The organism is Polaromonas sp. YR568 (assembly GCF_943369415.1).
In the GTDB taxonomy this organism is placed as follows: Bacteria; Pseudomonadota; Gammaproteobacteria; order Burkholderiales; family Burkholderiaceae_C; genus Polaromonas.
The window spans coordinates 228,021-283,720 of sequence record NZ_CALRNF020000002.1; the positions used below are offsets into that span (position 1 = coordinate 228,021).

Here is a 55,700-nt window from a genome sequence, read left to right on the forward strand (position 1 = left end):
TTCTGCCTGCGGTGCTGCTGTTGATCAAGCTCAAGGTCTGTGTGCTGGCCATGGTGATGCCGGTGCCGCCGCCGCCGACATCGATGCCGCCGGTGGAAGCGCCGCTGCCTATACGCAAGACAGAGGCCGTGATGTTGTTGAGCTCGGCGTTCGTCAGGTTGAGCTTGCTCTGTTCGTCCGCACCGCCAAGGGTGATCTGCCGGCTGTTCGTATAGGCCGTGATCGACGTCGCGCCGGTGCCGGAGTTCAGCGTGCCCTCAATCTTCATGCGGTCGCCGGTCAGGTTGATCTGGCCGCCGGCTGTGCTGACCGCGCTGCCGGCCATGAGGCTGAGGTCATAAGAAGAAGTGCTCGCCGCGACGGGAACGCCGGAGCCTTTAAGCGTGACGGTGGCCGCGCCCGTGGCAGCCAGGCTGCCGCCGCCCAGCAAGAGCGCTGTCGCCCCGGTGGCGGCGGGGGCGGCGACCGTCCCTGTGACCGTCACATTGCCCGCCGACGTGGCGGCGCCGTTGAGCGAGGCGCCGGCCAGGCTGGTTGACGTGTACGAAGAGTTCACCGTGCCCGTGATATCCAAGCCGCCCGTCCCGGCGATGATTTGAGATGAAGCCCCGGTCAACAAACCCGTGCCGGCGCTGCCGGCGGGCGCGCCACCCGTGGTGGCGGTGCCGCTGAGCGTGACTTTGCCGGACGCGCCGGTTTCCACACGGCCGCCCACAGCCAGCCCGGTGCCGCCGTAATGCTGCTCATTGCTCATCGTGCCCGAGAGCGATACATCACCGCCCGTGCTGGAAATGGTGGCGCCATTGGCCAGTTCTCCGCCCATGCTGGCGGGGCCGGTATATGGAGCCGGCGTCATGATCTGGTCGCCGGTGACGGTGCCTGTCAGCGTGACGCTGCCGGCGCCCATGATGGTGGATCCCGCATCCACACGGAAGCCGCGTTCCACCTGGCCGCCCCTGCCCGTCCCGCCGGCGCTGCCCGTGATGGTGATGGCGCCGGAGCCGCCAGTGATGCTGGAGTTGGTGACGACCACGCCTGCGGCCGACCCGCCGGTGGCGCTGGCGCCGCCGCCTGTGAGGTTGCCGCTGAGGCTGATGGTGCCTGCGCCGCTGGTGCTGACGGTCGAGCGCGTGCCGCCGTTGTCCACGATTTCCAGCGAATGTGTATCGCTGCTGCCCGCCGCGCTGAGCACCACATTGCCGCCGTTCGCGCTGACCTTGCTGCCCAGCACCTGGATGGCGCCTGTGGCCGCCGTCAGGCTGACGTTGCCGCCGGCCGCGCTGTTCTGGATGCCGTCGCCCATGCCCAGGTCGGTGACCACCATCTTGCCGGTGCCGGTGTGCGCCAGCAAAATATTGCCGCTGCCGGTGTTGATGGCGCTCAGGCGCGCCGCATCGATGGACACCGAGCCCTGAAGGTTGTTGCGGATACCCCCCGAGGAGGATAACTTCAGGTCTGCCGCACGCAGCGTGGCGGTGTTTTGAACGATGATGCCTGCGCCCGCCGTGACGCTCAGGCTTGCCAGCGCGGTGGTATTGCCTACGTTATCTGAAAACCTGGTGGTGCCTAAAGTATTCGTGACGCTCAGCGTGCCCGGGCCATTGACCATGCTGCCAAAAGTGATGTCGCCATCGGTGCTGATCAGGTTGGCAGCACCCAGGACGTTCACGGCGCTGTTAAAGCCCAGCGCGTTGCGCGTCCGCAGCGTGCCGCCCAAAAGATTGATGCCACCGCCTGCCCTCAGCTGGAGGCCGCCGCTGAAGTCTTGCAGGCCCACCAGGTCTATGGCCCCGGTGTCCCTGATCAGCGTCAGGCTGCCTAAATAGTTGTTGGGTAGGGTGGGAAATGCAAAACCGCTGGCATAACGGAAGGCCATGTTGTACACGTTGCCGCTGCCGTTGACCGTCACGCCCGCGCCAAAATGATTGGCCGAGGTGCCCAGCATCACGTCATTAAAGGGGCCGTTCAGTGTGAAGGTGGAGGCGCCCCCCACGTTCAACGCGCCGAACTGCGAGATCGAGCCCGCGCCGCTGATGGCCGTCAGGCTGCCGCCCACAGTGGAAAAGCCCAGCTTCAGGTCGTTGATGTCCTGGATGGTCGTGGCATTGCTGCCCGTGTTGTTGAGCCTGACCTCGCCGGTGAAATCGTTGCCCGCATTGCTCAGGTCGATGGCGCTGGCGCCGCCGTTGATGGTCACCGCGCCGCCGCCGGCCGCCTGCGTGATCGCGCCGGTCTGGGTGATGTTGTTGCCGGTGATGATCAGCGTGCCGCTGCCCAGCGACAAGGTGCCCAGGGTCAGCGGGTTCCCGATGGAGTTAATGAGGACATTGTTCGCGCCAAGGTTGGTGACGCTGACCGCGCCGGTGAAGTTGCCCCTGCCCAGAGTCACCGCGCCCGCACCCGCGTTGACGCTTGTCGTGCCGCCTACCGTCAGGGTGCCGAAGGTTTGCTGCACACCCGTAGTGCTGGAAGCCAGCGTCAGGTTGCCGGTCGCCGTGAGGTCTCTGGTGATGCTCAAGCCGCTGGTCGTGCTCAGGCTGAGGTCTTTGGCGTACAAGTCGCCACCCAGAGAGAGAGAGCGGCCCGACAAGGTCAGGTTGCCTGCTCCGGTGTTGATGACGCCCAGCGTCGTCAACGTGCCGCCGTTGGCGGCCAGGTTGACGTTCTGGTTGAAGCCCGTCAGGTTCAGGTTGTTGAGGTTGAGGTTGCCGGTCGCGCTGACGTTCACGTCATGGGCGGCCGTGATCGAGGCGTTATTGATGGCGGCATTGTTGGTGAAGTCGATCTGCCCGCCGCCGCCCGTGCCCTGGGTTGTCAGGTTAAGCGTGCCAATGGCGTTGCCGTAGCTGTTCACGCGTATCCTGCCGTTGCCCGTGTTGCCCGCTGATGCGATGAAGGCGCCGCCGGCGGAGGTCATGGTGGCGATGACGGCGGAGCCAGGGTCGCTTCCCCGGATATTGGTGCCCGCAAACAGGTCGAAGGAGCTGGCGTTCCAGGTGACGCCGCTGTTCATGATCAGCTCACCCGTGGTCGCTTTCATCTTCAGGCTGCCAGCAAAGATCTGCCCCAGGCCCTCGGTGCCAGCGCCGCCGATGCTGCCGCCGGCCGTCATGTCGAGCGCACCGCCGTTCAGGTTCATCGTTCCGTAGCCGGTGATATCGCCGGCGGCGTTGGCCGTCACGGAAATATTGGCGGAAGGCTCCGTCACGCTGATACCTTGAGTGATGAGGATGTTGCGTCCGGCGGTCATTATCAAACCGGCTGTGCCTGCACCACTTTTTGTGATGCTCCGGCTGATATTGACGTCGCGCTCGGCAGTCAACGTGAAGGTGTGATTGTCCGTCCGGCTGATCACCTCGTTGACGGTGATGTCGCCGGAGCCGGGCGTGCCCATGCTTGCGGTGGAAATCTCAAAATTACCGCCGCCCAAGGCCGTCGCCACGGCAGCGGCCGTCATGTCGCCCGTGGCGGAGATGGTGAAGTCGTTGGGGTCTATCAGCCACTTGCCGGTGTTCCCGGCCGAGGCCAATGTCCTCACCCGGGCGCTGTCGGCCACCTTCACATGCGCCGCGCTGGTTTCCACAAAACCGCCGTCGCCCCCGCCCGGTGCGGAAGCATCCAGCGTGCCGCCCACGTTGACGGTGCCGTAAGCCATGTCGCCCATCAGCAGGATGCGGCCGGCCTTGTTCTGGATCGTTCTGGCTTCAATCACGCCGGTGTTGTTGACGGTCGCCGTCGTCAGGCTGTCCATGGCTTTGGCCGACAGCAGTACCTGGCCGCCATCGGCTTTGATCAGCTGTTTGTTCTCGGCCAGCGCGTTGATGGCGCCCTGGTCGATGCTGTAGCCCAGCAGGGAGCCGTTGTCGAGGTTGAGCGTGACCTTGTTGGCAGCCGCGAGAAGCGCCGTGCCCAGCGAGGCCGTCATCACGCCTTCATTGCGCACTTCAGGCGCGAGCAGCGCCAGGTAACCACCGGACGCGGCATTGAGCGTGCCCTGGTTGACGACCGAGCCCGAACCGCCCGAGCCGGTGAACTGATGGTTGCCGGCCATGAAGTCGGCATTGCTCATGTTCAAGGTCGAAGCGACCAGGCCGCCCACGTTGACCTGCGAGCCCGCGCCAAACAGCACGCCGTTCGGGTTCAGGACAAACACCTGGCCGTTGGCCGTCAGGCTGCCCAGCAGTTCACTCGGGCTGGAACCTGTAATGCGGTTCAAGGCAATCGCCTGCGCATTGGGCTGGTTGAACACGAGGGATTCATTGGCCCGGGTCGACAGGCTGGTCCAGTCAATCGCCGCGCGCTGGCTGGCCTGGTTGATGGTGGTGGTGTTGCCCACCGTGGTGACGGCCGCGGTGCCCGCGCTCACCGTGGCATTGGCGGCGTCCGCCGCATGCGCCTGGAAGGGAATAACAAGCAGGGACACCATCAAGGCCAGCGCCGCTCGGCACCGGGAATGCAGGGTAAAACCCGCGCCGAATGATTCGCCGCCGGCATCCGCCACCACGACGCGGGACCGCGCCGAGCCGCCCTTGCTTGCGCCCTTGGCGTTTTCCGCGACCGCCACCCATAACGACAGAGCTTCATTCCAGACAAGGCGGTAGATGCGGTTCATGCTGGCATGGCTCTTCATGGCGGGCTTTCACGAAAGGCCGGCGGGTGGCGAAGGGCCATCCGTCAATACCGGCAAAAAGGGCTGGGATGCCGCAGTCTTGCGGCGAAGATGTGGAGGTAACGTGGACTGACTTGATGTTACCTATGGCATCCCTTTATTCCCGGTCTTTGACGCTGGACCTTGTAGTCACTATTGGCGACACGAAACCGAAAATTCCGCTGGACAGCGGCGCCCGGTGCGTTTAGGAAACAAGGGAGGGGTGGCTACCGCTCGCCCTCATGGCCGGCTTCCGCCGCGGCGGCCGACAGCGCATCGGCCAGGGCATCCGCGCTGGGGCGAGGCGACTCGTTCGCCGACCGGCGCACCCCGGCCAGGTAGACCATGGCGCTGCGGTAGGCCTCGTCGTCCATGAACGCGGGCGTGGGTGTTGGAGCGGGATTCACGGGCCGTATCACCAGCCGTCCGCCCGTGATGTCATAGCCCTCCTGCCCCGACCATGCAAAGTAGCTGCCGATGCTGCTGCCGCTGGCGGCCGTGACGCCCGGCGCGCCCGCGCCCGACTGCTGCGCGCCGTTGTAGGCCACGCTGGTGTCGGGCAGCGTGAGCGGCAACATGAAGCCGCGCAGCAGCGGCGCGGTCTGGCCCTCATAGATGCGCCACACGGCCGTGGAGCCGCCTTGCGTGGCCAGGTCCCAGCCGGCAAAGGTGGCCGCCTGCATCAGCTGGTCGCTGGTCTTGCCGGTGCCGAGCGCGCTGCCGGCCTGCCCCGAGGTGGTGATGTTCCAGTAGCTGTCGGTCGCCACGCTGGGCCCGAACTCCTCGCCGACCAGCCCGCCCGCAATTCCAGAGGAGGTGACAAAGCCGCTGCTGTAGGCGCGCGTGATGGTGCCGAAAATCGACAAGCCGACCAGGCCGCCCACCTGGTCCGTGCCTGTCACGGCGCCGGTGGCATAGGAGTCGGTGATGTTTCCGTCGCTGAGCTCGCCGACGAGGCCGCCTACCTCCTGGACGCCCCGCACGGCCGCCGTGCTGTAGACATTGGTGAAGGTGGTGCAGCAGCCCTGCCCGGCGATGGCGCCGACGATGTTGTCGCCCGTGATGCTGCCGCCCACCAGCCCGAGGTTGCGGATGCTGGTGCTTTGCGTGATGCCGAACAGGCCCACGAAGTTGTCGGCCGGGCGGTTGATAAAGAGATTGCTGATCTTGTGGTTGAGGCCGTCGAAGCGGCCTTCGAAAACGGCAAACGCCGCTATGCCGCCCAGCGGGTCGAAGCCCGCCCCGGCGTTCCAGTTCACCGTGTCGCTCGCGTCGATGTCCGCGCCCAGCACGTAATTGCGGACCAGGTCGCCGTTGATGCCCTGCAGGTCGGTGGTGCTGGTGCTGCCGGCCGCACCCAGGCTGGTGATGACCCTGTATTGATCGGTCGCGCCGTCACTGCCCAGCCGGGTGCTGAAGTTGTCGCCGGCCCGCAGGTTGACCGGCGCGCGCACGTTGTAGGTCGCCGTGTTGCCCGCGTTGACCGCGCCCAGCCCGTATTGCAGCGCCAGCTTGCCGTTGGCGTGCTGCGAGGTGATGGAGGCATTGATGTTGATGTTGCGCCAGGCGCTCAGGGTCAGCGTGGTGCCGGCGTTCCAGGTGACGGCGGCGTTGACGTGGATGTCGCCGGCATCGCTGCCACCCGCATTATTGGTCGCCAGCGCGACGTTGCCGCTGTTCAGGCTGCTGGACAGCGTGGCCGCGCCTATGCCGCTGCCGGTCAAGCCGCCGCTGCCCGCGGCAATCGTGAAGTCGGTCGGGTCTACCAGCCAGGTGCCGTGGTTTCCATTGGCGGCCAGCGTGGTGATGACGGCGCCGTCGGCCACCCTGACACGGGCCGCGCTGGTTTCGATAAAACCGCCGTTGCCGCCGTTGGGTGCGCTCGCGTCCAGCGTGCCCGGCACGTTGACCGTGCCCTTGTCCATGTCGCCCATCAAGAGGATGCGGCCGGCCTTGTTCTGTATCGTCTTCGCTTCGATGAGGCCGCTGTTGTTGACGGTGGCGGCGGTCAGGCTGTCCATGGCTTTTGCGGAAAGCAGGACTTGCCCGCCATTGGCCTGGATCAACTGTTTGTTCTCGGCCAGGGCATTGATAGCTCCCTGGTCAATGCTGTAGCCCAGCAAGCTGCCGTTGTCGAGGTTCAACGTGACCTTGTTGCCCGCGGCGAGAAGCGCCGTGCCCAACGATGCCGTCATCACCCCTTCGTTGCGCACCTCGGGCGCCAGCAGCGCCAGGTAGCCGCCCTGCCCTGCGCTCAGCGTGCCTTGATTCACGACCGAACCGCCCGAGCCCGTGAACTGATGCTTGCCGGCCATGAAGTCGGCATTGCTCATATTCAAAGTTGAAGCCACCAGTCCGCCGACATTGACCTGCGAGCCCACGCCAAACAGCACGCCGTTCGGGTTCAGGATAAAGACCTGGCCGTTGGCCGTGAGGCTGCCGAGCAACTCGCTGGCGCTGCTGCCGGTGATGCGGTTGAGTGCTATCGCGAATGCATTGGGCTGGTTGAAGACAAGCGCTTCGTTGGCGCGTGTCGACAGGCTGGTCCAGTCAATCGCCGCGCGCTGGCTGGCCTGGTTGACGGTGGTGGTGTTGCCCACAGTCGCGACGCTGGCCGCGCCGGCCGACACCGTCGCATTCGCCGCATCCGCGGCCCGCGCCTGCGGCGCAAGACAGGCGGCGGCCACACAACAACTGGAAACCGGGCTCCAGACGAGCCGGTAAATGCGGTTGGTGCTGGCGTGGCTTTTCATGGTTTTCTCTCCTTGCCTGCCCGGGATCGTATGGCAATTGAGGCCGCAAGCCCATAGGCGCCACATTACAAATGCAACGCTGCGGGCAGCTCAGGATGGGAGAAAGCGCGACGTGCACTCCTTCCCACGCTGGGGGAAGGCTGGGATGGGGGCTCGCGGCGCTTGAAATGGCTCGAACGGTGTGAGGTTTCCTATTTCAGCAGGGGCCGAGGAACCGGCTTTGCCGGGCCTCAGGCGCCGCCCCCTTGAGGGGGGAACAGGCTACACGCAGTGCGCCTGGACGGGGGTGAACTTATTCCTCGTCTGTATTACCAGCCTCCGCCGCGGCAGCCGCCAGCGCGCCGGCCATGGCATCAGCGCTGCCACCGAACCCGCCGCCACCACCACCAGACGACCCACCCAATCCCGCCACCGCCTGCATCGCGCCGTCATAAGCGCCGACCAGCGCCGTGCCGCCCAGCGAAGCCGAACTGGCGTTCAATGCCGCGATGCTGAGCGCGCCGCTGTTAAAGCCCAGCGTGTAGTTGCCGGAGACCGAGCGCAGGCCGCCCGGTGTGATGAGGTAGTTGCCTGCGGCGATGGCGCCCTGCGACGAGCCGCCATACGCCAGCGTGCCGCCAATGTCGGCCGAAGAATCACCCGCCACAAAACCGCTGTAACTCACGCCATTGCCTCCGCTGTAAGCCACGCTATCGTAGTTCTTGGCGTCGTCGGCCGCCGTCACCGTCAGCGCCCTGGGTGTGATGCTGGCCGTGGTGCTGGCGCTGGTGCCGCTGACCAGGTTGTAGTTACCCGCGTCGGCGCCGGTCACCGCAATGCCGCTCACGCTGACGGTTTTGCCCGCACCGGCATTTTTGTCGGCAAACGATGCGTTGGCCGACAGGTTGAGCACATCCCCCACAAAACCGTTGCCGCTCAGCGTCACCGTGGCCGCTGTGGCGCCGTCATAGACCTTGTCCACACCGCTGGCCTGCACCGTCAGGTCGGCCTTGGTGATGGTGCTGGTGGTGTTGGCCACGTAGGTGATGTTGTAGTTGGCGTTGTTCATGCCGTCGCCCACCGTCGCGCCGGAGACGTTCACCACCTTGTCGCCGGTGCCGGCGTTCTTGTTGGCAAACGCAAAGCTTCCGCCGCTCACGCTGTCGCCGCTGTAGACGGTGCCGGTGGTCACCACGGTGCCTGTCGCCACGGTGCTGCCGTCATAGGTTTTGGTGGCGTCGGTGGTGGTGATGGAAAGGTTGGCCCGCGCGATGTTGGCCGTGGTCGTGGCGCTGGTCGATGCCAGCTGGTAGTTGCTGGCGAGACCCGCCGTGCCGCCGCTGCCGTCGGCAATGGCGTAGCCCGTTGCCGTCACGGTCTTGCCGGTGCCGGCATTCTTGTCGCCAAACGCCGCCGCGGTCTGGCTCAGCGCCAGCGTCTCGCCGGCCGCCAGCCCGCTCAGCGTGCCGATGTTGCTCAGTGTGGCGCCGTCGGTGCCGTTATAGGTCCTGTTGTCGGCCACCACACCGGTCACGCTCAGGGTGGCCTTGTTGATCACGCTGCCGTTGTCGGCCACATAGGTGATGTCGTAGTTGCCGGTGACATCCAGGTTGGCGGCGTCCTTGATGGTCACGCCGCTGGCGGTCACCGTCTTGCCGGTGCCGGCGTTCTTGTCGGTATAGGCCTGGCTGCCCGCCGCATTGACCCGCTCACCCGCCCCCGCGCCGGCCAGCGTGCCGACCGTGCCCGCGCCGGTGGCGGCCGTGCTGCCGTCATACGCCCGCGTGACCGTGGTGGCCGTCACCGTCAGCGCCGCCTTGTCGATGTTGGCGCTGGCCGTGGCGGTGGTGGACGCCAGTTGGTAATTGCTCGCCAGGCCGGCCGTGCCGCCGCTGCCGTCGGCAATGCCGTAGCCGCTTGCGGTCACGACTTTCCCGGCGCCGGCATTCTTGTTGTCAAAGCTTGCGGCTGTCTGGCTCAGCGCCAGGGTTTCGCCGCCTACCAGCCCGTTCAGCGTGCCGATGTTGCTCAGGGTGGCGGCATCGGTGCCGTTATAGGTCTTGTTGTCGGCCACCACACCGGTCACGCTGAGGGTGGCCTTGTTGATGGTGCCCGCAGCCGCCGTGACGGTGACGTTGTAGTTGCCGCCGCCGTTGCCGTCAGCGACTGTGTAGCCCGCATCAACAGCCAGCGTGCTGCCGTTGGCGCCCAGCACATTCTTGCTGCCGAACGACTGGGCCGCCGTCACGTTGTCGCCGCCGAACAGGCCGACCATGCCGACGGCCATGGTTGAAGCGGTGCTGCCGTCATAGGTTTTGCTGTCGGTGACTGCAGCCAGAATCAGGCTGGCCTTGTTGATGGTGAGGGAACCGCCGCTCAGGTCGTAGCCATCCTGCGCGGAGTAAAAACCGCTGACACTATGGGTGCCTGCGTTGCGGCCGCTGGCCGAGCCCAGCACATTGGCAGCCGTGATGACCTGGGTCGTTCCGTCATAGGTCAACACGGTATCGGCCAGCGTGCGCGCCGTCAGGAAGCTGCGCAGCAGCGGGCCGGTGTGGCCTTCGTAAATGCGCCAGGTCGTGCCGTCGCCACCCACATTGCTGGCGCTCCAGCCCGCGCCGGTGAAGGTGCTGGCCATCATCATTTCTGCGCTTGTTTTGCCAGCGCTGCTGGCGGAGCCGGCAGAGCTTGTCTGGCCGCTTGTCTCTTTGTTCCAGAAGCTGTTGGTGACCGAGCCCTGGGGACTGGAACCGACCAGTCCACCTGTATTGCTGCCACCACTGACGCGGCCGGTGCTGTAGGAGTTACGGATCGTGCCGAAGTTAACGCCGACCAGCCCCCCAACCAACAGGAGGCCGGTGACGTTGCCTGTGCTGTAAGAGTTGCTGACAATACCGCGCGACGGGTCAGCGTTCTGAAGACTCCCTATCAAGCCACCCACATTCTGGTCGGACCCAACAACAGTCCCGGTGGCATAACTGTTGGTGATGGTGCCCACCTCCGAAGCACCCATCAAACCGCCTACAGAGTAGTTGCCCGTCACATTGCCGGTGGCGTAGCTGTTGCTGACATCGCTGCCGCCTGATCTGATGCCATTGCTGTTGTAACCAATCAGGCCGCCCGAATAGTTGCGGCCTGTGACACGGCCTGTTGCATAACTGTTGGTGACGGCACCGCTGTTGCTTTGGCCAATAAGGCCCCCCACGTAGTCCCTGCCGGCCACGATACCGCTTGCATGGCTGTTGCTGATGGTGCCGCCGTTCCCGGCGCCGGCAGGTCCGCCGATGTCGCCGTCCCCGTTGAGCCCGACCAGGCCACCGACGGAATCGCCGGTTGCAGAGCCGGTGACATTGGTGGAGGCATAACTGTCGCTGATGCCGCCCTGGTTGCGCCCGACCAGCGCGCCCACGTTGCTTTTGCCCTTCACGCTGCCGCCGACCAGGCCCACATTGCTGATGGATGCGCCGGCTTCGGTGGCACCGAACAGGCCGGTGTTGCTGGTCGCTGCGCGGTCTATGGCCAGCCCGGTGATGGTGTGGCCCAAACCGTCGAATGTGCCCGTGAAATTGCTGGTGCCGTCGCCGATGGGGTTGAAGCCGGCGTTTGTGTTCCAGGCGCTGGTGCCTGAGGCATCGACGTTGTTGGCCAGTGCGTAGTGCTTGCCTAGCATGCCGGCAGAGCCAGCACCCTGCAGGCCGTAAACGTCGGTGAGCCGGTAGGCCGTGGCGGTCGATGCGCCGTCGCCACCAGCGGCGCGGATAAACGTGCCGCCGTTGATGCGAAAGTCCGTCGCGCTGAATACCGGCAAGTTGCCGCCCAACTGGCTCCAGGTGCCGCCAGCCAGGGTAAAGGTGCCGACATTGACAGCTGCCGGTGCACCGATGACATTGCCCGCGTTGAGTGTGAGACCGCCAGCGGTGGCGGTGACAGCGCTGTTGATCTGGATGTCACGATGGGCCGAGAGCGTCAGGGTATTGGCGGATGACCAGCTCAGCGCGCTGTTCACAAAGATGTCGCCATTGCCTGCCGTGGTGGCCGAAGTGGCAATGCTGACATTGCCGCTGTTCAGGTTGGCTGACAGGGTATCGGCGCCCATCCCTGACACGTCCTGGGCCGCGGAGCCCGCGGCGATGGTGAAGTCCACCGGGTCGATCAGCCAGGTGCCGCTGTTGCCGTTTGCGGCCTTGGTGGTGACGCGTGTGCCGGCTGCGACCTTCACGTTCGCTGCGCTGGTTTCAACAAAACCACCGTTGCCGGTCGTGGGCGCCGACGCATCCAGTGTGCCGCCTACATTGACGGTGCCGGTCTCCATGTCGCCCATCAGCAAAATACGGCCGGCCTTGTTCTGCAAGGTGCGCGCTTCAATGACGCCGGTGTTGTTGACGGTCGCCGTCGTCAGGCTGTTCATGGCCTTGGCCGAGAGCAGCACCTGCCCGCCGTCGGCTTTGATCAGCTGCTTGTTCTCGGCCAGTGCATTGATCGCGCCCTGGTCGATGCTGTAGCCGAGGAGAGATCCGTTGTCGAGGTTGAGGGTGACCTTGTTGCCGGCGGCCAGCAGCGCTGTACCCAGCGATGCGGTCATCACGCCTTCATTGCGCACTTCGGGCGCCAGCAAAGCGAGGTAACCGCCCTGCCCTGCGTTCAGTGTTCCCTGGTTGACGACCGAACCCGAACCGCCCGAACCCGTGAAGACATTGTTGCCGGCCATGAAGTCGGCATTGCTCATGCTGAGCGTCGAAGCAACAAGGCCGCCCACGTTCACTTGCGAGCCCGCACCAAACAGCACACCGTTCGGGTTCAAGATAAACACCTGGCCGTTGGCCGTCAGGCTGCCCAGCAGTTCACTCGCGCTGGTGCCGGTGATGCGGTTCAGCGCAATCGCCTGGGCATTGGGCTGGTTGAAGATGAGTGCCTCGTTCGCGCGGGTCGACAGACTGGTCCAGTCGATCGCCGCGCGCTGGCTGCTCTGGTTGATGGTGGTGGTGTTGCCCACGGTCGCCACACCGGCAGTGCCCGCGGACACCGTGGCATTGGCCGCATCAGCGGCCCGGGCCTGCTGCATCAACCCCGCTAGCGGCACCAGCATCAGCAGCGCGGCCTTGTTGCGCGCCGAGCCGCTTTTACCCTGCCCTTTGGCGTTCTCGGCAACGGCCACCCAAAGGTTCAGGGCGGTGTTCCACACCAGACGATAAATGCGGTTCAGGCTGGCGTGGCTTTTCATGGGAATCCAAAGGGGGGGGGGTGGTTTCTGACGGCTGTCGGGCCAGAATCAAGCGGTCCCTCGCCGGTGAAAACAGCGATGCCGGCGACGTAATAAATGGTATTGCCGGGCAGTCTGGCTGGCTATAGTCAAAATTGACTGACGGCCCGACGGTGGAAGCGGTGGTCTAATTCCCCATGGCTGAACTGCGCATACTGCTGATTGATGACCATGCCCTCTTCCAGTCGGGCATGCGCCTGGTGCTTGAAGCCGGCTTGCCGGGCGTCAAGGTCACCAAAGCGGATGGGATTGAGCAAGTCATGGCGCAGAGCGGGGAAGCACCCTCGCTGGTGCTGCTGGATATCCAGTTGCAGGGCATGGGCGGCATGGACGGGCTTGTGCTGCTGAAGCAACGCTGGCCGGACGTGCCGGTGATCATGCTGTCATCCGCCGCGGACGATGAAACCGTCAGCCTTGCAATGTCAAAAGGCGCCTCGGGGTTTTTCTCCAAGTCGGGCACTGCCGAAAAAATCATTGCGCTGATTCATGACGCGCTGGGCATACACACCCCGCAAGCCGCACCGGAGCCGCCCAAACCGCGCCTGACCCCGCGCCAGTTCGAGGTGCTGATGCTGGTCAACGAAGGCCTGTCGAACAAGGCGATTGCGCGCCGGCTTGAACTGTCGGAGTTCACCGTGCGCGGCCACGTGCAAGCGGTGCTGGGCCTGCTGAACGCTTCAAGCCGCTCGCAGGCCATCTTTGCCGCGCGCGGCGCCGGGCTGCTGGCTTGACGAGGCCGGGCATCCTGCGCCTGGCGGAAGACCGCATCCTGGTGGAGCAGGTGCGCCTGCTGTGCCAGCACGTGGCCAGGTCCATCATCCCCACGTTTGTTCTGGTGGGCATGATCTTCTGGGTGATTTCGGATGCGGGCGACCCCGAAGGAACCTGGGTCATAGGCGCATGGTGCGTGCTGACCGCCATGACAAAGCTGGGTACATGGCTGCATGCGCGCTGGCAACTGGCGCGCGGCATCCATGCCGGCAACGCCAGACGCCTGGTTTACGTGCTGATGGCCGTCAACGCCTACAACGGCTTTGTCTGGGGTTTGCTGTTGTGGGCATCGCTGGATAGCAGCACCATGGTCGGCAGCATCTTTATCCTGGCCTTGTTTGCCGGCGTCGCCGCGCAAGGCATGTCGCTGCTGTCGCCCGTTGTCCCGGTGTTTATGGTCTTTGTGCTGTTCCAGCTGGTGACAGGGGCCACCAAAATGCTGCTGCTGGGGGGAGAGGACTACACGGCCGTGGGTCTGGCTGGAGGTTTGTACGTCGTCATCATGGTGGGGCAGGCCGTGAACAACTCCCGCACGGCGCGCGAATCGATTGAACTGCGCTTTGAGAACCTGAGCCTGCTGGAAAAGCTGCGCCAGGAAACACAGCTTGCGGAAACCGCCCGGCGCGACGCGGAATTGGCCAATATGGCCAAGTCAAAATTTCTCGCAGCCGCCAGCCACGATCTGCGCCAGCCGATTCACGCGCAAGGCCTGTTCCTTGAAGTGCTCAGCCACACAGGCCTGACACCGCACCAGGGCGAGGTGCTGGCCAGCGCGCGCTCGGCCTGCCTGGCATCCGGCGAGATGCTCAATACACTGCTGGATTTTTCGCGGGTGGATGCCGGTGTCGCCAAGCCTTTCGTGCGGCCCTTCCTGCTGCAGCCGCTGCTGCGCAAAATCGAGAACGACCTCGCGCCGCTGGCCGATGCCAAGGGCATCGTCTACCGCTCGCGCGAATGCGCCATCGCCATCAACTCGGACGCGACCATGGTGGAAATGATTTTGCGCAACCTGGTGTCCAATGCCATCCGCTATACCGGCAAGGGCGGCGTGCTGGTGGGCTTGCGCCGGCGCGAGGGCCGCACGGTGATGGAAGTCTGGGACACCGGCATTGGCATCGCGCCTGAAAACCAGCAGGAAATCTTTCGCGAGTTCCACCAGCTCGGCAACCCGGAGCGCGACCGGCGCAAAGGGCTAGGCCTGGGCCTGGCGATCGCGGACGGACTGGCCAGGGCCCTGGGCCACAAACTCTCAGTGGTATCAAGGCCCGGGCAAGGCACCGTCTTCAGGCTGGAACTCCCGCTGTGGATAGGCGCCGTCGCCGCCACCGAGCATGCCGTTTCGCAGCCGCTCCGCCCCATCCGCCTGCCTGGCCTGCAGGTGCTGGTGATCGATGACGACGAAGCGGTGCTTACGGGCATGGCGCAGCTGCTGCGCAGTTGGGGATGCGAGGTGGCGGCGGCCGGCTCCATCAGCGAAGCACTCGAGCTGGCAAAACTGCGGGCGCCCGACCTGATCGTCAGCGACTACCGCCTGCGCGGCAACCAGACCGGCGCCGAGGCCATCGCCGCCCTGCGCTCACTGCTGGACAAGGACGTGCCGGCCCTGATGATCACCGGCGACACCGCGCCCGACCGCCTGCGCGAAGCCCTGGCCAGCGACCTGCCCCTGCTGCACAAGCCGGTGGCGCCCGAACAGCTGTTCCGGTCGATGACGGACGCCATCAACGAAGTCTGACTTATGGGCCCCCACGCTTTTCACTTCGTGTAATGCGCTGCCCCCCGAGGGGGTCGCCCGCCTGCGGTCTGGCAAAGCCAGTCCCGCGGCTAATGCTTGGTCAAGAGTTCAGGGCGTAACCAGCGGGGTTTTCACCAGTGGGTGCCGAGGAACCGACTTTGCCGGGCCTCAGGCGCCGCCCCCTTGAGGGGGAACAGGCTACACGCAGTGAGCCTGGACAGGGGTGGGCCTATTCCTCCCCGCTATCACCCGCTTCCGCCGCAGCGGCCGCCAGCGCGCCAGCCATGGCGTCGGCGCTGCCGCCCAAGCCACCACCACTACCACCACCCGACGAAGCCCCCACCCCAGCCACCGCCTGCAAGGCGCCGTCATAAGCGCCAACCAGCGCGGCACTGCCCAGCGCCGCCGTGCTGGCGTTGGAGGCCGTGATGCTGAGCGCACCGCTGGCAAAGCCCAGCGTGTAGTTGCCGGAGATCGAGTTGAGCCCACCCGGCGTGATGACATAACTGCCCGCGGCGATGGCGCCTTGCGACGATCCGCCGTAAGCCAGCGCGCCGCCAATGTCGGCTGCAGAATCGCCCGCCACAAAGCCGTTGTAGCTCACACCGTTGCCGCCGCTGTAAGCCGCGCCGTCGTAGTTCTTGACGTCGTTGTTGGCCGTCACCGCCAAGGCCTTGGGTGTGATGCTGGCCGTGGCCGTTGCGGTGGTGTTCAGCAGGTTGTAGTTCCCGGCGTCGGCGCCCGAGGTGCTGATGCCGTTGACGCTGACCGCCTTTGCGGCGCCGGCATTCTTGTCGGCGAAGGCGGCGTTGCCGGCGAGGTTGATCACATCGCCCACAAAGCCGTTGTCGCTCAGCACCACCGTGGCGGCCGTCGTACCGTCGTAGACCTTGTCCACACCGCTGGCCTGCACCGTCAGGTCGGCCTTGTTGATGGTGCTGGTGGTGTTGTTGGCGTAAGTGACCGCGTAGTTGCCGTTGTTCACGCCGTCGCCCACTGTCACACCCGCCGTTGTCACCGTCTTGTTGCCTGTTCCCGCGTTTTTGTCGGTGAAGGCAAAGCTGCCGCCGCTCAGGCTGTCGCCGCTGAACAGCGTACCGCCCGTCACCACGGCCGAACCCGCCGCCGTGGTGGTGCTGTCATAAGTCTTGGTGACGTTGCCCGTGCCCACCGTCAGGCTGGCCTGGGTGATGCTGGCCTGCTGTGTGCCGCCGGTGAAGGTGTAGTTGCCGGCCAGGCCGCTGCCGTCGGTCAGGCTCAGGCCCGTGACCGTCAATACCTTGTTGGCGCCCACGTTCTTGTCGGCCATGGTGGCGCTGCCCGCAAGGCCCAGGGTTTCGCCGGCCACCAGCGGGCCGATAGTGAGCACGCCGGCCGCCACGTTGGCCGTGCCGTCGTACGTGCGGGTGCCCGACACGCTCACGGCAAACGGGTTGATGGTGCTGGTGGTGTTGTCGGCGTAGGTGACGGCGTAGTTGCCGTTGTTCACGCCGTCGCCCACCGTCACGCCCGCCGCCGTCACCGTCTTGTTGCCGTTGCCGGCGTTCTTGTCGGTAAAGACAAAGCTGCCGCCCGTCAGGCTGTCGCCGCTGAACAGCGTGCCGCCGGTCACGGTCGCACTGCCTGCCGCCGTGGTGTTGCCGTCATAGGTCTTGGTGACGTTGCTGGTGGACAGCACCAGGCCGGCCTGGTTGATGGTGCTGGTGGTGTTGCTGGCGTACGTGATGTTGTAGTTGGCGTTGTTCACGCCGTCGCCCACCGTCACGCCGCTGGTCGTCACAGCCTTGTTGCCGATGCCAAAGTTCTTGTCGGTGAAGGCGAAGCTGCCGCCCGTAGTGTTGTCGCCTGCGAACACTGTGCCGGCCGTCACCACCACCGCACCTGCCGCGCCGGTTGTGCCGTCGTAGGTCTTGGTGACGTCCGAGGTCGACACGGTCACATCGGCCTTGTTGATCGTGCTGCTGGTGTTGTCGACGTAGGCAATGTTGTAGTTGCCGGTCACGTCGGCGTTGCCGCTGTCCTTGATGGTGAGGCCGCTGGCCTGGACCGTCTTGTTGCCTATGCCGAAGTTTTTGTCGGTAAACACCTGCGTCGCAGCAGTGTTGACCGACTCGCCTGCCCCGGCGCCTGCCAGTGTGCCGACGGAGCCCGTGCCCGTGGCGTTGAGCGTGCCGTCATAGGTCTTGGTGACACCGGTGGCGGTGACCGTCAGGCTGGCCTTGTTGACGGTGCTGGTCGTGTTGTCGACGTAGCTGACGTTGTAGTTGGCGTTGTTCACGCCGTCGCCTACCGTCACGCCCGTTGCCGTCACGGTCTTGTTGCCCACGCCAAAGTTCTTGTCGGTGAAGGCAAAGCTGCCGCCTGTCAGGCTGTCGCCGCCAAACAGCGTACCGGCCGACACCGTGGCGGTACCGGATGCGGCCAGCGTTCCGTCATAGGTCTTGGTGACGTTGCTGGTGGACAGCGTGAGGTTGGCCTGGTTGATGGTGCTGGTGGTGTTGTCGGTGTAAGTGACGTTGTAGTTGGCATTGTTCACGCCGTCGCCTACCGTCACGCCGGCCGTCGTCACCGTCTTGGTGCCATTGCCGACGTTCTTGTCGGTGAAGGCAAACGTACCGCCCGTCGCGTTGTCGCCGGTGAATACCTGGCCTGCCGTCACCACCACCGCGCCGCTTGCCGAGAGGCCGCCGTCGTAGGTCTTGGTGACGTCGGAGGTCGACAGTGTGACGTTGGCCTTGTTGATGGTGCTGGTCGTGTTGTCGACATAGGCGATGTTGTAGTTGCCGGTGACGTCGGCATTGCCGCTGTCCTTGATGGTCAGGCCGCTGGCCTGGACCGTCTTGTTGCCGATGCCGAAGTTTTTGTCGGTGAACACCTGCGTGGCGGCGGCATTGACCGACTCGCCTGCCCCGGCGCCTGCCAGCGTACCGACGGAGCCGGTGCCCGTGGCGGCCAGCGTGCCGTCGTAGGTTTTGGTCACGCCAGTCGCAGTGACTGTCAGGTCAGCCTTGTTGATGGTGCTCGTGGTGTTGTCGACGTAGGTGATGTTGTAGTTGCCGGTCACGTCGGCGTTGCCGCTGTCCTTGATGGTCAGGCCGCCGGCCTGGACTGTCTTGTTGCCTATGCCGAAGTTCTTGTCGGTAAAGACCTGCGTGGCGGCGGCGTTGACCGATTCGCCCGCACCGGCGCCCGCCAGCGTGCCGATGGAACCGGTGCCCGTTGCGCTGGTCGTGCCGTCATAGGTCTTGGTCACACCCGTAGCCGTCACCGTCAGGTTGGCCTGGTTGATGGTGCTCGTGGTGTTGTCGGCATACGTGATGTTGTAGTTGGCGTTATTGACGCCATCGCCCACCGTGATGCCCGAAGTTGTCACCGTCTTGTTGCCGCTGCCGACGTTTTTATCGGTAAAGGCAAAGGTGCCACCCGTGGCGTTGTCACCCGTGAATAGGGTGCCCGCCGTCACGATCGCTGCGCCGCCGGCCGAGAGGCCGCCATCGTAGGTCTTGGTGACATCGCTGGTCGACAGCGTCAGGTTGGCCTGGTGGATGGTGCTGGTGGTGTTGTCGACGTAGCTGATGTTGTAGTTGCCGGTCACATCGGCGTTGCCGCTGTCCCTGATGGTCATGGCGCCGGCGCGCACCACCTTGTTGCCGGTGCCCGCGTTCTTGTCAAGGAACTCCTGGCTGACCAGGGAATCCGGCGCTTCCCCGGCGAACACGCCCGCCAGCATGGAAACCGAAGCCGTGCCCGTAGCGCTGGTGGTACCGTCGTAGGTCTTGGTCACCCCTGTGGCTGTCACCGTCACGTCAGCCTTGTTGATGGTGCTGCTGGTGTTGTCGACGTAGCTGATGTTGTAGTTGCCCGTCACGTCGGCGTTGCCGCTGTCCTTGATGGTCACGCCGCTGGCGCGCACCGCCTTGTTGCCGATGCCGGCGTTCTTGTCCAGGAAGACCTGGCTGCCGCCGGCATCGACCACCTCACCGGCGGCCGCACCGGCAAGCGCTGCAACACTGCCCGTGCCCGTGGCGAATATCGTTCCGTCGTAGGTTTTGGTCACGCCGGTAGCCGTGACCGTCAGGCCGGCCTTGTTGATGGTGCTGGTGGTGTTGTCCACATAGCTGACGTTGTAGTTGTTGCCACCGTTGCCGTCATTCACCGCCACGCCGGCCGCCGTCACCGCCTTGTTGCCCACCCCAAAGTTCTTGTCCGTGAAGGCAAAGCTGCCTCCACTCAAGCTGTCGCCGCTGAACACGGTGCCGCTGGACACCGCTGCCGCGCCTGCCGCACCCAGCGTGCCATCGTACGTCTTGGTAACGTCGCTGGTGGTCAGCACCAGGTTGGCCCGGTTGATGGTGCTGCTGGTGTTGTCCGCATAACTGACGTTGTAGTTGGCGTTGTTCACGCCGTCGCCAACCGTCACGCCTGCGGTCGTCACCGTCTTGTTGCCGGTGCCGGCGTTCTTGTCGGTGAAGGCGAAGTTGCCGCCCGTGGCGTTGTCGCCCGTGAAGATCTGACCGGCCGTCACCACCACCGAGCCGCTTGCCGAGAGGCCGCCGTCGTAGGTCTTGGTGACGTCGGAGGTCGACAAGGTCACATCGGCCTTGTTGATGGTGCTCGTGGTGTTGTCGACGTAGCTAATGTTGTAGTTGCCCGTGACGTCGGCATTGCCCGCGTCCTTGATGGTCAGGCCGCTGGCTTCCACCCTCTTGTTGCCGATGCCGAAGTTCTTGTCGGTAAAGGCCTGTGTGGCGGCGGTGTTGACCGATTCGCCCGCAGCTGCGCCGGCCAAGGTGCCGACGGAGCCCGTACCCGTGGCGTCCGTGGTGCCGTCGTAAGTCTTGGTCACCGCATTGGCCGTCACCGTCAGGTCGGCCTTGTTGATGGTGCTGGTCGTGTTGTCGACGTAGGCGATGTTGTAGTTGCCCGTGACGTCGGCATTGCCGGCGTCCTTGATGGTCACGCCGCTGGCACGCACAGCCTTGTTGCCCGTGCCGGCGTTCTTGTCCAGGAAGGCCTGGCTTCCGCCGGCATTGACGAGCTCACCCGCGGCCACACCCGCCAAGGCGCCCACCGTGCCGGTGCCCGTGGCGGCCAGGGTGCCGTCATAGGTCTTGGTCACGCCCGTAGCCGTTACCGTCAGGTCGGCCTTGTTGATGGTGCTGGCGGTGTTGTCGACGTAGCTGATGTTGTAGTTACCGGTGACGTCGGCGTTGCCGCTGTCCTTGATTGTCAGGCCGCTGGCCTGGACCGTCTTGTTGCCGATACCGAAGTTCTTGTCGGTAAAGGCCTGCGTGGCGGCGGTGTTGACGACCTCGCCGGCCGCATCGCCGGCCAGCGTGCCGACCGAGCCCGTGCCTGTGGCGGCCAGGGTGCCGTCGTAGGTCTTGGTCACACCGGTGGCCGTCACCGTCAGGTCGGCCTTGTTGATGGTGCTGGTGGTGTTGTCGACGTAGCTGATGTTGTAGTTACCGGTCACATCGGCATTGCCCGCGTCCTTGATGGTCAGGCCGCTGGCCTGGACCGTCTTGTTGCCGATACCGAAGTTCTTGTCGGTGAAGGCCTGCGTGGCGGCGGTGTTGACGACTTCGCCGGCCGCATCGCCGGCCAGCGTGCCGACCGAGCCCGTGCCCGTGGCGGCCAAGGTGCCGTCGTAGGTCTTGGTGACACCGGTGGCGGTCACCGTCAGGTCGGCCTTGTTGATGGTGCTGGTGGTGTTGTCCACATAGGCGATGTTGTAGTTGCCGGTCACATCGGCATTGCCGGCGTCCTTGATGGTCAGGCCGCTGGCCTGGACCGTCTTGTTGCCGATACCGAAGTTCTTGTCGGTAAAGGCCTGCGTGGCGGCGGTGTTGACGACTTCGCCGGCCGCATCGCCGGCCAGCGTGCCGACCGAGCCCGTGCCTGTGGCGGCCAGGGTGCCGTCGTAGGTCTTGGTCACACCGGTGGCCGTCACCGTCAGGTCGGCCTTGTTGATGGTGCTCGTGGTGTTGTCGACGTAGCTGATGTTGTAGTTACCGGTCACATCGGCATTGCCTGCATCCTTGATGGTCAGGCCGCTGGCTTGTACCGTCTTGTTGCCGATACCGAAGTTCTTGTCGGTGAAGGCCTGCGTGGCGGCGGTGTTGACGACCTCGCCTGCCGCATCGCCGGCCAGCGTGCCGACGGTGCCCGTGCCTGTGGCGGCCAGGGTGCCGTCGTAAGTCTTGCTCACACCCGTTGCGGTCACCGTCAGGTCGGCCTTGTTAATCGTGCTCGTGGTGTTGTTGACATAGCTGACGTTGTAGTTGTTGCCGCCGTTGCCGTCGTTCACCGTCACGCCGGCTGTTGTCACCGACCTGTTGCCCACCCCAAAATTCTTGTTGGTGAATTCAAAAGCCCCTCCGCTCGCGGTGTCGCCGCCCAGCAGCGCCGTGCCGGCCGTGGCCACGGCGCTGCCGGCGGCCGAGGTGGTGCCGTCATAAGTTTTGGTGACATCGCTGGTGGTCAGCGTCAGGTCGGCTTTGGCGATGTCCAACCCGCCGCCGGTGATGTCGTAAGCCTGCTGGTTCGAGTAATAACCCGTGAGGTAGCTGCCCGCGTTGCGCGCGCTGGCGTTGCTGCCCGACACGCCCACCACGGCGGTGGTGGCGCCCGCCTGCGTGCCGCCGTCATAGGGTACGCTGGTGTCGGCCAGGGTCAGCCCGGTCAGGAAGCTGCGCAGCAGCGGGCCGGTGTGACCCTCGTAAATACGCCAGGTGGTGCCGTCTCCGCCTACATTGCTGGCGTTCCAGCCGGCGTCGGTGAAGGTCTGGGCCTTCATCATGTCAGCGGTGAGGATGCCTGTGCCCCCGCCTCCACTGCCGGCCTGGCCGCTGGTCTGGGTGTCCCAGAAACTGGCGGTCACCGTGCCAATGTTGTCCCAGCCCACCAGGCCGCCCGTCTCCGAGGAGCCCTGCACCAGGCCGTTGGCATAGCTGCTGGTGATGGTGCCGCTGTTGATACCCGCCAGGCCGCCCGTCGTATGGTCGCTGGCAGTGCCCACGGCACCGCTGGCATAGCTGTTGGAGATGGCGTTGCTGTTGACGCCCACCAGTCCGCCGGCGTTGCTGCCGAGGACGGTTCCGGTGGCGTAGCTGCCGCTCACGGTTCCGCTGTTGGTCCCCGCCAATCCCCCCGTATAGATCGAGCCGGACACATCGCCGCTCGCGTAACTGTTGCTGATGGTTCCGGCATTGGTGCCGACCAGCCCGCCCGTTCTCTGGCTGCCGTTCACGGCCGCCGAGCTATGGCTGTTGATGATCGTTCCAATGGAGCGGCCGACCAGCGCGCCTACGTTGTCGTCGCCAGTGACACTGCCTCCCGTCAGCCCCAGGTTGGAGACTGTTCCGCCGTTCATCAAACTGATCAAACCTACATCGGTGTCGCCAGGCCTGTTGATGACGAGTTGGTCAATCACATGGCCGCCGCCGTCCAGGGTGCCAAAAAATTGCGCGCCGCTGGCGATCGGGTTAAAGCCCGCACCCCCATTCCAGTTCACGGTACCGCTGGCATCGATGTTGTTGGCCAGTTTGAAGTTCTTGTTCAACAGGTCGGCGGAGCCCGCGCCCTGCAGGCCATAGATATCGGCGATCTGCCAGGCCGTGCCGGTGCTCAGGCCGTCGCCGGCCAGCGCGCGCACAAAAGTACCGCCGCTGATGCGGAAGTCTCCGGCGTAGAACGTGGGCAAAGTGCCGACCTGGCTGAAAGTGCCGGCCTGGAGATTGAACATACCGCTGACGTTGATGGCCGCCGGGGCGCTGATGCTGCCCTGGGCGTTAAGCGCCAGGCCTCCGGCGTTAATGGCGCTGGTCAGGTTGATGTCGCCCGCCGTGGCCGTAAGGTTGATGCTGTCGTTGGTGGAAGCAAAGGCATTGCCCACCGTGATGCCCGAGGCCGAGCTGGACGTGAGGCTGACGTTTTGCGTCGTTCCCGTGTCGGTGCTGATGTTGTAGTTGGCAGTGTCTATCGCACGGGCCGTGCTGATGCTGATGTCGGCCGTGGCGCCGGCGGTTGACAGCGTCTGCAGTCCGCTCACATCGGTGCCCAACGCAATGCCGTTTTGCGATGAAGCCGACAGCGTGGTCGCCGTGATGTTGTTGTCAGTGCCGTTGGCGTCGGTGATAGCGCCGTACGTGGACGTCAGGGTGACATCGCTGCCGGAGACTGTCCTCAGGTTGAGGTCACCTCCCATCGCCGTGAGATGGACCGTACCGGTGGTGGCGACGTCTTCCACCGCACCGCCGAATGCCAGCCTGATGTCAATCGGTCCGCCGGTGTCGGCTGCTGTCAAGGATGCCGTATCGACATTCAGGTTGATGCCACCCGCGGCGAACAGGTTCACACTGGTCGTGCTCGCGCGCACAGTCCCGGTCCCGCCCATGGCGCCGCCGCTGCCCAGTACGATGCTACCGGCGGCGGAGGTTACACCGTCGATAGTACCGCCCGGCACCGTGCTGCCGCCGAAGGTGACGCTTCCAATATTCAAGGCAGTGTTGTTGTACAGGTTGATGCCGTAGCCCGCAAAGACCGACAGGTTGTTGACCTGGGTCACGAGGCGGCCGTTGCCTATGCCCTCACCGACCAAGGCACCCGCTCTGATAGCGAGGTTGTTGCCCACCAGAGAGTGGTATTCATTGGTCTGCGTGATGTTGTTACCCGCAGAGACATACAGGTCACCCGTTGTTTCGGCCCGGGCTTGGTTGCCAACGCCGATGTTGCCGGCCGCTTCGAGCCGGATGTTGCCGCTCCCTGTGGAAATCAGTCCGTTATTCGTCAGTGTAAGGTTGCCACCGGTGCTCAGAGAGACATTGGCAGAGCCCGTGCGGCCGAGGCCGGAAAGCGTCAAGTCGCCGTTGGGCACGGCGAGGTCAAAGTCGCCCGGTACAAAACCGTTCTGGAACTGGTTGCTCAAGGTCAACGCGCCGCCGGCATAAGTGACGCGCAAGGCGCCGGCCTTGGTGGCCGCGTTGCCTTGGCCGTTGCGCGCCGTGCTGTTCACTGCGGCGACGCCGAGACGGCTGCTCATGTCGGGCGCCGTGGCGCCTGTCATGTCCAGCGCGCCGCTGCCCGCACCAATGCCGCGGTTGGCGACAACGGCCACCGAGAGACCGTTGAAATAGTTGCCCGCGGCCTGCCAGACATAGCCGTCTGTGGCCGTCACATTCACCGCCTTGCTGGCGCCTGCCACAGCCTGGGCACCCGTACCACTGGCTGCACCACCCAAGGCGTTGATACCACCGGCAATGGCCACATTGCTGCCTGCACCGCCGACACCGGCAGAGCTGACTGTCACGCTGCCAGCCGCACCGCCGCTGGCACCGCTGCCAAAGCCGTTGCCACCGCTACCATTGCCACCCGCAGCGTTGATACGGCCATTGATCAGGACACTCTTGCCCGACGTCGTTGCCGTCGATGTGATGGACACATTGCCGGCCGCTGCACCGTTGTTAGGCGCATTGCCACCGTTGGCATTGCCGCCTTGGGCCTGCACCGCACCGTCAACCTTGATAAAACCCGTCGAACTGACGGTGATGTTGCCCGCCGCCTGCAAGGTGCAGCTTCTGTTGCCATTGCAAAAAGCGTCTCCGGAATAGCTGCTCAAGGCACCCGTGCTGACATCTGAACTGCCCGTACTGGCGGTGACGGCAATGACACCGCCCCTGCCTGTTGTCAGGTTGTTGCGCCCTGTGTTGGCACTGGCACCTTCGCCGTGTGCATCAATAAACCCCGTCGTGACATTGCCTTTGCCATTGACCGTGACGTTGCCACCGTTGCCACCGCTCGCACCCAGCGCAAACTGGCCCTGGAAAGACCCAATACCGCCAGCGGCCGAGATATTGCCCGTGGTGACACCGGAGTTAGCACCCAGCGCCTCCACAGTGACTGCACCCGCATGACCACCGTCGCCGATATAGCCAGGCGCCGCGCCGCTGGAAGAAAGATGGCCCGTCTGTATGGCCGAACTGGCCCCATTGCTGCGGATGAGGATCGCGCCGCCGTTGCCACCCACCCCGTAAACGCCTGCTGCACTGGCCGCGCCGTTGCCGCCAGCAGCGTCGATATTGCCTACGGTGATTGTGTTGTTGTTCCCTGTGGCGGTCTGCAAGGTGACGCTGCCGCCACTGCCGCCGCTGAAGGCCGCATTTGAACTGGCGCTGGTGTTACCGCTGCCGTTGTTGGCCGCGCCGCCCCTGGCGGACAGGCTGCCGAGGATGTTGATCGCGGCGCTGCTGGCGCCCGTGGTGGTGATGCTGATGTTGCCGGCTGCCTGGCCGTTGGCATCCACCGCGCCGTTGGCGCCCGAGGTGGAGACGGCGGTGCCGGTCTCATTGATGGTGAGGCTGCGGCCTGCGCCCAGCGTGGCATTGGCGCCCACGGTCGTCACGAAGGCACCAGCGTTCTGGGTGTAGTTGTCGTTGGCCTGCAGGCTGATGGTGTTGGCCGCGCCGCCGGTGGTGCTCACGGATTTGTTGAGCACCAGGTTGTCCGTTGCGCCGCCTGTATCGACGGTGGCCAGCGAAATCGCGCCGCCCGTGCTGCTCACGCCGACAATCGCGCCGCCGTTGGGAGGCGTCATGCCCTGGAAGTCGACGGTATCCACCGTCAGCGCGCCGGTGTTGCTCAGCGAAATCGCGCCCGGCGCCACCGCGGAGAGCGTGTTCACCTGCGTATTGAGCTTGTCGTCACCGGCCACCGCGGCGCCACTGTTGCCGATATAGCCGGTCGATCGTATCGAGAGCTTGTCGGCGGTGACGGCAATGCCGGTGCCGCCCTGCTGGATATTGCGCGCCCCAAGGTAGACGTCAGCTGCGGCGGTGATGGCGCCTGTGCCGTTGAAGATGATGTCCTGCTGGCCGCTGAGCTGCACGTAGCCGCCAACAATGGCAGAACCGTCGCCGATGGTGATGTCACGGCCAGTCAGTTTCACATTGCCGCCGTTGGTGTTGATGGCCGCGCCGTTGGCGAGGCTGACATCGGCTGCACCTACGCCGGCGATGGCATTCACATTCAGCGCGCCATTGGTGCTGGTAATCGACTGGTTGATGTTGATGTTGTTGTTGGCGATCAAGGCCAGCGTACTGGTGTTTGTACCGGTATAAGTCACGGCGTCAACGACGGTGATATTGCCCGCACCCGCGCCATCCTGGTTGTTGGTGGTGATGACGACGTCGTTATTGGCCAGCGCGGCCGTGAGGGACGCGGTGGTGAGCAGCGAATCGTCCACCGCGCCGCTGGCGGCAAAGGGTGCGCCGGCGCCGGCGTCGGCGCTGCTGTCGCCCACGGCATAGCCGGCTGCGGCGTCCGCACTGGCGTTGTCAACGGCGATCCAGATATTGGTCGGGTCCAGCAACAGTGTGCCCTTGCGGCCATTCGCCGCCGACGTATCCACCTCACCCTTGAAAGCCAGCAGGCCCTTGCCCGACACCTCGACAAAGCCGCCATTGCCGCTTTCGGCGCCGCCCTTGGCCGAAATGCTGCCGTTGTAGCGTGTGGTGCCGTCGGACCAGACAATCACCTTGCCGCCGTTGCCCGAAGTAATGGCGTCGGCATTCACGTTGGCGTCCGCACTCACATAGGTGGACGAGGCATTTTTGACCGCCGCGTTAGTGCCCTGGAAGTCACCACCTATCAGCGCGGTGCCGCCGCCGGCATCGCCCGAAACATCGACCCTGGCGGCGTCAAACAGGCCCACTTTGTCGCCGGTAACTTGTACCTTGCCGCCGCGCTCGCCCGCGCCCTTGCCGCTGGCGTCCAGCGTGCCGCTCACGTGCACCACGCCGCTGTCGCCGCCTTCGAGGCGGATCACGCCGCCCTGGCTGTTCAGGGTCTTGGCCTCGATGACGCCCGAGTTGTTGACCACCGTGCGCAGCAAGGCATCGGTGGCGCTGGCCGTCAGGATCACCTGCCCGCCGTCGGCCTTGATCAGGTGGCGGTTGTCGGCCAGCGCGTTGATGGCCGCCTGGTCGATGCTGTAGCCCAGCAGGTTGCCGTTGTCGATATTGAGCGTGACCTTGTTGCCGGCGGCCAGCAAGGCCGTGCCCAGCGTCGCGCCAATGACGCCTTCGTTGCGCACTTCAGGCGCCAGCAGCGCGATGTAGCCGCCGTTGGCCGCCGTCAGCGTGCCCTGGTTGACCACGGAACCCGTTCCGCCTGAATTCGTGAACACATGGTTGCCGACCATGAAGTCGGCATTGCTCATGTTCAGCGTCGACGCCACCAGGCCGCCGACGTTGACTTGCGAGCCCGCGCCGAACAGCACGCCGTTGGGGTTCAGGATAAACACCTGGCCGTTGGCCGTGAGGCTGCCCAGCAGTTCGCTCGGGCTGCTGCCCGTGATGCGGTTCAGCGCAATGGCCGCCGCGTTGGGCTGGTTGAACTTCAGCGCCTCGTTGGCCGCGGTGGACAGGGATGTCCAGTCGATGGCCACGCGCTGCGTGCTCTGGTTGACCGTGGTGGTGGTGCCTACCGTGGAGATGCCGGCCGCGCCGGCGCTCACACTGGCATTGGCCGCATCGGCCGCGCGCGCTTCGTGTGAGATCACGGCCAGCGAGGTGAGCAGCACCAGCGCCGCGCGGCAGGCGGTGTTGAGCCTGAAGCCCGTGCCTCCTCCTCCCTCTCCTCCTTCTCCTCCCTCGTCCGCCTGCACGTCGTCCCACTGCACGCTGCCGCGCGCCGGGCCGCCCTTGCCGCGGCCTTTGGCGTTTTCCGCCACGGCCACCCACAGGCTGAGCGCTGCGTTCCAGACAAGGCGGTAGATGCGGTTCATGCTGGCGTGGCTTTTCATGGCAGTGGCTTTCTGGAAGAGATAAACAAGGTCGGTCCACAGCCGTATGCGGGGACATGCGCCGCACGCGGACCTGTGACAAAACGTGTGAATCGTAGGAGTCCGCCGTCCGCCTGTATGTCCCTAGTTCTGGGGACGCCGCGGTGGAAGCGATGGTGAAAATTCCCCTTGCGGGCCGCGCACTTTCACGGAAGGCGCACGCCCGGCTTGTCCCCAAAACTGGGGACAAGCCGACAAGGAGTTCCCCGTTCAGGACGCCATGCAATGACCTCGCCACGCTGCGCGGGCCGTGATCCCGGCGGCCTTGCGCCGCGGGAATTTTTTCGTCAGGTTTTGCCGGTGGGCGCGCGCCGTGAGCACGCCGGGGGCGCGTCGCCCTGCGCGTCCAGGCGCAGGGATGGCGGCACAAACACCGCGGCGACTTTGCGGCTGACGTACTGCCGGCCGCCCAGCACGGCGTGCACCGCCTTCAGCAATTCGGCAGCGTCATCGCTCCTGTGCACATAGCCGTCCGCGCCTGCCGCCAGCGCCCGCCTGACCGAGTGCGGCTGCCCGTCGCCGGCCAGCAGCATCACCTTGATGGATTGCGCGAGCTCCGCCTTGAGGGCGGCGGCGATGTCCACGCCGTGCAGGCCCGGCAGGACCATGTCCAGCAGCAGCAGCCGGGGCCTGAAGCGGCGCACCAGCGCCTCCACGGCCCGGCCGTCGCCGGTTTCCGCGACGACCTCGAAGCCGCCCTGCGCGGACAGCAGCGCTTTCAGGCCGTCGCGTACCGGCGCCTGCTCGTGCGCAAGAACGATTCGGGTGGTGGCGCTCATGGTGCTTATTGGATGCTTTTCAGCAGTTCGGCCAGCACGCGCGGCCCGACCGGCTTGTAGACCAGGCGCATGCCGTGGCGGGCCGCCTCGTTGATCGGTTCGGGTGAGGTATCGCCGGTAATGAGCACGGCGGACACCTGGTAGCCCAGGTGGCGCTCCACCGCCTCGACGGCCTGGATGCCGGTGACGCCGCCGCCCAGCCTGTAGTCGGTCAGGACCAGCGCCAGGCCCTCTGCCGGGGCCGCGGTGGCCACAGCCTCTTGCAACGAAGCGGCCACCATGACCGGACGCCCCCAGGCCGCCAGCAGGCCTTGCATGAATTCGCGCACCGCGGGATCGTCGTCGATCACCAGCACGCCACCCCTGCGGAGACGGCCCGCGGCTTGCGCCGCGCCGCGTTGCGCAGGCACCGGGGCCGTCAACGGCGGCACAGCGTGAGGAATTTTCGACATAGCGCTCCAGGCCCTCTTGTCTTGTCTTCTTTTCTTTTCGCATTTGCGATGGCTGCCGCCGCCCACCGGCTTGTCAGGGATCCGCGGCATGCGCGGCTTTTTTCGCGCGCTGCCGGTTGACGGAATGTTAAGGCATCACGGCATGCTTGTCTGTCACCACTTTTAGCGACAAACCGGCTGCCCGGCCGCCCGCAAAATCGGCTGGTGGATGCGCGCGGGGGGCCTGCCCTGTGCGCGCCATCCGCCCATCTTTTTCCGCCCGCGCTTGCCGACACAAGGCTGGAGACCTATTTGCTTTTTCCTTTGAGGCGTCCACCCGGATGGCGAGGCCGCTGCGCGGCGCTGCTGCTGGCCGCGCTGTGGGCGCTGGCATGCGTGCAGCCGGTGCATGCCGACCAGCCGCTGCACCTCACCGCCGCTGAACTCTTCGCCGTGGACGGCCACGGCTTTTCCCCGCCGCCTTATGCGCTGGATACAAGCGCCCTGCCCGGCCCCTGGACACCGGTAGCGCTTCCGCACGCCCTGCCGCCCCAATTGGTGCCGCCCGGCGACGACGCGCTGGGCCTGCGCACCGTGGTGACCTGGTACCGTGTGCAGCTGCCGGCACTGGCGCCTTCGCCCGAGCCGCGCTACCTCTACGTCCCGCGCTGGAAAACCGACGGGCAGATCGCGGTCTACGGCGACGGCCGGCTGCTCTACCAGTCGCATGCCAACCGGCTGTGGAACGGCTCCAACCACCCGCTGTGGATCGCGCTGGACGAAACGGCCGATGCCGTGCCGCCGCATACCCTGGTGCTGCGCATCGAACGCCTGCGCGCCACGGGCGGCGCGATTTCCAGCCTGTGGCTGGGCAGCGAGGCCGGCATCGGCTGGCGCTACCGCGTGCGCGATGCGCTGCAGATACAGCTGCCGCTGATGACCAGCGCGGCCTTCCTGGCCGTGGGCCTGTTCGCGCTGTCGGTGTGGCTGCGGCAAAGGCGGGGATCCCCCTCCGACTCGCTCTACCTGCTGTTTTTCATCATCTCGGTGGTCTCCTGGATCCGCAGCCTGCACAACTACGTCGGGCAGCACCGGCTGCCGCTGTCCGACGACTGGTTCGGCTGGCTCACCGTCAATTCGGCGTTCTGGCTGGTCGCCTCGGCGCATTTCTTCCTGGTGCGGCTGCACCACCGCCGGCAACGCTGGCTGGACCTTGGCGTGCTGGGCCTGACGGCGGCCGTCGCTGCCCTCACGCTGCCGCTCTTCGACGCCTGGCCCGGCGCCACCGTGCTGGCGCCGCTGGTCTACCTTTTCGTACTCGCCATGGGCGTGGCCGCCTTCGGCTGCGGCCTGGCAAATGCCTGGCGCGCGGGCTCGCGCGACGGCCTGCTGCTGGCCGGCTGGAGCCTGCTGGGCATGGCGGCGGGCGTGTACGACTGGCTGCTGCAGAACAACCGCGTCAGCGTGGAAGGCAGCTTCCTGGGCGCTTACGCCGGCGTGGGCGCCTTCTTCATCTTCATGGCCATCATGTTTCACCGCTACACGCGCGCCATCGAGGAGGTGCGCAGCGTCAACGCCGGGCTGGAAGGCCGGCTGCAGGCGCGCGAGGCCGAGCTGGTGCAAAGCCATGCGCGCCTGCGCGAGGTCGAGCAGCGCCAGCTGCTGAGCCAGGAACGCCAGCGCCTGATGCAGGACATGCATGACGGCCTGGGCTCTTCGCTGGTCAGCGCGCTGCGCGTGGTCGAGGACGGGCGGCTCGAAGACGTGCAGGTGGCGGAAGTGCTCAAGAGCTGCATCGACGACCTCAAGCTGGCCATCGATTCCATGGAGCCGGTGGAGGCCGACCTGTTGCTGCTGCTGGCCACCCTGCGCTTTCGCCTGGGCAGCCGGCTGGAGAGCACCGGCATCACGCTGCGCTGGGAGATCAGCGACGTGCCCGCGCTGGACTGGCTGGACCCGCGCAACGCGCTGCACATCCTGCGCATCCTGCAGGAGGCTTTTGCGAACGTGCTCAAGCATGCCCGGGCCAGCGAAATACGCGTGACCACAACCGCCGGCGAGGGCTGGGTCAGCGTCGGCATCGCCGACAACGGCAAAGGCTTCGCGGTGGCGCAGGCGCTGCAAATGGGCGGCAGGGGCTTGTCCAACCAGCGGCGCCGCGCGCAGGCCATAGGCGGCGAAGTGCGCTGGGAGTCCTCGGCAGATGGCACGCGGCTGACCTTGCGCCTGCCGATGCACAGGCCGGCGGCCTAACAATCCTGCGGATCAAAGCCCACAGGCATGCGCACACCGCAGCCCTCGACGCGGGTGCGCCCGGCGTCGGGCGCATCGCCCGCGACGGGTCGTCTTTGCCGCGGACTGAGGAGGAATTCGCCCTGCCCGGCCTGTATGCCTTGCAAGGCCGCGCTGTACTGCGCCATCAGGTTCCCGCTCACAACTTCGCCACCCACAGGGCCCAAAGGCTGCGCCCCACCGGAAGGACTTGTGTCGGCGACAGGCAACGGGGTGCCCCCCACCCATACGCCGTTGACGCGCAGCGTGACCACACCCGTTCCGGCATTGACGGCCGAGCCCGCGCCGAAGTTGATGCCCGCCGCGCCGGCCTGGCGGTCGGCGGCCAGCGCCCCCGCATCGCCCGCGGACGCGGTGAAGGCGCCGTTGGCGGTGCTGATGACGCTGTTGAGGTTGATGTTGCGCCCGGCCTGCAGTGTCAGCGCGCCGCCTGACGTGCCCGCTACCGTGATGTTGGCGTTCACCGTGATGTCGTTGCTGGCCTGCAGCGTGACGGCCGTGCCGCCGGCCAGCGTGGCGCTGAGGGCGGACGGATTCATGCTGATGGTCTGGCCTGTTCCGTTGGCATAGCTGATGCCGCGGGGCGTGCCCAGCACTATCTGCCCGCGGTTGCCGCCGGCATTCGGGCTGGTGACCATGTAGTTGCCGTTGCCCAGCGCCGTCACGGCGCTGATGTCCAGGCCCGTGGTGCTGTCCACCGCCTTGAAGCCCACGCGGTCGTTGGCTGCGGTGCCCACCAGGCTGTTGAGGCTGTTGACCACGCCGCGGATGCCGGCCGTGCCGCTGCCCCAGGTCACGGCGCCGGCATCGGCGAGTGCGCCGTTGTCCCAGCGAGAGCTGCTGACCACATAGTCGCCGGTGGCCAGCGCCGTGACGCCGGTGGCGCCCACCTTGTCGTTCAGCTGGCTGCCGACCAGGCTGTTGGCGGCGCCGACGACACCGGTCGTGCCGTTGCTGCCGCTGCCCCAGGTGACGGCGCCGGCATCCACCACGCCGCCGTTGTCCCACTGGGAGCTTCGCACCACGTAGTTGCCGTTGGTGAGCGCCGTGACGCCGTCGGAGCCCAGAAAATCGCTGGCGCTGCTGCCCAGCAGGCTGTTGCCGGCGTTGATGGAGCCGACCAGGCCGGTGCTGCCGTTGCCCCAGGTCACGGCCCCCACATTGGCCAGGGCGCCGCTGTCCCACAGCGGGCTGCGCACCACATAGTTGCCATTGGCCAGCGCCGTGATGCCGTAGTTGCCGACGGCATCGCCCGCCTGCAAGCCGACAAAGCTGTTGGCGGCGCTGACCGGGCCGACCAGGCCGGTCGCGCCGTTGACCCAGGTCACCGCACCGGCATCCGCGAGGGCGCCGTTGTGCCAGTTGGGCGTGCTCACCACATAGTTTCCGTTATTCAAAATAGTGACGGCACCACTGTTGCCGGTACCCACGGCGTCACCTGCGGTAGTGCCGTAGAGGCTGTTGGCGGTGCTGATGGCGCCGGTGATGCCGGTGGCGCCGTTGGCCCAGACCACCGCGCCCGCATTGGAGATGGCGCCGTTGTCCCAGAGCCGGTTGCTCACCACATAGTTGCCGTTGGGCAGCGCCGTCACGATGCTGCCGATGTAGTCGCCGTCTTGCGTGCCATGCAGGCTGTTGGCGCTGGTGATGTTCCCGGTGAGGCCGGTGCCGCCGTTGCCCCAGATGGTGGCGCCGACCCTGAGGCCGCCGCTGGACCAGTTCGGGGCGTTCACCACGTAGTTGCCGTTGCTCAGCGCGATCGCGGCCACGGTGAGGTCGTTGTTCGAGGTGCCCACCAGGCTGTTGCCGCTGTTGATGAGCCCGGTGATGCCGGTGGCGCCGTTGGCCCAGGTGATGGCGCCGGCGTTGATCAGGCCGCCGCTGTCCCATCCGGTGCTGGACACCACGTAGTTGCCGTTGGCCAGCGCCGTGATGGTGCCGCCCACGTTGTCGCCAAGGGTGCTGCCCACCAGGCTGTTGGCGGCGGTGATGGCGCCGCTGACGCCGGTGGCACCATTGCCCCAGGTGGCCGAGCCGGCATCGGCGACGGCGCCGTTGTCCCAGTTGGGATTGCGCACCACGTAGTTGCCGTTGGCCAGCGGCGTCACGCCGAACAGGCCCACGTTGTCGTTGGTGCTGCTGCCCACCAGGCTGTTGGCGGCGCTCACGGCGCCGGCGGTGCCGGTGGTGCCGTTGCCCCAGGTCGCGGCGCCGGCGTTGACGACGGCGCCGTTGTCCCAGTTGCCGCTGCGCACCACATAGTTGCCGTTGGTCAGCGCGATCACATTGGAATTGCCCACGTTGTCGTTGGCGGTGGTGCCGTACAGGCTGTTGGCCGTGCTGACGACGCCATTGATGCCGGCCGCTGCGCTGCCCCAGGTCGCCGCGCCGGCCGCGGCCACGCCGCCGTTGCTCCAGAACTGGCTGCGCACCACATAGTTGCCGTTGGCCAGCGCCGTCACGGCGCCGTTGCCGACGCGGTCGTTGGCCTGGCTGCCCGTCATCGTGGAGATCAAGGCGCCCGTGGTGGTGTCGAACAGGTAGACCGCGCCGGCGCTGGCGGCCGCCAGGCTGTCGGTGCTGACCGTGATCACGGCCCTGCCGTTTTCGGTGAACACACCGTTTGTGGTGGTGCCCAGCAAGGTGGTGTTGGCGCCGAACTGGTTGCCGGCGGTGGCATGCGGGTCTACGAGCGCATAGGCGGCCGGGCCCGCGGTGTCGCTGATGACGATGTTGGCCGGGTCCAGCAGCAGCGTGCCGCCCACGCCCGCGTCGGCCCGGCCGCCGTAGTTCAGCAGGCCCCTGCCCGAGACCTCGATGCGGCCGGCGCCTGTGGCGCTGGCGATGCCGTAATAGTCGGTCTGCCCGTCCGACCACACCACGATCTCGCCGTTCGCGCCGTTGGCTTTCAGCGTGGTCGCGCCGTTGACGAAGGTGGCCTGCGCGTTCATGACACCGGCATCGCGGCCCTGGAAACCGCCGCCCACGCGTATCAGCCCGCCGTGTTCACTGCCCGAGGCGTCCAGTGCGGCCGCGGCCAGTGAAACCCGGTTGCCCAGCGTGGCTATCGTGCCGCCGCGCCGGCCGGTGGCGCTCAGCGTGCCCGAGCTGAACAAGCTCTCGTCGCCTTGCAGGGAAATCGTGCCGCCGTCGGTGGCGCCGTCGGCCCGCAGCGCGGCCGAAGCCGTCTGCACAATGGCCTGCGTGGTGCGGTAGGCGATGCCGCCGCCCTGCCCCGCCGTGCCGCTGGCGTTGGCCGTGCCGGCGTCGAGGATGGAACGGGCGTTCAGTTCGATGCGGCCGCCTTCGGTGCCGGACGCGTCCAGGCTTCCGGCCTGCACGATGAAGTCGCCTTCGAGCGCAATCCGCCCCGCGGCGTGGTTCAGTGTTCTGGCCTCGACGATGCCGGTGTTGTTGACGACTCCCGAGCTCAGTGAATCCAGCGCTTTGGCCGACAGCAACACCTGCCCGCCGTCGGCCCGGATCAGTTGCCTGTTTTCGACCAGGGCGTTCAGTGACCCTTCGTCAATGCTGTAGCCCAGCAGGCTGCCGTTGCCGAGGTTGAGCGTGACCTTGTTGCCGGCGGCCAGGAGCGCCGTTCCCAGCGATGCCGTCATCACGCCTTCGTTGCGCACCTCGGGCGCCAGCAGGGCGAGGTAGCCGCCAGGGGCTGCGTTCAAGCTGCCCTGGTTGACGACCGAGCCACCGGATCCCGTGAACTTGTAATTGCCGTCCATGAAGTCGGCATTGCTCATGCCGAGCGTCGAAGCCACCAGCCCACCCACATTGACCTGCGAGCCCGCGCCGAACAGCACGCCGTTGGGGTTGAGGATAAACACCTGGCCGTTGGCCATGAGGCTGCCCAGCAATTCACTCGGGCTGCTGCCGGTGATGCGGTTCAGCGCGATCGCCGAAGCGTTGGGCTGGTTGAAGACAAGGGCTTCGTTGGCGCGGGTGGAGAGTGAAGTCCAATCGATGGCCAGGCGCTGGCTGGCCTGGTGGACGGTGGTGGTACTGCCTGCCGTGGCGATGCTGCCCGCGCCCGCGCTCACGGAGGCGTTGGCGGCGTCGGCCGCGTGGGCCTGCGAACCCAGCAAGGCCAGCACCACCAGCGCGGCCCGCACCACACCGCCCTTGCAACGCCCCCTGGCGTTTTCGGCCACCGCGACCCACAGGCCGAGTGCGGCATTCCAGACCAATCGATAGACGCGGTTCATGCTGGCGTGGGACTTCATGGCGAACTTTCAGGGAGGTGGCGCGGGCGTGCGCTGCTACAAAGTGGTTAATGTCGCCATCCGCCGCCCCGCTGTCTGTCCCTTTTTTTGGGGACACGCCGCGTACTTTTGCAGTAGTTCGGCAGGCGTTTTTTGGCGGCTGCGCCCATGGCAACCGTGTCCCCAGATATGGGGACAAGCACCGCCCGCCGGTTGACGCACAATGGCGTATTTCCGGCCGCGCCTCCCGTCCCCGCAGGCGGGATGCCCCTGCATGCACAGCGCATGCGCCAACGCAGGAACCGACATGCAGTCCAGTTCAACCCCGTCCCTGATCCATGTGGCGCTGGTGGAGGACGACGTTCACTTCCAGAACGCCATCGTGACCGCCATCGCGGCTTCGCCCGACATACGCCTGATGAGCCTGGCCAGCACGCGCGCACAGGGCCTGCAATCGCTGGAAAGCGCGCCGGCCGACGTGCTGCTGGTCGACCTGGGCCTGCCCGACGGCTCCGGCATCGACGTGATACACGCGGCGCACACGCTATGGCCGACCTGCGCCGTGATGGTGTGCACCGCCTTCGGCGACGAGGCGCACGTGCTGCAGTCCATAGAGGCCGGCGCCTCGGGCTACCTGCTCAAGGACAGCGAGCCCGAGAACATGCTGCACGAGATCCGCAGCCTGCACGGCGGCGGCAGCCCCATCAGCCCGCTGATCGCGCGGCAGATTTTGATGCGCTTTCGCGCCGCGCCTGCCGCCATCGCCGCGGTGCCCACCGCCCCGGCCGCGACGCCTGCCCCGGCCGCCGGCGAACATGCCGTGCTGTCCGCCCGCGAGAAAGAAGTGCTGGAACTCATCACCAAGGGTTTCACCGCCGACGAAATCGCGCGGCTGATGCAGGTCTCGCAGCACACGGTGCAAACCTATGTGCGGCGCATCTACAGCAAGCTCAATGTGAACTCCAGGGCTGAAGCAATCTATGAAGCCAGGCACCAGGGCATTCTGGCGGCCTGAGGTGCCGGCGCGAATCGTTCGCCTGGCCGCACGCCTGGCCACGCGCCTGCTGCTGTGCGCTGGCCTGCTGGCGGCAGGCCACGGCGCATGGGGCGCCGACGCGCTTGTGCACTACACCAGCGCCGAAATGCTGCGCGAAGAAGGGGCCAGCTTCAAGCCACTCGCGGCAGTAGTGGACGAGAACGCCTTGCCGGGCAACTGGGCGAAGGTGGCCTTGCCGCTTGTCATTCCGAAATCCGCCGCAAAACCTGAAACCCCGGTTGCCGGCAAGCCCCCCGTCGTCACGACCTGGCTGCGCGTGCGGCTGGACGAATTGCAGGGCGTGCGCGCACCCACGCATTTCTACCTGCTCCGCTGGCTGGCGGCCGGCCAGATCGCGGTGTATGCCGATGGCCGGCTGCGCTATCGCTCCACGGGCAGCGCGGTGTGGAACCTGTTCAACCACCCGGCGCTGCTGCTGCCGCTGAACCTCACCGCCGACAGCCCGCCGCCCCGCGCCCTGCTGATACGCCTGGACAGCCTGCCCTCGCCCGAGGCCGCGATTTCGTCTTTCTACGCGGGCGACTCCAACAGCCTGATCGAGATGGCCGCCGGGCGGGACTGGCTGGCCTACCAGTTGCCCTTCATGAGCAGCGCGGCCTTCCTGGCAGTCGGAATTTTTTCGCTGGCGGTGTGGGTGGTTCGCCGCCACCCCGCCAGCCTGCTGCTCTTCGCGATTGCCGTCACGGGCGCGATACGGCGCTGGCATTTTCAGCTCGGCCCCGAAAAACTCATCGTCAGCGACGCCTGGTTCATCTGGCTCACCCTCAATGCCCTGATGTGGCAACTGCTGGCGTTGCACCACTTCATGCAGTTCCTGCACGGCCGGCACATGCGCCGGCTCAGCTGGCTGATGCTGGGCATTGCGGTGGTGTTTTCCTTCATCACGCTGCCCTTTGCCTCGCTCATGCCCAGCCTCCTGGTGGTCAGACCCTACGCCCACCTGCTGCTGATCGGCATGGGCACGGTGGTCACCGGTATCGGGCTCTGGCATTCATGGCGCAGCCCGTCGCCGGACGCGAAGATGCTGTCGTTCGCGCTGCTGGTCAGCTATGTCTTCGGCTTCTACGACTGGGCCCGGATCAAGTACGTGCTGGACCTGGAAAGCTACTACCTGACGCCTTACGCCGCCATGGTGCTGTTTGCGGTGTTCGTCGTGATCATGTTCCGGCAGTACGTGGGCGCCCTCGCCACCGTCGAGCAACTCAACAGCGGGCTCGAAGAAAGCCTCAAGAACCGTGAAACCGAACTCGCGGCCAGCTACCAGAGGCTGCGCGAGGTCGAGCAGCGCGAAACCCTGAGCCAGGAGCGCCAGCGCCTCACGCAGGACATGCACGACGGCCTGGGCTCTTCGCTGGTGAGCGCCCTGCGCGTGGTCGAAGGCGGCAGGCTCAGCGAGGCCGACGTCGCCGAAGTCCTCAAAGGCTGCATCGACGACCTCAAGCTGACCATCGATTCGCTGGAGCCCGTGGAGGCCGACCTGCTGCTGCTGCTCGCCACCCTGCGCTTTCGCCTGGGGCCGCGGCTGGCCGGTGCGGGCATATCGCTGCGCTGGGAGATTTCCGACGTGCCGCCGCTGGACTGGCTGGACCCGCGCAACGCGCTGCACATCCTGCGCATCCTGCAGGAAGCCTTCACCAACACCCTCAAGCACACCCGCGCCACGCAGATCCGGGTAATGACCGGCGCCGAAGACGGCCATGTCAGCGTGATCATCGCCGACAACGGCGGCGGCTTTGACATCGGCCAGGCCCTGGCCAAGGGCGGCAAGGGCCTGGCCAACCAGCAGCGCCGCGCGCAGGCCATAGGCGCGGAGATCCTGCTGCATTCTTCCAATGCCGGCACGACGCTGACGCTGAGGCTGCCGGAGAAGCGGCCGCAGGGTTGAGGGGAAGGCCTAGTGCCAGTTGGCCGCCAGCACCGGCGCGAGCGCCGTTTGCTGCGCCGATGTCAACGTCGTCTGGCCCATGGCCGGCGGCGTAAAGCCAGCCATGGCCTGCACCAGGGCTTCGACCTGGGTGTCGAGCAACACCTTGTTGTCGCTGGTCTTGATCTGCTCGACGTGGTAGGGGTTGCCCAGGTACCAGTTCTGCACAGTCATCTTGTCCGCCGTGCCGATGAGGCTGATCGCCAGGTCGTTGCCCGTGTGGCTGAACCACAGCTGGTTGGTGGCGATACCTGTGCCGAAAGACAGTACGTCGGTATTGCCGGCAGTGGCATCGTTTTCGGCGATGCGGTCCTGCCCCATGCCGCCATAGGCCGTATACGTGTCGCTGCCGGCGCCGCCCGTCAGGGTATTAACCAATCGTGATATCAGGTTGCCGGGTGCGGTTAAGGTGACAAGGCGTGTCCGACCTGTACCTTGCCGTCCTCAACGCCACCTGTTGGAAATGTTTTAACGGTTACGCTGTAATCTGCCATGTGTGATCTCCCTGAGGTTCAATGAATTTGAATGTGAGTTAGCGAGTCAAGTAGTCTTGGAGTCGCGCAATGCGGAAGACGGTTTTTCCCGTTCCGCGATCAACGACTAATAATGCATAGGGCTCTGGGTACTGCTGCTTGTCGGCTATATATGCGCCAAGACATTCGGGACGTTTTTCTAGTATTTCAGACCCGATCACGCTCGTAAAATAATTCTCAAGCAGCACAAACCGTGCGTCACTTCTTTCCAAAGGGTCGGGAACATAATTCCGTAGGTCGCCCTGCAACTCACGTTTTTTCTGTACCGATGGAATGAACATTCCCCCCACATCCTCTGTGTAGCAATTAAGTTTTGCCATTTGCGAAATTTCGGGATGAAATTGGATTGGTATCTTGTTATTCCAAAAAAACCGTTCAAAAAATACATAGCAGTACGTCAACAGAAAAATAGAAAATACAACGATCGTTGTTGTTCTTATTTGCTTTTGATGTTCGGCGCACCAGAGCCATTGATTTTTAGTGAGCATAAAGAGACTCCTTGTTTATTTGACTGACGAATGCGAAGTAGCGGCGCCGCAGACGTCAAACACTTTGAAGACGCGAGGCTGCCCTTTGACGGGCCGAGTCCAGAACGCCACCCGGCAGCCGTCGGCGGAGGTGCTGGCCTCGTCGTAGGCGCTCGGCACGCCAATACCGCCGCCTTTGTAGATCTGGGTGAAGTTGCCGTCGTCCGTGGCAAGCCAGAGGCCATTGAGGTGCTCTTTCTCGGGTGGTAGTTCCCGCCCCGGCGACATCAGCAGGCCGCGCCGCGTCAGATTGCCGCTGTCGGCAAGGCCGAACAGGTTGTTGTAGCCGGCCGGCACAGGAAGTTCGCTCAAGCTGCCATCGGCTTTGAGCAAGCGGAAGGTGTTTGGAGGGGTGAGAGGTCGGCAAGAGGATGAAAGAGTTCTGTCCCTCCTTCTCTGGTCCTCTGGAGTTTTGAACGGCGCAGCTTGAACAAGCCAGTTGTTATTTCGTTCATGGCCTTGCGGATTGAGCACTCGCTCCCGGCATTCTTCTTCGCTCATGAAAGGGAACTGCCGCCCGCTGTGAACCGTGCGATTGCGCCACACCAGCAGGTAGGCCTTCAACCAGGGCGCGTACTGAAGTTTCTCTCCGAGGAATTCATATGCGACGTTTAACTGGAACGACAATCCCGAAGGTTTGATGAGCATAGCTTTGCTGTATGGCAAGCGCTTGTCTCGATCACCAGAATCGATGTAGCCGTGTTCCTCTTTTAGTATCGAAAAGAAGTGGTTATGAATCACGCCAAGCCGCCACTTGCTGCACAAGGGATCATCCACGTTCGGGGCATTCTGCAAAGCTCCGCCAGGTGCACCACATTGGAATCCGACCTTGGGGTCATCACTGACGCTGGTAATGAGCAGCCCATCTCTGTATCGAATGATCTTGCCAACCACCACCATGTGCAGACTATGGGTCTTAATGTTCAGCGCGGCCACCGCAAACTGCCCAGGCTGTGCACCAATGGCCTCCGCCGTCTTGCCGCCCACGCCAAACAGCACCGTCTCGGCGTCGACCCAGGCGGTATCGATATTTCCGCCTTGAACAAAGGGATAGGTCGATATGACGACCGGGCCGCCCGGCACGGGCACGTTCTCCAAGCTCGGCTTCTCAGAAGTCGTTTGGGCCTGGACGAGCCCGGCCAGAAGGCTTAGGGTTAATAGTTGCCAAAGGCGTCGCACTACACCATTCATCAGAGTCGTGTCGGTCATGATTGGGTACCTTCTTGCGCGTCTTTATTTTTTCTTGCAATTGCTTCGATCAGGCACTGGCCGAGGACACTTTTCAGGCCCCACAGTGAGCGACCCATCGCTCTTATGCGCTTCATGGTCCCCGACCAACGCCAACTTGTTTTGGATATTTTTCAAGTAACGACCTCCGCTGCCCTGCATTTAGAAAATTCTTTGTTTGGGCCGCGCGGAGTTTATCGGCGAAACAAAGGCTTCGCCACACAAAAATGCAGCGTGAAAAATTACGTCAAACTACCCGACAAAGACTGTCCGCAGAAAGGCAAAGTTGGCGACGATGTCGTTGTATGTGTGCTTGGAAAATTTCGCGATTCAGGCCTGAAAATCGCCGATGTATCGAGTGCTCATAAACACTCAATGACGTGCCTTCGAGTCAGGCATTCATGCAAGCGGGTTGTAGCAACACTGCTGCATGTTGTTGCCTCCATTCGTGGCGTCCAATCGCGCGCTTTATTTCTTGAAGTTTGTTGTTCAACTTCGAGAAAGTTTCGCAAAACATCAAGCATGCTCAACGCGCGCTGACAGACCCGGACGGACGCGATTGTTGAAATGGAGGCCGTTGCACGAGCCGCTTCATAATGACCTCATGAAGTCTTTACAAAGCCATCGCTATTCCATGATCGACCGCAGGCCCCTGCTTACGCTGATCTGCTTGTTTGCCGTCGCCCTGCTCAGCGGCCCGGTCATTGCACAGACTGCCAAGCCCGCAGCACGCGCTTCCTCCGCTGCAGCCCCGGCCCAACACCCCCTCATCGGCACCTGGAGCTGGACCCTGCCCGGCAAGCAATGCAGCGAGACCTGGCAGTACCGTGCCGACGGCAGGCGCCTGGGCACCAGCGGTGAGGAAGTCACCCAGGGGGATTACCAGGTGCCGGCCCAGCCCACGGCGGCGGGCTTTTATGCGCTGACGGAAACCGTGACCAACAGCAACGGCAAGCGCGACTGCTCGGGCGACCTGCATGCGGATGGGGACGAAAGCGTGCTGCGTTTTATCCAGTTCAGCCCCAAGCGCGACCAGTTCATCGTCTGCAAGGGCGCTTCGCTGGAGGCCTGCTTCGGGCCGCTCAAGCGCATGCCCTAAAAGCCCCAGTTGACGCTGGCCACCAGGTCGCGGGTGGTCTTCATTTCGTAGTTGAGGGAGGTATCGCGCGAATAGCGCAGGCCGGCCTTCACGGTGGGCGACAGCCAGGTCGACACACCGAGAAAGACGCGCCGGTTTCGGGGCTCGTTGCCCTGGCGTACGCCGCCTATGGTTTGTTCGCCGCCGGTGTTGAACTGGTAGCCCACCTGGGTTTCCCAGCCGGGTGTGAATTTCCAGCGCAGGAAGGTGGTCAGCGCCGCGGCCGGGGCCTGCGTCATGCGGTAGCCCACGTAGTTGCCGTTGGTGCCGTAAAAGGTCACTTCCGGAATCAGCTCCGCGGCAACCGTGGGAGACAGGTAACGGACCCAGGCCAGTTGCAGGGTGCCCTTCCAGCGCCTGTCGCCGCTGTTCAGCGACTGGCTGTGGTCGTAATGGCCGGTGGGTGTCAGCAGGGTGCCCGACACCGCCAGCCACTGGCCGGTTTCCCTGTCATTGACGGGCCACACGGTATAGCCGATGCGCAGGTCCCCCACACCGCTGGTTTCATTGCCGAAGCCTGCGGGCAAAACACCCGCCGTTCTGTGCCCTTGCAGGTAGGGCAGGTGCACCGACCAGCTTGAGGTCATGTCGAAAAGCCGCCCGTACACACTGAAGGCGGCGACGACGGCCTGTCCTTCTACCCGCGCGCCGCCTATGCGGGTGCCGTTGACGTAATAGCCCTCGAGCGAGCGCCGGTAGTAGTACAGGCTGGCGATGCGCGTGCCCGGCGATGCCGCTTCAAAACTTCCCGGGTAGACCTCGCTCGCGGCCTGCGCCGGGGGCGGCAGGCAGAGGCAGAACAGCGCGGCGGCCCAGGCAAGCGCCCAGGCCGTGATCACTTCTTTTTCAGGGCTCTGCGGACGGGGGGATATGCAATTCATAGGGGGCAGAGCTTTCACGGGTTTCCTTGGCGCAAGGAGGCGTGACGCTCGCACGGCAGCGCCGGATCACCAAGATCCGCCCCTGCCAGCCCCTCCGTCACTCTTACGAGATGTCGCGTATTGTTACGGATTGCCCGCGAAAAGAATAATTTTTTATTGCACCCCCGCGGAACGGCAATGAAAGCGCCTGGCTCGTCTTACTCGACGAGAGACTGCAGAACGCCGGGCGCGAAGTGCTCACCGATGTAATCGGCCAGCCCGTCAAACACCGAATCCAGCGTGGGCACGGCAGCGCCGAACAGCGCCTTGAGCACGCGCGGATCCTCGAACATGCCGTGCAGGTACAGGCCCAGCACATTGCCCGCATGGTTCTGCCAGGCCAGGCCTTCGGGCATGACGGCATGGGCCAGGTCGCCGGCCGCCGCCATGGCCGAATGCGGTGCCGTCTGGCCGTGGTGGATTTCATAACCCTGCACCCCCACGCCCGACATGGCGGCCCAAAGCCCGCGCAGCGGCGCGAACGCGGCCTGCCGGTGCCGCACCGTTTTGGTTTCGTCGAACACGGTGACGACCGGCAGCAGGCCCAGGCCTGGCGCGTTGCCGTCTATGCCATGCGGGTCTATCAGCGCCTCGCCCAGCATCTGCAGGCCGCCGCAAATGCCCAGCACCGCGCCGCCGCGGCCCGCGTGCGCGGCCACGGCCTGGTCCAGCCCCTGCTGGCGCAGCCAGGCCAGGTCGCCGCTGGTGTGCTTGGAACCGGGCAGGATCACCCAATCTGCGCCCATCAGCTCCGCTGGGCTGCGCACCCATTTGAGGCGCACGCCGGGCACGTTCTTGAGCGGCTGGAATTCGTCGAGGTTGCTGATGCGCGGGTAGGCGATGACGGCGACGGTGGTGCTGACCGCGCCGGAGGCCACGCTGCGGTCGTCAAACACGCCGTCTTCCTCGGGCAGTCCGTGCTGCCACCACATGGGCAAGGTGGCCACCGTGGCGATGCCGGTCATGTCCTGCAGCATCTGCGGGCCGGGCGCCAGCAGTGTGGCGTCGCCGCGGAATTTGTTGAGCACAAAACCCTTGATGAGCCGGCGCTCGGCTTCGTCCAGCATGGCCCAGGTGCCGTAGAGGTGCGCGAAGGCGCCGCCGCGGTCAATGTCGGTCACCAGCAGGCAGGCCGCGTTGGCATGCTGCGCGGCGCGCATGTTGACGATGTCGCTGGCCTTGAGGTTGATCTCGGCGGGCGAGCCCGCACCTTCCATCACCACCACATCGTTGTCGGCGATCAGTTCATCAAGCGCCCGCGACACCACGGGCCAGACCGAGGCGCTGCGGCCGCGCCACTCCATGCGCGAGAGTTCGGCGTTCACCTGGCCCATCAACACGACCTGGCTTTGGGTGTCTTTTTCAGGCTTGAGCAGCAGCGGGTTCATGCGCACGTCGGGCACGGCATGGGCCGCGAGCGCCTGGAAATATTGCGCGCTGCCGATCTCGCCTTGAGGGAACCAATTTTCCGCCGGGCCGCCCCAAGGAAAATTAGCCCCCTCGGGGGGCAGCGACCCGCGCAGCGGCGGAGCGTGGGGGCCAACTACCCGGGCGTTGTTGCTCATGTTCTGCGCCTTGAAGGGCGCGACCTTGAGCCCTTGCCGCGCGTAGTAGCGGCACAGCGCGGTCGTCAGCCAGCTTTTGCCGGCACCGCTGGTGGTGCCCAGCACCATGACGCACTTGGCGGTCATGCTGGTTTATTTGCCGCGTTTTTTTGCGGCCGGGAGTTCGTCACCGGCCAGGGGCGGCGCATCCGGCACCAGCTTCAGGAATTTCTCAAAGTCTTCACGCTTGCCCAAAGCGGCCTCCTGGCGCAGATAGTCCAGCGTCTGGAACGAAGCCATTTTTTCAGCGGCTGCGCTGGCGATGAACTGATTCACGGAAATCCCGTCTTTGCGGGCCAAAAGCTTGATGCTCTCGTGAACCGAGTTGGGCAATCGAATGGTGAGTGCGGTCATGATCACTTCTCCAAAATCTTTGGTAATTTGAAAGTCTTTATACACGTAGGCCCTTCCGCCAAGCCGCAAGCAGGGCATCCTGCACGCCGGGCGGCAGCACGCCGAGGCGCACGTGGCCGGGCAGGCCGAACGAGGTGGTGTCGCGCAGCTTGATGCCCTGGGCGCGCAGTGCGGCCAGGGCCTGTTGCAAGCTCATGCCTTGGGGCAAGGCTGGGTGCGTGCAAAAGAAATTTGCTTCGCTGGGCAGGCAGCGCCAGCCCAGGGATTCGCACAAGGCGATCTGGCGGGCTTTCCAGTCACGCAAGGTCCTGAGGCTGGCGGCCAGCCAGTCCTGGGCTTCGCCGCCAACCCACGCCATCAGCATGGCTTCGCCGTGCGCGCCCACGGGCCAGGAGGGGCAGCGTTGTTCCAATGCAGCGGCCTCGTCCGCCTGGTCCACCGGCGCGATGGCATAAGCCGCGCGCACGCCGGTCAGGCCCAGTGCCTTGTTGGGAGTCCAGAGTTGCCAGGTGGTTTGCAACTGCTGCGGCGTGAGTGTGGGCGCGGCGCTGAGCCGCAGCGGCTCATAGGCGCGGTCCAGCACGACCAGGGTGTGCGCTTTCCGGCCGTCGACCAGCGCGTCCAATCCGACCTGTGCCGTGCCCAGCGGGCTGGAAGGCTCGCAGGCCCAGAGCAGTTGCGCATCGCCGGCCTGTCCCGCCACTATCAAGCCATGCGCCGCAGCGGCCTGCGCGTAATCGCCATAACTGTGCGGCGGCAGCCAGACGGCGCGCGCGCCCTGCCCGGCGGCCAGGGCCGTGATGCGGAAAATGAATTCGCTGGCGCTGGCGGCCAGCAGCACGCGCGCCTCGTTCACCTGGTGAAAAGCCGCGAGCCGCGCGCGCAAGGCCGTGTAGCCGGCATCGGGATAACGCGTGGCATCGGCCCGCTGCACGGCGGCCAGCGCCGCGGGGCACGGCCCGCAGGCGTTGCTGTTGGTGGAGAAGTCATGCAGCGGCACGCCCAGGCCGTCGGGCCCGCCGTGGATGCGTGAGGCGGCATGCGTGGAACTCACGCCAGCACCGCGATCGACAACATCGCCGCCCCTGCAAGCGACACCAGCGCGACCACCGCTTTGGAGGCCAGGCCCTGGGCCAGTGCGGTGTCCACCGCCTCGGGGGGCCGGCCTTCAGGGTTCAGCGTGTACACACCCGGTTTGCCCAGCGAAATACCGAGCGCCAGCGCCATGGCCGCCATGGGCCAGCCGCTGTTGGGCGAAGGGGTCTTGCGGGCTTCGTGCACCAATGCCTGAAGCGGCAAGCCCCGGGCCGCCAGCGCCAGCAGCAGCGCCGTCAGGCGCGCCGGCACCCATGACAGCAGGTCGTCCGCGCGCGCGGCCCATTTGCCGGCCCATTCCCAGTGCTGGCCGCGATAGGTGCCGCGGTAACCCCACATGGCATCGGCCGTGTTGGCAAAGCGGTAGATAGCGGCGCCCGGCAGGCCCAGCAGCACAAACCAGAAGATGGGCGCAACGACGGAGTCGTTGAGGTTTTCGGCGAGCGATTCGATGGCGCTTTCGCGCACCTGGCCGGCGCTGAGCTGCGCCGTGTCGCGGCTGACCAGCCAGGACAGGCGTTCGCGCCCGGCGTCCAGCGACTGGCCCAGCGCAAGCTCGACCGCGCCGACCTCATCCCGCAGCATGCGCCACGACAAAAAACACTTGAGCAGCCAGGCCATCAGCACCGCCAGCAGCGCGGTGTCTATGGCCGCCCCCCAGGCAGGATTCGCGACGTAACCGGCCAGTTGCCAGAACACCAGCGCCTGCACACCCCAGGCCGCCGCGCCCACCAGCAGCGCACCCACCCACCAGGCGAGCGTGCCGAGCAAAAATGCCATGAGAGGCGCGCAGCGCACGGTCACGCTGCCGCAAGCCTTGAGGTAGTGGCCCATCCAGACCACGGGGTGTATGGGTGCGGGCGGCTCGCCCATAAAACGGTCTATCCACAGCGCCAGCCCCAAGGCCAGCGCCATGCAGCCTGCCGCATAAGGCAGGCCGGGCGAAAGGTAAAAGCTGGTCCAGGTCATGGGCAACGACAGGACGGGCTCAAGCCGCGACGGGCTCGATCTGGCTGGGCATGTCGCACAGGCTGCGGATCAGCATGATGCTCATGTCGGAAAAATCACGGTCCACGCATTCGCCCAGTTCGCCGCGCCATTCGGCTTCGTCGCCGGTCAGGTTTTCCCAGACCTCCACGGGGTGGGCCGCGGTCACGCCCTGAGCCAGCAGGTAAGCCGCGATGTGGCGGGGCATGAAAGAGCGCGCCGCATCCCAGGGGCAGGGAATGACGATGGCGTTGCGCCGGTCTTTCAGCACGTTCACCAGGTGGCGCTTGAAGGGCTCGAGGTCGCCGCGGCGGTGAAAGGTGATGAAGGTGGTTTCGTCAAAACACACCCTGGCGCGCGAGGCCAGGATTTGCGCCGAAGAAATCCCCGGCACGGCCTCCACCCGGTGGCCGCAGGCGCGCTCGACGCGCTCCAGGTACTGGAAGCCGCTGAAATGGATGTCGCCCATGAACACCACGACGCAGCGCCTGCCGGCGTGGTGGGCAGCAGCCACCTGCGCGAGTTTGTCGGTCTGGTCGCGGTAGTTCATGCGCACCACTTCGGCGCCGGCCGGAATGAGGGAATGCACCACCTTCACCACGGCATCGAAGCCGGCCACCACCTCGGCCTGTTGAATCAATTCCGCGCTGCGTTGCGGCAAATAACCGAGGTCGCCCGGCCCGGCGCCAATGCAAACAATCATGAACTCTCTCCAGAAGAAGCTTGTTGGCCCCACAGGTTTTCAAACACCATGTCGGCCAGCGGCGCGCGGCGCGCCCATTTTTCGGCCTGCAGCATGGGCTGCTCGTAAAAGGCCTGCACCGGCCCCAGGCACAGCACGGCCACCGGCTTGCTGCCTTCGGGCATTTGCAGCAGCCCAGCGAGTTGTTGCGGGTCAAAAATCGACACCCAGCCCATGCCCAGCCCTTCGGCGCGGGCCGCGAGCCAGAGGTTCTGGATGGCGCAGGCGGCCGAGGCCAGGTCCATCTCAGGCAAGGTGCGGCGGCCGAACACATGTTGCTCGCGCCCCGGTGGGAGCGCCACCACCAGCACCTCGGCGGCGTCGAGCACACCCTGCACCTTGAGTTTCATGAACGCGTCTTCGCGCTCGCCCAAGGCTTGGGCCGTCAGCACGCGTTCCTGCTCAATCAGCGCATGAATGCCCTCGCGCAAGGGCCGGCTACGCACGCGGATAAAACGCCAGGGCTGCATGAAGCCGACGCTGGGCGCATGGTGCGCGGCCGACAGCAGGCGCTGCAGCAGTTCGTCGGCCACCGCGCCGCCGCTGAAGTGGCGCATGTCGCGCCGCTCATGGATGGCGCGGTACACCGCCTGCCGTTCGGCGGCGCTGAAGGCGTGGCCAGGCACGGCCAGATCGGCCGTGTGCGCCCCGGAAGCGGCGGAGCCCGCCTCAGCGCTCACTGCGGCGCTTGCACGGCGCCGACGGCCGGCGCGGCGCCGCGCTGCAGCACCGCGAGCAAGGCCGGGCGCACCCAGCGCTGGAAGGCCAAACCGCCCACCAGGCCCAGGCTCACCCAGAACGACAGGGACACCCAGGTGGTGGCCCAGATGAACTGCGTGCCCAGCTGCTCGAGCGCGGCATGGGCTTCAGGCCCGAAGCCGGCCAGGGCGTCGCCCTGCAGCTTGGGCGCGCCCACCACAAAGGGCAGCGCCAGCAAGGCCGCCACCACCAGCCAGCGCCAGGAGGCGCGCGCAAAACCGGCCACGGCACAGGCGCCGGCCGCGCTGGCCACCGCCAGCACCCACCAGAGCTGGCGGGCCTGCAGCGGCGCGGCTTCCATGCCGGGCACTTCCGCGTGCAGGCCCAGCGAGGGCCAGAAGTGAAAGCTCAGCCAGCCGGCCGCCGCCACCAGGCCGGCCAGGCGCAGCGAGGCCACCGCGCTACCGCGCCGGTAGAGCCACACGCCCATGACCGCGAACAGCAGCAGCGCCATGCTGAAGGCGTGCAGCATGTTGGCCACCCAGGTCCAGCCTGTGCGTTCGGCGCCGTTTGCGGGTTCCCATTCTTTGGCGGTGCCGTGTTCGTGCGGGGCCGTGCCTTCGGCATGCGCGTGGGCTGCCGGAGCCGCAACAGGCGCGGCGGGCGCGGGCGCCTCGGCCTTTTGTTCCTCATACACCTCGGCCGCCAGGATCAGCGGCGCGGCCTGCCAGCGCTGCACGCCGGTTTGCACGCTGCCCACCACCACCGCGGTGGCCAGGGCCGCCCAGATCAATCGTTGAAAAATCATGACTATCTCCCGAAAAAAAGTCGGCTCAATGGCAGGGTTTGACGGTGATGTGGCGCACGTCGTGCGCGGCGTTGTGCGCCAGCGGGCTCTCGGCGAAGGCCACGCCGTACAGGACGACAAAGCCCAGGGCGGCGGCGCCCAGCAGCGGGCGCAGCACGGCCAGGCCGGGGTTGAGGGTCTCAGAGGGGCTGTGGGTCAGCGTTGTCGGTTCAGTCATGGCATCTCCTTGGGTTGGTGGTGAAAAAAACAAACGTCAAACAAACGTAATGGATTCGGCCCGTCATGTCGAGCCCGGGCCGACGGGGGGTAGCCGCGCGAGGATGCCGCCGCGCAGGCGCTCGGGCCGCGTATTGCGGGCCAGGTTGCCGTCGGCGCTGTGCTTGTGCAGCTGCGCGCAGGCCAGCACCTGGGCCGCGGTCTCGGCATCGGGAAGCAGGTCTCCAAAGTAATAGCTGAATTTGCCCTGCGCCTGCAGCGTCACGGTGCAGGCGCGGGAGCAGCCGCTCATGCAGGCCAGGCCGCGCAGCTGCAGGCCTTTGTGCTGCCCGGTGTCGAGCTCGCAGACCAGCAGCGCCTCCTGCACGGCTTCGAACAGGGCCAGGCCGTGGGCAGGCAGCTCGCGCGATGCGCCGGGCGGGCGGCAGGTGGTGCAGACAATGATTTCGGTATCGTGCATGGGTAGGAATTCGTTTTGCGTTTTGCGATGAATTGAGAAGTCAGGCCGGTGCCAGGCAGTGTTCCGCGCCCCAGCGCGCGGCCCAGGCGGCACAGCGGCCCAGGCTTTTGTGCGGGTCGTCAAAGTCCACGATCACGAGGTGCTGCGCCGCCAGCGGCGCCTGGGGCTGCTCCAGCGTGCGGCCGTCCGTCAGCAGCCACAGCCAGCACTCGGCGGGACCGCTCTTGCGCAGGGTGCGCTGCAGCAGCCGTTCGGCCTGGACCAGCGCCTCGGCCAGAGGCGTGCCGCCGCCACCGCCCACGGGGCGCAGGCGCAGGCTGCCGGCGGCGCGTGCGCGGCCCGGCGGCAGCAACAACTCGACGCCCTGCCCGCCGAAGCGAAGCAGTGCCACATCGTCACCCTGGCGCGCGGCCTGCCCGATCATGAAAGCGGCATGGCCTTTGGCCAGCGCCAGGCGGCCGCCCCGGCGCATGGAGCCCGAGGTGTCGAGCACGATGCAATGCAGCCGGGCGCCGCGCGGCGCCATGGGCTGGCGGCGCAAATGCTCGCGCCGCAGCGGCGCGGGCCCCTTGGCCACCACGGTGGGCAGCCAGGCTATGGCGGCGCCGCGCTGCCGCGCGTGCGGCGCCGCGGAGCGGGTGGAAGGGGTTGGGGGCGGAGGCCACCGCCAGCTGCCAGGCCCGTTACGCGGGAGGCGGCTAGGGTGGCCTAGGCTTTTTTTGGCGGCCACCCCGCGATGCGCTGGACCTTGGTCATGCCTTCGGGCTGGGCCGGCAACGCGCCCCAGTCACCTTGCGGCGTGGATGCTGCGGACGGTTCATCTTGAGGGCGCTCCGGGCTGTGTTGGGGCTGCTGCCGTTCCGGGCGTTCTCCGGTATTGGCCGGTGCTTGCGCGGCGCTGCCCTCGGGCCGTCGATGCGCCAGCGCCAGTTCGGCCACCGCGTCCACGTCGGCCACGCTCACTTCGCCGCGCCCTTCGAGCGCCGCCAGCGCGCGCGCGGCACGCAGCATCACCAGGTCGGCGCGCATGCCGTCCACACCGGCGGCGATCGCGCAGGCCGCCGCGTGGTGCAAAACGTCGTCGGACCAGGCCAGGCCCGGTAGCGCGGCGCGGGCCGCCAGCAGCGCGTCGCTGAGCGCGCGCTGTTCTTCCGCGTGTTGCTTGCCGAGTGCGGCCGGGTTTTCATCAAAGCCCAGGCGCGCGCGCAGGATGGCGGTGCGCTGCGCGGCATCCTCAGGATTGGTCAGCGCCACCGACAGGCCGAAGCGGTCCAGCAGTTGCGGGCGCAGTTCGCCCTCCTCCGGGTTCATGGTGCCCACCAGCACAAAGCGCGCGGCGTGCTGCTCCGAGATGCCGTCGCGCTCCACGGTGTTGACGCCGCTGGCGGCCGCGTCCAGCAAGGCATCGACCAGCGCATCGGGCAGCAGGTTGACCTCGTCCACATACAGCACGCCCTTGTGGGCGCGCGCCAGCAGGCCGGGCGCCAGGCGCACCTTGCCGTCGCGCAGCACGTCTTCCACGTCCAGCGTGCCCACCAGCTGCTCCAGGCTGGCGGCCAGCGGCAAGGTGACAAAAGGCGCGCCCGGCAGCAGCGCGGCCAGCGCGCGGGCCGCGGTGGACTTGGCCGTGCCGCGCGGGCCGCTGATCAGCACGCCGCCTATGCCGGGGTCTACGGCCGCCAGCTGCAGCGCGCGCTTGAGCTGCGGCTGGCCCACCAGCGCGGTGAAGGGAAAGGCCGCGCGCGTGGCGGGCTCAATGGCCTCAGCGGAAATGTCCAGTTCAGGGTTGTTCATGCCAGGGGTCCTTCTCCGTGTTCTTCAAGCCGGCGCTCCAGCGCCAGCAAATGTTCTTCAATGCGCGCGCGGTGCTCGCCCGGCGCCTCCCACAGGCCGCGCCGCATGGCTTCGAGCAGGCGCTCGCCGATGCTGCGCAGGGCGCCGGGGTTGTGCCGCTGCAAAAACGCGCGGTTGGTGTCGTCGTGCAGGTAGGCCTCGGCCACCAGCGCGTACTGGTGGTCGCCCACCACGCCGGTGGTGGCGTCAAAGGCGAACAGGTAGTCCACCGTGGCGGCCATCTCGAACGCGCCCTTGTAGCCGTGGCGGCGCACGCCCTCCAGCCACTTGGGGTTGACGGCGCGCGAACGCACGACGCGCGCCACTTCCTCGCCCAGCGTGCGTATGCGCGGCGCGCCGGGCACGCTGAAGTCGCCGTGGTAGAGCGCGGCGGGCGCGCCCGCCAGTTGTTCCACCGCCACCGCCATGCCGCCCTGGAACTGGTAGTAGTCGTCCGAATCGAGCACGTCGTGCTCGCGGTTGTCCTGGTTGTGCAGCACGGCGTCCAGGCCGGCCAGGCGCTGCTCGAAACTGCCGCGCGCGGCCGCGCCATGCTGGCCCTGGCCGTAGGCAAAGGCGCCGGCGCGCAGATAGGCCTGGGCCAGGTCGGCGCCGTCGTTCCAGCGGCCGCTGGCCATGAGTTCCTGCAGCCCGGCGCCGTAGCCGCCGGGGCGCGGGCCGAACACGCGCCAGCTGGCCTCGCGCTCGGCGGCCTCGGCGCTGAGCCCCCGAGCCTGCGCCTCTTGCGCTTCGCGCCGCACGCGGGCGCGGATGGGGTTCACATCGTCGGGTTCGTCCTCTTCGCTGATCGCGGCGACGGCGCGCACCGCGGTGTCGAAGAGATCGATCACATTGGGAAAGGCGTCGCGGAAGAAGCCCGACACGCGCAGGGTCACGTCCACGCGCGGCCGGTTCCTGATGGCCATGGGCAGCACTTCGATGTCCACCACGCGGCTGCTGCCGTCGGCCCATTTGGGCCGCACGCCCAGCAGCGCGAAGGCCTGGGCGATGTCCTCGCCGCCGGTGCGCATGGTGCTGGTGCCCCAGACCGACAGGCCCAGGCAGCGCAGCATCTCGCCGTGGTCCTGCAGGTGGCGCTCGACCACGCGTTCGGCGGCGGCGGCGCCCATGGCGTAGGCGGTCTGCGTGGGCACGGCGCGGGTGTCCACCGAATAAAAGTTGCGCCCCGTGGGCAGCACGTCGGGCCGGCCGCGCGAGGGCGCGCCGCTGGGGCCGGCCGGCACGAAGCGGCCCGCCAGGCCGCGCAGGCACTGGGCGATTTCCTGCGGACCGCAGGCGTCCAGGCGCGGGCGCAGCACCTGGCGCATGCGTTGCAGCACCGGGGCGGTGTGGGGCCAGGCGGCCGCATCCCAGGGTTGGCCGGCGATGACATGGTCCGCGACAAGTTGCCGGGCCAGCAATTCCAGCCGCTCACGCGTGTGGCCGGCATGGCGCCAGGCTTCGCTGCTCAATTGCTGCAACACCGCCGGGTACGGGCCGGTCCAGGGAGCCGCCCATTCCGGGCTGAGCGGATTGAAACCATCCACACCGTCCAGCTTCAAATCCTGCGCCAGTGCCACCAGCAGGCTGCGCTGCCCGGCTGCCGAGCCGCCGGGGAAACGCGCCAGCGCCACCAGCGTGTCGATCTGCTGGCGGCCCTGCGGCGAGCTGCCCAGGATATGCAGGCCGTCGCGGATCTGCGATTCCTTGATCTCGCAGAGGTAGGCATCCAGCCGCTGCAGCAGCGCCTGGCGCGCGGCCTCGTCCGCGGGTTTGGCAAAACCCAGTTCGGCGTGCAGGCCTTCACTGAGCACGCGCGCCAGGATGTCCACGCGCAGGCGCTGCGCACGCCGGGGGTCCAGCGACAGGGCCTCGTAGTACTCGTCCATCTGCCGCTCCAGCTTTTGCAGCGGGCCGTAGGTTTCGGCGCGGGTCAGCGCCGGCATCAGGTGGTCGATGATGACCGCCTGGGTGCGGCGCTTGGCCTGGCTGCCCTCGCCGGGGTCGTTGACGATGAAGGGGTAGAGGTGCGGCAAGGGGCCGAGGATGGCGTCGGGCCAGCAGGCCGCGCCCAGCGCCACGCTTTTGCCGGGCAGCCATTCGAGGTTGCCGTGCTTGCCCACGTGCACCACCGCGTCCACCGCAAAGCTGCGGCGCAGCCAGAAGTAAAACGCCAGGTAGTTGTGCGTGGGCACCAGGTCGGCATCGTGGTAGGTGGCGACCAAATCAAGGTCGCGCCCGCGCGCGGGCTGTATGCCGACAAACACGTTGCCCAGGCGCAGGCCCGACACCATGAAGCGGCCGCCGCGCACCATGGGGTCCAATTCGGGCGCACCCCACAGGGCGTTGACGGCATCGCGGCCGGCGGCGTCGAGTTGATTGAAGTCCCGCAGGTAATCGGCCATGGCCAGGCTCTGGCCGGCGGGGCGCATGTCGTTGCCGTCGAGCTTGTTGGTGACACCCGCGACCAGCGCGGCGATCAGCGCGTCACCGCCCGCAGGCAGATCGCCGGTGGCGTAGCCCGCCTCCCGCATGGCGCGCAGCAAGGCCACGGTGGAGGCCGGTGTGTCCAGCCCCACGCCGTTGGCCAGGCGCGCGTCGTCGTTGGGGTAGTTGGCCAGCACCAGCGCGACGCGCTTTTCGGCGTTGGGCTTTTCGCGCAGCACACACCAGCGGCGCGCCAGTCCGGCCACAAACGCCATGCGTTCGGGCTCGGGCTGGTAACGCACCACGTCCACCTGGGTGCGCTCGCAGCGCCAGGCCAGGCCCTTGAAGCTGATGGCGCGCGTGCCGATGCGGCCGTCCACCTCGGGCAGCACCACCTGCATGGCGAGGTCGCGCGGCGCCAGGCCGTGCGGGTCGTCCTGCCACTGCTCCTGCGAGCAGCCGGCGGTGATGAGTTGCAGCACCGGCGCATCGCCGGCCAGCGGCTCCATGCGCGTGCCTTCCACGCTGTCGGCGTCGTCGCCGTCGAGCGCGGTGATGGCGAAGCTGGTGGCGTTCAGCACCACGCCCACCTGGTGCTCCGCCGCCAGCGAGCGCAGCAGCGCCAGGCTGGCCGGGTTCTTCAGGGAATCCACCGCTACCGCGACCGCATTCATGCCGGCGCCGTGCAGCGCCGCCAGCATGGCGTCAAACACCGCGGTGTTGCCGGCCTGCAGATGGGCGCGGTAAAACACCAGCAGCGCCGCGGGCATGCCGTCCTGCCATGCGGGGGTCTCCAGCGGCTGGTAGACCATGGCGGGCGGCAGCACTTCAGGCGGCGCGGGGCGCGCGCCCAGGCCAAAGACGGCGTGGCCTATCAATTCAAAAAATGTGCGCGCGTTATCGCGGCCGCCTTCACGCAGGCAGCGCCAGAGCTGCCGGCAGTCTTCGTGCGGGGCGGTGCTGCGCATCAGCAACTGCAGGTCTTCAGCCGCGTCGCCCGAGAACAGCGCCAGCCACTGGCCGCGTTCGCGGGCCAGTTCGCGCACGCGCTCCACGACATAAGCCCAATCGCTGGCAGCCCCGAGGTGGTCTATCACCACCACGCGCGCATGCCGCAGCACATCGTCCACATACATGTCGGCCGACGCGGGCTGGCGCAGCCACATCAGATTGGCCAGGCGCACCGTGGGGAAACCGGCACCCAGTTGCCCGGCCGCATCGGCCAGCAGGGACAGCGTGGTGTCGGCCGCGCTGAGCACCACGATGTCGCCCGGCGTCTGCTCCACGCGCACCACACCCTGGCCGCCGTCTTCAACGTGGCCGCCGGGGCGGGTGGAGAGCAGATGCATTTTTTACTTCACCAGGTCAACAGAAACAGTCTGAGCACGCCAAACCGCACCTGGCGCAGGCCGACGGGGCACTCTGCGCAGCGGCATAAAGGAGGAG

The 55,700-nt window shown here is 66.0% G+C and carries 30 protein-coding genes (1 of these 30 only partly in view); 7 read left to right on the top strand and 23 right to left on the bottom strand.

Annotated elements, in window-relative coordinates:
* The 3 genes from ACLV74_RS02380 to ACLV74_RS02390 all read right to left on the bottom strand — a co-directional run.
* Nucleotides 1–4,630 carry the 5' portion of an MBG domain-containing protein gene (locus ACLV74_RS02380; RefSeq protein ID WP_411877758.1) on the bottom strand. 2,633 nt of this gene lie to the left of the window's left edge, so 4,630 of the gene's 7,263 nt are visible here — the first part of the coding sequence; the start codon lies at nucleotides 4,628–4,630; the stop codon falls past the left edge of the window.
* 245 nt (nucleotides 4,631–4,875) lie between these two features.
* Nucleotides 4,876–7,401 carry a filamentous hemagglutinin N-terminal domain-containing protein gene (locus ACLV74_RS02385; protein WP_411877759.1) on the bottom strand — a complete coding sequence of 842 codons (2,526 nt, stop codon included), beginning with the start codon at nucleotides 7,399–7,401 and terminating at the stop codon, nucleotides 4,876–4,878.
* Nucleotides 7,402–7,693: 292 nt separating this feature from the next.
* Nucleotides 7,694–12,601 (bottom strand): YDG domain-containing protein, encoded by a 4,908-nt coding sequence (locus ACLV74_RS02390; protein WP_411877760.1) that lies wholly within the window; start codon nucleotides 12,599–12,601, stop codon nucleotides 7,694–7,696.
* Between the two features lie 176 nt (nucleotides 12,602–12,777).
* Here ACLV74_RS02390 and ACLV74_RS02395 point away from each other — a divergent pair, with 176 nt between their 5' ends.
* Nucleotides 12,778–13,371: a response regulator gene (locus ACLV74_RS02395; protein WP_411877761.1), complete on the top strand. Its 594-nt coding sequence runs from the start codon at nucleotides 12,778–12,780 to the stop codon at nucleotides 13,369–13,371.
* Nucleotides 13,368–15,146, top strand: a complete 1,779-nt coding sequence (locus ACLV74_RS02400) for a hybrid sensor histidine kinase/response regulator (protein ID WP_411877762.1) — start codon at nucleotides 13,368–13,370, stop codon at nucleotides 15,144–15,146. The genes ACLV74_RS02395 and ACLV74_RS02400 overlap by 4 nt, the downstream gene beginning before the upstream one ends.
* 229 nt (nucleotides 15,147–15,375) lie before the next feature.
* On the opposite strand, the gene ACLV74_RS02405 is transcribed toward ACLV74_RS02400, so the two are convergent.
* The 3 genes from ACLV74_RS02405 to ACLV74_RS02415 all read right to left on the bottom strand — a co-directional run bounded on the left by ACLV74_RS02405 (nucleotide 15,376) and on the right by ACLV74_RS02415 (nucleotide 29,218).
* Nucleotides 15,376–27,948 (bottom strand): YDG domain-containing protein, encoded by a 12,573-nt coding sequence (locus ACLV74_RS02405; protein WP_411877763.1) that lies wholly within the window; start codon nucleotides 27,946–27,948, stop codon nucleotides 15,376–15,378.
* 326 nt (nucleotides 27,949–28,274) lie between these two features.
* The gene (locus tag ACLV74_RS02410; RefSeq protein ID WP_411877764.1) at nucleotides 28,275–28,766 is read right to left on the bottom strand and encodes a response regulator transcription factor; all 492 of its coding nucleotides are present in this window, start codon (nucleotides 28,764–28,766) and stop codon (nucleotides 28,275–28,277) included.
* Nucleotides 28,767–28,771: 5 nt separating this feature from the next.
* On the bottom strand, nucleotides 28,772–29,218 hold the full coding sequence (locus ACLV74_RS02415; protein ID WP_411877765.1) for a response regulator: 447 nt from the start codon (nucleotides 29,216–29,218) through the stop codon (nucleotides 28,772–28,774).
* Between the two features lie 303 nt (nucleotides 29,219–29,521).
* Between ACLV74_RS02415 and ACLV74_RS02420 the strand changes: the two genes are divergently transcribed.
* Entirely contained in the window at nucleotides 29,522–31,450 is a 1,929-nt protein-coding gene (locus tag ACLV74_RS02420) for an ATP-binding protein (RefSeq protein WP_411877766.1), read from the top strand.
* Here ACLV74_RS02420 and ACLV74_RS02425 read toward each other — a convergent pair.
* Entirely contained in the window at nucleotides 31,447–35,724 is a 4,278-nt protein-coding gene (locus ACLV74_RS02425; protein ID WP_411877767.1) for a filamentous hemagglutinin N-terminal domain-containing protein, read from the bottom strand. The two genes, ACLV74_RS02420 and ACLV74_RS02425, sit on opposite strands and share 4 nt — an antisense overlap.
* Before the next feature lie 286 nt (nucleotides 35,725–36,010).
* On the opposite strand from ACLV74_RS02425, the gene ACLV74_RS02430 reads away from it, so the two are divergent.
* Both ACLV74_RS02430 and ACLV74_RS02435 read left to right on the top strand, forming a co-directional pair.
* Nucleotides 36,011–36,718 carry a LuxR C-terminal-related transcriptional regulator gene (locus ACLV74_RS02430; RefSeq protein ID WP_411877768.1) on the top strand — a complete coding sequence of 236 codons (708 nt, stop codon included), beginning with the start codon at nucleotides 36,011–36,013 and terminating at the stop codon, nucleotides 36,716–36,718.
* Complete coding sequence (locus ACLV74_RS02435) at nucleotides 36,684–38,645, top strand: ATP-binding protein (protein ID WP_411877769.1); 1,962 nt, start codon at nucleotides 36,684–36,686, stop codon at nucleotides 38,643–38,645. Before ACLV74_RS02430 ends, ACLV74_RS02435 begins: the two co-directional genes overlap by 35 nt.
* A gap of 9 nt (nucleotides 38,646–38,654) precedes the next feature.
* On the opposite strand, the gene ACLV74_RS02440 is transcribed toward ACLV74_RS02435, so the two are convergent.
* The 3 genes from ACLV74_RS02440 to ACLV74_RS02450 form a co-directional block, all read right to left on the bottom strand.
* Entirely contained in the window at nucleotides 38,655–39,062 is a 408-nt protein-coding gene (locus ACLV74_RS02440; RefSeq protein ID WP_411877770.1) for a calcium-binding protein, read from the bottom strand.
* A gap of 154 nt (nucleotides 39,063–39,216) precedes the next feature.
* Complete coding sequence (locus ACLV74_RS02445) at nucleotides 39,217–39,705, bottom strand: hypothetical protein (RefSeq protein ID WP_411877771.1); 489 nt, start codon at nucleotides 39,703–39,705, stop codon at nucleotides 39,217–39,219.
* 15 nt (nucleotides 39,706–39,720) lie between these two features.
* Entirely contained in the window at nucleotides 39,721–40,953 is a 1,233-nt protein-coding gene (locus ACLV74_RS02450; protein WP_411877772.1) for a hypothetical protein, read from the bottom strand.
* A 105-nt stretch (nucleotides 40,954–41,058) separates the two neighbouring features.
* Here ACLV74_RS02450 and ACLV74_RS02455 point away from each other — a divergent pair, with 105 nt between their 5' ends.
* A complete protein-coding gene (locus tag ACLV74_RS02455; RefSeq protein WP_411877773.1) occupies nucleotides 41,059–41,511 on the top strand; it encodes a hypothetical protein in 453 nt (150 codons plus the stop codon).
* A 64-nt stretch (nucleotides 41,512–41,575) separates the two neighbouring features.
* Nucleotides 41,576–42,070, top strand: coding sequence for a hypothetical protein (locus tag ACLV74_RS02460; protein WP_411877774.1), 495 nt, complete (start codon nucleotides 41,576–41,578; stop codon nucleotides 42,068–42,070).
* On the opposite strand, the gene ACLV74_RS02465 is transcribed toward ACLV74_RS02460, so the two are convergent.
* The 13 genes from ACLV74_RS02465 to cobN form a co-directional block, all read right to left on the bottom strand.
* A complete protein-coding gene (locus ACLV74_RS02465; RefSeq protein WP_411877775.1) occupies nucleotides 42,067–42,948 on the bottom strand; it encodes a transporter in 882 nt (293 codons plus the stop codon). The genes ACLV74_RS02460 and ACLV74_RS02465 overlap by 4 nt on opposite strands.
* A gap of 239 nt (nucleotides 42,949–43,187) precedes the next feature.
* Nucleotides 43,188–44,720 carry a cobyric acid synthase gene (locus ACLV74_RS02470; protein ID WP_411877776.1) on the bottom strand — a complete coding sequence of 511 codons (1,533 nt, stop codon included), beginning with the start codon at nucleotides 44,718–44,720 and terminating at the stop codon, nucleotides 43,188–43,190.
* A gap of 6 nt (nucleotides 44,721–44,726) precedes the next feature.
* Entirely contained in the window at nucleotides 44,727–44,987 is a 261-nt protein-coding gene (locus tag ACLV74_RS02475) for a toxin-antitoxin system HicB family antitoxin (RefSeq protein WP_411877777.1), read from the bottom strand.
* 37 nt (nucleotides 44,988–45,024) lie between these two features.
* Nucleotides 45,025–46,041 carry an aminotransferase class I/II-fold pyridoxal phosphate-dependent enzyme gene (locus tag ACLV74_RS02480; RefSeq protein WP_411877778.1) on the bottom strand — a complete coding sequence of 339 codons (1,017 nt, stop codon included), beginning with the start codon at nucleotides 46,039–46,041 and terminating at the stop codon, nucleotides 45,025–45,027.
* Nucleotides 46,038–47,051 carry an adenosylcobinamide-phosphate synthase CbiB gene (gene cbiB / locus ACLV74_RS02485; RefSeq protein WP_411877779.1) on the bottom strand — a complete coding sequence of 338 codons (1,014 nt, stop codon included), beginning with the start codon at nucleotides 47,049–47,051 and terminating at the stop codon, nucleotides 46,038–46,040. Before cbiB ends, ACLV74_RS02480 begins: the two co-directional genes overlap by 4 nt.
* Nucleotides 47,052–47,070: 19 nt before the next feature.
* Nucleotides 47,071–47,772 carry a cobalt-precorrin-7 (C(5))-methyltransferase gene (locus ACLV74_RS02490; RefSeq protein WP_411877780.1) on the bottom strand — a complete coding sequence of 234 codons (702 nt, stop codon included), beginning with the start codon at nucleotides 47,770–47,772 and terminating at the stop codon, nucleotides 47,071–47,073.
* A complete protein-coding gene (gene bluB / locus ACLV74_RS02495; protein WP_411877795.1) occupies nucleotides 47,769–48,437 on the bottom strand; it encodes a 5,6-dimethylbenzimidazole synthase in 669 nt (222 codons plus the stop codon). Before bluB ends, ACLV74_RS02490 begins: the two co-directional genes overlap by 4 nt.
* 50 nt (nucleotides 48,438–48,487) lie before the next feature.
* Entirely contained in the window at nucleotides 48,488–49,318 is an 831-nt protein-coding gene (locus tag ACLV74_RS02500) for a CbtA family protein (protein ID WP_411877781.1), read from the bottom strand.
* Between the two features lie 25 nt (nucleotides 49,319–49,343).
* Nucleotides 49,344–49,535, bottom strand: a complete 192-nt coding sequence (locus ACLV74_RS02505; RefSeq protein ID WP_411877782.1) for a CbtB domain-containing protein — start codon at nucleotides 49,533–49,535, stop codon at nucleotides 49,344–49,346.
* Nucleotides 49,536–49,598: 63 nt separating this feature from the next.
* Nucleotides 49,599–49,994 (bottom strand): DUF1636 family protein, encoded by a 396-nt coding sequence (locus ACLV74_RS02510; protein ID WP_411877783.1) that lies wholly within the window; start codon nucleotides 49,992–49,994, stop codon nucleotides 49,599–49,601.
* A gap of 40 nt (nucleotides 49,995–50,034) precedes the next feature.
* Nucleotides 50,035–50,571, bottom strand: a complete 537-nt coding sequence (locus ACLV74_RS02515) for a vWA domain-containing protein (protein WP_411877784.1) — start codon at nucleotides 50,569–50,571, stop codon at nucleotides 50,035–50,037.
* A gap of 131 nt (nucleotides 50,572–50,702) precedes the next feature.
* The gene (locus tag ACLV74_RS02520) at nucleotides 50,703–51,788 is read right to left on the bottom strand and encodes an ATP-binding protein (protein WP_411877785.1); all 1,086 of its coding nucleotides are present in this window, start codon (nucleotides 51,786–51,788) and stop codon (nucleotides 50,703–50,705) included.
* Nucleotides 51,785–55,603, bottom strand: coding sequence for a cobaltochelatase subunit CobN (cobN, locus tag ACLV74_RS02525; protein ID WP_411877786.1), 3,819 nt, complete (start codon nucleotides 55,601–55,603; stop codon nucleotides 51,785–51,787). Before cobN ends, ACLV74_RS02520 begins: the two co-directional genes overlap by 4 nt.
* Nucleotides 55,604–55,700: the final 97 nt, after the last annotated feature.

Bases quoted from the DNA above. Each gene is read 5' to 3' on its own strand.
- ACLV74_RS02385 (WP_411877759.1), bottom strand. From the start codon at position 7,401: ATGAAAAGCCACGCCAGCACCAACCGCATTTACCGGCTCGTCTGGAGC.
- ACLV74_RS02390 (WP_411877760.1), bottom strand. From the start codon at position 12,601: ATGAAAAGCCACGCCAGCCTGAACCGCATTTATCGTCTGGTGTGGAAC.
- ACLV74_RS02395 (WP_411877761.1), top strand. From the start codon at position 12,778: ATGGCTGAACTGCGCATACTGCTGATTGATGACCATGCCCTCTTCCAG.
- ACLV74_RS02405 (WP_411877763.1), bottom strand. From the start codon at position 27,948: ATGAAAAGCCACGCCAGCATGAACCGCATCTACCGCCTTGTCTGGAAC.
- ACLV74_RS02410 (WP_411877764.1), bottom strand. From the start codon at position 28,766: ATGAGCGCCACCACCCGAATCGTTCTTGCGCACGAGCAGGCGCCGGTA.
- ACLV74_RS02415 (WP_411877765.1), bottom strand. From the start codon at position 29,218: ATGTCGAAAATTCCTCACGCTGTGCCGCCGTTGACGGCCCCGGTGCCT.
- ACLV74_RS02425 (WP_411877767.1), bottom strand. From the start codon at position 35,724: ATGAAGTCCCACGCCAGCATGAACCGCGTCTATCGATTGGTCTGGAAT.
- ACLV74_RS02430 (WP_411877768.1), top strand. From the start codon at position 36,011: ATGCAGTCCAGTTCAACCCCGTCCCTGATCCATGTGGCGCTGGTGGAG.
- ACLV74_RS02435 (WP_411877769.1), top strand. From the start codon at position 36,684: ATGAAGCCAGGCACCAGGGCATTCTGGCGGCCTGAGGTGCCGGCGCGA.
- ACLV74_RS02445 (WP_411877771.1), bottom strand. From the start codon at position 39,705: ATGCTCACTAAAAATCAATGGCTCTGGTGCGCCGAACATCAAAAGCAA.
- ACLV74_RS02450 (WP_411877772.1), bottom strand. From the start codon at position 40,953: ATGACCGACACGACTCTGATGAATGGTGTAGTGCGACGCCTTTGGCAA.
- ACLV74_RS02455 (WP_411877773.1), top strand. From the start codon at position 41,059: ATGCGCTTCATGGTCCCCGACCAACGCCAACTTGTTTTGGATATTTTT.
- ACLV74_RS02460 (WP_411877774.1), top strand. From the start codon at position 41,576: ATGAAGTCTTTACAAAGCCATCGCTATTCCATGATCGACCGCAGGCCC.
- ACLV74_RS02470 (WP_411877776.1), bottom strand. From the start codon at position 44,720: ATGACCGCCAAGTGCGTCATGGTGCTGGGCACCACCAGCGGTGCCGGC.
- ACLV74_RS02475 (WP_411877777.1), bottom strand. From the start codon at position 44,987: ATGACCGCACTCACCATTCGATTGCCCAACTCGGTTCACGAGAGCATC.
- cbiB (WP_411877779.1), bottom strand. From the start codon at position 47,051: ATGACCTGGACCAGCTTTTACCTTTCGCCCGGCCTGCCTTATGCGGCA.
- ACLV74_RS02490 (WP_411877780.1), bottom strand. From the start codon at position 47,772: ATGATTGTTTGCATTGGCGCCGGGCCGGGCGACCTCGGTTATTTGCCG.
- ACLV74_RS02500 (WP_411877781.1), bottom strand. From the start codon at position 49,318: ATGATTTTTCAACGATTGATCTGGGCGGCCCTGGCCACCGCGGTGGTG.
- ACLV74_RS02505 (WP_411877782.1), bottom strand. From the start codon at position 49,535: ATGACTGAACCGACAACGCTGACCCACAGCCCCTCTGAGACCCTCAAC.
- ACLV74_RS02510 (WP_411877783.1), bottom strand. From the start codon at position 49,994: ATGCACGATACCGAAATCATTGTCTGCACCACCTGCCGCCCGCCCGGC.
- ACLV74_RS02520 (WP_411877785.1), bottom strand. From the start codon at position 51,788: ATGAACAACCCTGAACTGGACATTTCCGCTGAGGCCATTGAGCCCGCC.
- cobN (WP_411877786.1), bottom strand. From the start codon at position 55,603: ATGCATCTGCTCTCCACCCGCCCCGGCGGCCACGTTGAAGACGGCGGC.